The organism is Streptomyces sp. NPDC056486, from assembly GCF_042795295.1.
In the GTDB taxonomy this organism is placed as follows: Bacteria; Actinomycetota; Actinomycetes; order Streptomycetales; family Streptomycetaceae; genus Streptomyces.
This window is the reverse complement of sequence record NZ_JBHTSF010000049.1, coordinates 1-55,936: the sequence shown is the minus strand read 5'-3', so window position 1 is coordinate 55,936 and position 55,936 is coordinate 1. Positions and strand designations below refer to the sequence as shown.

At 67.8% G+C, this 55,936-nt stretch carries 57 protein-coding genes and 1 riboswitch (1 of these 58 cut by a window edge); of the genes, 28 read left to right on the top strand and 29 right to left on the bottom strand.

The window, feature by feature from the left end:
* Nucleotides 1-327, bottom strand: partial view of a phosphomethylpyrimidine synthase ThiC gene (gene thiC, locus ACFQ7F_RS21000; RefSeq protein WP_383272497.1) — the 5' portion only. 1,479 nt of this gene lie to the left of the window's left edge; only the first 327 of its 1,806 coding nucleotides appear in the window; its start codon is at nucleotides 325-327; its stop codon lies off the left edge, out of view.
* Nucleotides 320-475, bottom strand: a riboswitch (TPP riboswitch). It overlaps the preceding gene by 8 nt.
* Before the next feature lie 71 nt (nucleotides 476-546).
* Between thiC and ACFQ7F_RS20995 the strand changes: the two genes are divergently transcribed.
* Complete coding sequence (locus tag ACFQ7F_RS20995) at nucleotides 547-1,947, top strand: YibE/F family protein (protein WP_383272495.1); 1,401 nt, start codon at nucleotides 547-549, stop codon at nucleotides 1,945-1,947.
* 144 nt (nucleotides 1,948-2,091) lie between these two features.
* On the opposite strand, the gene ACFQ7F_RS20990 is transcribed toward ACFQ7F_RS20995, so the two are convergent.
* The 4 genes from ACFQ7F_RS20990 to ACFQ7F_RS20975 form a co-directional block, all read right to left on the bottom strand.
* A complete protein-coding gene (locus ACFQ7F_RS20990; protein WP_383272493.1) occupies nucleotides 2,092-2,529 on the bottom strand; it encodes an SsgA family sporulation/cell division regulator in 438 nt (145 codons plus the stop codon).
* A 103-nt stretch (nucleotides 2,530-2,632) separates the two neighbouring features.
* Nucleotides 2,633-3,358: an IclR family transcriptional regulator gene (locus ACFQ7F_RS20985; RefSeq protein WP_383272505.1), complete on the bottom strand. Its 726-nt coding sequence runs from the start codon at nucleotides 3,356-3,358 to the stop codon at nucleotides 2,633-2,635.
* 288 nt (nucleotides 3,359-3,646) lie between these two features.
* Nucleotides 3,647-3,868, bottom strand: coding sequence for a DUF5326 family protein (locus ACFQ7F_RS20980; protein ID WP_383272491.1), 222 nt, complete (start codon nucleotides 3,866-3,868; stop codon nucleotides 3,647-3,649).
* Between the two features lie 183 nt (nucleotides 3,869-4,051).
* Entirely contained in the window at nucleotides 4,052-4,369 is a 318-nt protein-coding gene (locus tag ACFQ7F_RS20975; protein WP_160506069.1) for a cupin domain-containing protein, read from the bottom strand.
* Nucleotides 4,370-4,440: 71 nt separating this feature from the next.
* Between ACFQ7F_RS20975 and ACFQ7F_RS20970 the strand changes: the two genes are divergently transcribed.
* The 5 genes from ACFQ7F_RS20970 to ACFQ7F_RS20950 all read left to right on the top strand — a co-directional run bounded on the left by ACFQ7F_RS20970 (nucleotide 4,441) and on the right by ACFQ7F_RS20950 (nucleotide 8,227).
* Nucleotides 4,441-4,821: a phage holin family protein gene (locus ACFQ7F_RS20970; RefSeq protein WP_383272488.1), complete on the top strand. Its 381-nt coding sequence runs from the start codon at nucleotides 4,441-4,443 to the stop codon at nucleotides 4,819-4,821.
* Between the two features lie 10 nt (nucleotides 4,822-4,831).
* The gene (locus ACFQ7F_RS20965) at nucleotides 4,832-5,329 is read left to right on the top strand and encodes a low molecular weight protein-tyrosine-phosphatase (RefSeq protein WP_383272487.1); all 498 of its coding nucleotides are present in this window, start codon (nucleotides 4,832-4,834) and stop codon (nucleotides 5,327-5,329) included.
* Nucleotides 5,326-6,540 (top strand): cystathionine gamma-lyase, encoded by a 1,215-nt coding sequence (locus ACFQ7F_RS20960; protein WP_383272485.1) that lies wholly within the window; start codon nucleotides 5,326-5,328, stop codon nucleotides 6,538-6,540. The genes ACFQ7F_RS20965 and ACFQ7F_RS20960 overlap by 4 nt, the downstream gene beginning before the upstream one ends.
* A 239-nt stretch (nucleotides 6,541-6,779) precedes the next feature.
* A complete protein-coding gene (locus ACFQ7F_RS20955) occupies nucleotides 6,780-7,685 on the top strand; it encodes a LysR family transcriptional regulator (protein ID WP_383272483.1) in 906 nt (301 codons plus the stop codon).
* Nucleotides 7,686-7,744: 59 nt separating this feature from the next.
* On the top strand, nucleotides 7,745-8,227 hold the full coding sequence (locus tag ACFQ7F_RS20950) for an NUDIX domain-containing protein (protein WP_383272481.1): 483 nt from the start codon (nucleotides 7,745-7,747) through the stop codon (nucleotides 8,225-8,227).
* 35 nt (nucleotides 8,228-8,262) lie between these two features.
* On the opposite strand, the gene ACFQ7F_RS20945 is transcribed toward ACFQ7F_RS20950, so the two are convergent.
* On the bottom strand, nucleotides 8,263-9,861 hold the full coding sequence (locus ACFQ7F_RS20945) for a globin domain-containing protein (protein WP_383272479.1): 1,599 nt from the start codon (nucleotides 9,859-9,861) through the stop codon (nucleotides 8,263-8,265).
* A 394-nt stretch (nucleotides 9,862-10,255) separates the two neighbouring features.
* Nucleotides 10,256-10,888 (bottom strand): HAD family hydrolase, encoded by a 633-nt coding sequence (locus ACFQ7F_RS20940; RefSeq protein ID WP_383272477.1) that lies wholly within the window; start codon nucleotides 10,886-10,888, stop codon nucleotides 10,256-10,258.
* A gap of 76 nt (nucleotides 10,889-10,964) precedes the next feature.
* Here ACFQ7F_RS20940 and ACFQ7F_RS20935 point away from each other — a divergent pair, with 76 nt between their 5' ends.
* A complete protein-coding gene (locus ACFQ7F_RS20935; protein ID WP_383272503.1) occupies nucleotides 10,965-11,531 on the top strand; it encodes a DUF2269 domain-containing protein in 567 nt (188 codons plus the stop codon).
* A gap of 5 nt (nucleotides 11,532-11,536) precedes the next feature.
* A complete protein-coding gene (locus ACFQ7F_RS20930; protein WP_383272475.1) occupies nucleotides 11,537-12,406 on the top strand; it encodes a GNAT family N-acetyltransferase in 870 nt (289 codons plus the stop codon).
* Nucleotides 12,407-12,503: 97 nt separating this feature from the next.
* On the opposite strand, the gene ACFQ7F_RS20925 is transcribed toward ACFQ7F_RS20930, so the two are convergent.
* Both ACFQ7F_RS20925 and ACFQ7F_RS20920 read right to left on the bottom strand, forming a co-directional pair.
* A complete protein-coding gene (locus ACFQ7F_RS20925; protein ID WP_383272473.1) occupies nucleotides 12,504-12,929 on the bottom strand; it encodes a heme-binding protein in 426 nt (141 codons plus the stop codon).
* A gap of 98 nt (nucleotides 12,930-13,027) precedes the next feature.
* Complete coding sequence (locus ACFQ7F_RS20920) at nucleotides 13,028-14,236, bottom strand: MFS transporter (RefSeq protein ID WP_383272471.1); 1,209 nt, start codon at nucleotides 14,234-14,236, stop codon at nucleotides 13,028-13,030.
* A gap of 140 nt (nucleotides 14,237-14,376) precedes the next feature.
* Between ACFQ7F_RS20920 and ACFQ7F_RS20915 the strand changes: the two genes are divergently transcribed.
* Both ACFQ7F_RS20915 and ACFQ7F_RS20910 read left to right on the top strand, forming a co-directional pair.
* Nucleotides 14,377-14,835 (top strand): MarR family winged helix-turn-helix transcriptional regulator, encoded by a 459-nt coding sequence (locus tag ACFQ7F_RS20915; RefSeq protein ID WP_383272469.1) that lies wholly within the window; start codon nucleotides 14,377-14,379, stop codon nucleotides 14,833-14,835.
* Between the two features lie 56 nt (nucleotides 14,836-14,891).
* The gene (locus ACFQ7F_RS20910) at nucleotides 14,892-15,344 is read left to right on the top strand and encodes a GNAT family N-acetyltransferase (protein ID WP_383272467.1); all 453 of its coding nucleotides are present in this window, start codon (nucleotides 14,892-14,894) and stop codon (nucleotides 15,342-15,344) included.
* Between the two features lie 84 nt (nucleotides 15,345-15,428).
* Here ACFQ7F_RS20910 and ACFQ7F_RS20905 read toward each other — a convergent pair whose 3' ends face one another.
* Together ACFQ7F_RS20905 and ACFQ7F_RS20900 are read right to left on the bottom strand one after the other, a co-directional pair.
* Nucleotides 15,429-16,811, bottom strand: a complete 1,383-nt coding sequence (locus tag ACFQ7F_RS20905; RefSeq protein ID WP_383272466.1) for a serine hydrolase domain-containing protein — start codon at nucleotides 16,809-16,811, stop codon at nucleotides 15,429-15,431.
* Nucleotides 16,812-16,932: 121 nt separating this feature from the next.
* The gene (locus ACFQ7F_RS20900) at nucleotides 16,933-17,721 is read right to left on the bottom strand and encodes a haloacid dehalogenase type II (protein WP_383272464.1); all 789 of its coding nucleotides are present in this window, start codon (nucleotides 17,719-17,721) and stop codon (nucleotides 16,933-16,935) included.
* A gap of 158 nt (nucleotides 17,722-17,879) precedes the next feature.
* On the opposite strand from ACFQ7F_RS20900, the gene ACFQ7F_RS20895 reads away from it, so the two are divergent.
* Nucleotides 17,880-18,479 (top strand): CGNR zinc finger domain-containing protein, encoded by a 600-nt coding sequence (locus ACFQ7F_RS20895; protein ID WP_383272462.1) that lies wholly within the window; start codon nucleotides 17,880-17,882, stop codon nucleotides 18,477-18,479.
* Nucleotides 18,480-18,805: 326 nt separating this feature from the next.
* Nucleotides 18,806-19,372: a dihydrofolate reductase family protein gene (locus tag ACFQ7F_RS20890; RefSeq protein WP_383272460.1), complete on the top strand. Its 567-nt coding sequence runs from the start codon at nucleotides 18,806-18,808 to the stop codon at nucleotides 19,370-19,372.
* A 112-nt stretch (nucleotides 19,373-19,484) separates the two neighbouring features.
* Here ACFQ7F_RS20890 and ACFQ7F_RS20885 read toward each other — a convergent pair whose 3' ends face one another.
* On the bottom strand, nucleotides 19,485-19,979 hold the full coding sequence (locus tag ACFQ7F_RS20885; protein ID WP_383272458.1) for an SgcJ/EcaC family oxidoreductase: 495 nt from the start codon (nucleotides 19,977-19,979) through the stop codon (nucleotides 19,485-19,487).
* A gap of 143 nt (nucleotides 19,980-20,122) precedes the next feature.
* Nucleotides 20,123-20,353, bottom strand: coding sequence for a hypothetical protein (locus ACFQ7F_RS20880; protein ID WP_383272457.1), 231 nt, complete (start codon nucleotides 20,351-20,353; stop codon nucleotides 20,123-20,125).
* 68 nt (nucleotides 20,354-20,421) lie between these two features.
* Here ACFQ7F_RS20880 and ACFQ7F_RS20875 point away from each other — a divergent pair, with 68 nt between their 5' ends.
* Nucleotides 20,422-20,688 carry a hypothetical protein gene (locus ACFQ7F_RS20875; protein ID WP_383272455.1) on the top strand — a complete coding sequence of 89 codons (267 nt, stop codon included), beginning with the start codon at nucleotides 20,422-20,424 and terminating at the stop codon, nucleotides 20,686-20,688.
* A gap of 174 nt (nucleotides 20,689-20,862) precedes the next feature.
* Here ACFQ7F_RS20875 and dnaB read toward each other — a convergent pair whose 3' ends face one another.
* Nucleotides 20,863-22,341, bottom strand: coding sequence for a replicative DNA helicase (gene dnaB / locus ACFQ7F_RS20870; RefSeq protein ID WP_383272453.1), 1,479 nt, complete (start codon nucleotides 22,339-22,341; stop codon nucleotides 20,863-20,865).
* A gap of 460 nt (nucleotides 22,342-22,801) precedes the next feature.
* Between dnaB and ACFQ7F_RS20865 the strand changes: the two genes are divergently transcribed.
* Nucleotides 22,802-24,139, top strand: coding sequence for an MATE family efflux transporter (locus ACFQ7F_RS20865; RefSeq protein WP_383272452.1), 1,338 nt, complete (start codon nucleotides 22,802-22,804; stop codon nucleotides 24,137-24,139).
* Nucleotides 24,140-24,227: 88 nt separating this feature from the next.
* Here the strand turns inward: ACFQ7F_RS20865 and rplI are convergent, their stop codons facing one another.
* From rplI to rpsF, 4 genes are all read right to left on the bottom strand, one after another.
* A complete protein-coding gene (gene rplI, locus ACFQ7F_RS20860; protein WP_383272450.1) occupies nucleotides 24,228-24,674 on the bottom strand; it encodes a 50S ribosomal protein L9 in 447 nt (148 codons plus the stop codon).
* 18 nt (nucleotides 24,675-24,692) lie between these two features.
* Complete coding sequence (gene rpsR, locus ACFQ7F_RS20855) at nucleotides 24,693-24,929, bottom strand: 30S ribosomal protein S18 (RefSeq protein WP_003949403.1); 237 nt, start codon at nucleotides 24,927-24,929, stop codon at nucleotides 24,693-24,695.
* Nucleotides 24,930-24,986: 57 nt separating this feature from the next.
* Nucleotides 24,987-25,613 (bottom strand): single-stranded DNA-binding protein, encoded by a 627-nt coding sequence (locus ACFQ7F_RS20850; protein WP_383272448.1) that lies wholly within the window; start codon nucleotides 25,611-25,613, stop codon nucleotides 24,987-24,989.
* An 80-nt stretch (nucleotides 25,614-25,693) separates the two neighbouring features.
* Nucleotides 25,694-25,984: a 30S ribosomal protein S6 gene (rpsF, locus tag ACFQ7F_RS20845; RefSeq protein WP_006604399.1), complete on the bottom strand. Its 291-nt coding sequence runs from the start codon at nucleotides 25,982-25,984 to the stop codon at nucleotides 25,694-25,696.
* A gap of 276 nt (nucleotides 25,985-26,260) precedes the next feature.
* Between rpsF and ACFQ7F_RS20840 the strand changes: the two genes are divergently transcribed.
* The 3 genes from ACFQ7F_RS20840 (at nucleotide 26,261) to ACFQ7F_RS20830 (ending at nucleotide 28,962) form a co-directional block, all read left to right on the top strand.
* Nucleotides 26,261-26,572, top strand: coding sequence for a hypothetical protein (locus tag ACFQ7F_RS20840; RefSeq protein ID WP_383272446.1), 312 nt, complete (start codon nucleotides 26,261-26,263; stop codon nucleotides 26,570-26,572).
* A 147-nt stretch (nucleotides 26,573-26,719) separates the two neighbouring features.
* A complete protein-coding gene (locus ACFQ7F_RS20835) occupies nucleotides 26,720-27,841 on the top strand; it encodes a peptidoglycan bridge formation glycyltransferase FemA/FemB family protein (RefSeq protein WP_249588911.1) in 1,122 nt (373 codons plus the stop codon).
* An 89-nt stretch (nucleotides 27,842-27,930) separates the two neighbouring features.
* Nucleotides 27,931-28,962 (top strand): alanine racemase, encoded by a 1,032-nt coding sequence (locus ACFQ7F_RS20830; protein ID WP_351169220.1) that lies wholly within the window; start codon nucleotides 27,931-27,933, stop codon nucleotides 28,960-28,962.
* Between the two features lie 95 nt (nucleotides 28,963-29,057).
* Here the strand turns inward: ACFQ7F_RS20830 and ACFQ7F_RS20825 are convergent, their stop codons facing one another.
* Entirely contained in the window at nucleotides 29,058-30,605 is a 1,548-nt protein-coding gene (locus tag ACFQ7F_RS20825) for a glycosyltransferase family 87 protein (RefSeq protein ID WP_383272501.1), read from the bottom strand.
* A gap of 131 nt (nucleotides 30,606-30,736) precedes the next feature.
* A complete protein-coding gene (locus tag ACFQ7F_RS20820; protein WP_383272443.1) occupies nucleotides 30,737-33,466 on the bottom strand; it encodes a transglycosylase domain-containing protein in 2,730 nt (909 codons plus the stop codon).
* Between the two features lie 373 nt (nucleotides 33,467-33,839).
* Between ACFQ7F_RS20820 and ACFQ7F_RS20815 the strand changes: the two genes are divergently transcribed.
* The 4 genes from ACFQ7F_RS20815 to ACFQ7F_RS20800 all read left to right on the top strand — a co-directional run bounded on the left by ACFQ7F_RS20815 (nucleotide 33,840) and on the right by ACFQ7F_RS20800 (nucleotide 37,588).
* Entirely contained in the window at nucleotides 33,840-34,526 is a 687-nt protein-coding gene (locus ACFQ7F_RS20815; RefSeq protein ID WP_383272441.1) for a helix-turn-helix transcriptional regulator, read from the top strand.
* Nucleotides 34,527-34,583: 57 nt separating this feature from the next.
* Nucleotides 34,584-35,666 carry an inositol-3-phosphate synthase gene (locus ACFQ7F_RS20810; RefSeq protein ID WP_383272439.1) on the top strand — a complete coding sequence of 361 codons (1,083 nt, stop codon included), beginning with the start codon at nucleotides 34,584-34,586 and terminating at the stop codon, nucleotides 35,664-35,666.
* A gap of 76 nt (nucleotides 35,667-35,742) precedes the next feature.
* Nucleotides 35,743-36,999, top strand: a complete 1,257-nt coding sequence (locus tag ACFQ7F_RS20805; protein ID WP_383272437.1) for an MFS transporter — start codon at nucleotides 35,743-35,745, stop codon at nucleotides 36,997-36,999.
* A gap of 112 nt (nucleotides 37,000-37,111) precedes the next feature.
* Entirely contained in the window at nucleotides 37,112-37,588 is a 477-nt protein-coding gene (locus ACFQ7F_RS20800) for a hypothetical protein (RefSeq protein ID WP_383272435.1), read from the top strand.
* 101 nt (nucleotides 37,589-37,689) lie between these two features.
* On the opposite strand, the gene ACFQ7F_RS20795 is transcribed toward ACFQ7F_RS20800, so the two are convergent.
* The gene (locus ACFQ7F_RS20795; protein WP_383272433.1) at nucleotides 37,690-39,156 is read right to left on the bottom strand and encodes a CCA tRNA nucleotidyltransferase; all 1,467 of its coding nucleotides are present in this window, start codon (nucleotides 39,154-39,156) and stop codon (nucleotides 37,690-37,692) included.
* Between the two features lie 193 nt (nucleotides 39,157-39,349).
* Here ACFQ7F_RS20795 and ACFQ7F_RS20790 point away from each other — a divergent pair, with 193 nt between their 5' ends.
* From ACFQ7F_RS20790 to trxA, 7 genes are all read left to right on the top strand, one after another.
* Entirely contained in the window at nucleotides 39,350-41,707 is a 2,358-nt protein-coding gene (locus ACFQ7F_RS20790; RefSeq protein WP_383272499.1) for a DUF6049 family protein, read from the top strand.
* A gap of 47 nt (nucleotides 41,708-41,754) precedes the next feature.
* Nucleotides 41,755-44,043, top strand: a complete 2,289-nt coding sequence (gene murJ / locus ACFQ7F_RS20785; RefSeq protein ID WP_383272431.1) for a murein biosynthesis integral membrane protein MurJ — start codon at nucleotides 41,755-41,757, stop codon at nucleotides 44,041-44,043.
* A gap of 118 nt (nucleotides 44,044-44,161) precedes the next feature.
* Nucleotides 44,162-45,871, top strand: coding sequence for a protein kinase family protein (locus tag ACFQ7F_RS20780; RefSeq protein ID WP_383272429.1), 1,710 nt, complete (start codon nucleotides 44,162-44,164; stop codon nucleotides 45,869-45,871).
* 32 nt (nucleotides 45,872-45,903) lie between these two features.
* Nucleotides 45,904-46,638, top strand: coding sequence for an RNA polymerase sigma factor SigM (gene sigM / locus ACFQ7F_RS20775; protein ID WP_383272427.1), 735 nt, complete (start codon nucleotides 45,904-45,906; stop codon nucleotides 46,636-46,638).
* A complete protein-coding gene (locus ACFQ7F_RS20770; RefSeq protein ID WP_383272425.1) occupies nucleotides 46,635-47,642 on the top strand; it encodes a hypothetical protein in 1,008 nt (335 codons plus the stop codon). The genes sigM and ACFQ7F_RS20770 overlap by 4 nt, the downstream gene beginning before the upstream one ends.
* A gap of 183 nt (nucleotides 47,643-47,825) precedes the next feature.
* Nucleotides 47,826-48,785 carry a thioredoxin-disulfide reductase gene (gene trxB, locus ACFQ7F_RS20765; protein ID WP_383272423.1) on the top strand — a complete coding sequence of 320 codons (960 nt, stop codon included), beginning with the start codon at nucleotides 47,826-47,828 and terminating at the stop codon, nucleotides 48,783-48,785.
* A 43-nt stretch (nucleotides 48,786-48,828) separates the two neighbouring features.
* The gene (gene trxA / locus ACFQ7F_RS20760) at nucleotides 48,829-49,161 is read left to right on the top strand and encodes a thioredoxin (RefSeq protein ID WP_383272421.1); all 333 of its coding nucleotides are present in this window, start codon (nucleotides 48,829-48,831) and stop codon (nucleotides 49,159-49,161) included.
* Nucleotides 49,162-49,254: 93 nt separating this feature from the next.
* Here trxA and ACFQ7F_RS20755 read toward each other — a convergent pair whose 3' ends face one another.
* From ACFQ7F_RS20755 to rnpA, 8 genes are all read right to left on the bottom strand, one after another.
* Entirely contained in the window at nucleotides 49,255-49,872 is a 618-nt protein-coding gene (locus ACFQ7F_RS20755) for a GNAT family N-acetyltransferase (protein WP_383272419.1), read from the bottom strand.
* Nucleotides 49,873-50,179: 307 nt separating this feature from the next.
* Complete coding sequence (locus ACFQ7F_RS20750) at nucleotides 50,180-51,304, bottom strand: ParB/RepB/Spo0J family partition protein (RefSeq protein WP_383272418.1); 1,125 nt, start codon at nucleotides 51,302-51,304, stop codon at nucleotides 50,180-50,182.
* Nucleotides 51,304-52,377, bottom strand: a complete 1,074-nt coding sequence (locus tag ACFQ7F_RS20745) for a ParA family protein (protein ID WP_383272417.1) — start codon at nucleotides 52,375-52,377, stop codon at nucleotides 51,304-51,306. Before ACFQ7F_RS20745 ends, ACFQ7F_RS20750 begins: the two co-directional genes overlap by 1 nt.
* A 306-nt stretch (nucleotides 52,378-52,683) precedes the next feature.
* Entirely contained in the window at nucleotides 52,684-53,400 is a 717-nt protein-coding gene (rsmG, locus tag ACFQ7F_RS20740) for a 16S rRNA (guanine(527)-N(7))-methyltransferase RsmG (RefSeq protein ID WP_361472723.1), read from the bottom strand.
* Nucleotides 53,401-53,499: 99 nt separating this feature from the next.
* Nucleotides 53,500-54,021: a protein jag gene (locus tag ACFQ7F_RS20735; RefSeq protein WP_383272414.1), complete on the bottom strand. Its 522-nt coding sequence runs from the start codon at nucleotides 54,019-54,021 to the stop codon at nucleotides 53,500-53,502.
* Nucleotides 54,022-54,035: 14 nt separating this feature from the next.
* A complete protein-coding gene (yidC, locus tag ACFQ7F_RS20730; protein WP_383272412.1) occupies nucleotides 54,036-55,331 on the bottom strand; it encodes a membrane protein insertase YidC in 1,296 nt (431 codons plus the stop codon).
* 3 nt (nucleotides 55,332-55,334) lie between these two features.
* A complete protein-coding gene (yidD, locus tag ACFQ7F_RS20725; RefSeq protein ID WP_383272410.1) occupies nucleotides 55,335-55,694 on the bottom strand; it encodes a membrane protein insertion efficiency factor YidD in 360 nt (119 codons plus the stop codon).
* A partial coding sequence (gene rnpA / locus ACFQ7F_RS20720) for a ribonuclease P protein component (RefSeq protein WP_383272408.1) occupies nucleotides 55,691-55,936 on the bottom strand: 246 nt, incomplete at its 5' end. The genes rnpA and yidD, both read right to left, overlap by 4 nt.

Genomic DNA, 55,936 nt, shown 5'->3' with positions numbered 1-55,936 from the left:
GTCGTCCTCGGGGCGGGGCGGACGGCCCGTGTACTCCTCGGTGTCGCCGCGGGCGATGATCCAGTTCTCGCGGATGGGCGCGAGACCCCTGCGGACGTCGGTGTCGATGGACTCGTCGGTGTAAGGACCCGAAGTGTCGTACAGGGTCACGGCCTTGCCGTTGGTGAGATGCACCTGGCGGACCGGCACCCGCAGGTCGGGGCGTGAACCCTCGACATACGCCTTGTGCCAGCCGATGGACTTCCCGGCCTCCGTGTCGGTGGCGACGGTGTTCTCGTCGTTCTCGTCGCTGCTGGAGGCAGGCGTGCGTGTGTCCGATGTGGTCATGAGACCTACTCCCTACGCCGGCATTACCCGGTAACAGGTTCGGCGGTCGACGCAGCGAATTCCGTACGGCTCGTGCACTTTTCGTGCCGCTTCGTACGGAGGTCAGCGCCCTCTCAGCCCGGTGCTCCGAGCTCCCGCGATTGCAAAGGTGGCTCCACGCTAGCGTCCTGTCGGGCGCGCTGAACAGAGGGCCCCCTCCGTTCTTGCGATGATCGGGCAGTGACCACCACACAGCCGCCGTCCCAGCCGCCCGTCCCGAACGTGCCTTCGGACCCGCATGGCCACTCCCACAGCCACGGTCCGGCCGCGCCCGTCTCCAAGCATCTGCGCAAGGTCATCGCCGCCGTGCTGATTCCTTTCGCCACGGCGGTCGTCGTGGGGCTCGCGGTGTTCTGGCCCGGCGGCGCGCCGTCCCATGAGCGCACCGGCGTCGGCTTCGACCGGCAGACCCAGTCGGGCGAGGTGGCGAAGCTTCAGGAGCTCCCCTGCAAGGACGTGAACGCCTCGCAGACCCCGCCCAACGGCGACACCTCCACCGCCGAGGGGCAGTCCGCGCAGTCCCGCGCGAAGGGCGTCTGCAAGAAGGCGACGATCGAGGTGACCAGCGGCAAGGACAAGGGCCGCACCTTCACCGAGATCGTCCAGCCCGACTCACCGCGGCAGTTGCGCCAGGACCAGCAGGTGGTGGTCGCCTATGAGCCCACGGCCCCCGAGGCGCTGCAGTACTCGGTCACCGATGTGAACCGGAAGTTCCCCATGGCGCTCCTCGCCGGGATCTTCGCGCTCGCCGTCGTCGTGGTGGGACGGCTGCGCGGCCTCATGGCCCTCATCGCACTGGCGTTGAGCTTCCTGGTCCTGACGTTCTTCATCCTGCCCGCGATCCTGCAGGGCTCGAACCCGCTGGTCGTGGCGGTGATCGGGGCCAGCGCCATCATGCTGATCGCGCTCTATCTGTGCCACGGCCTCACGGCGCGAACATCCGTCGCGGTCCTCGGCACGCTGATCTCGCTGCTCCTCATCGGACTCCTCGGCTCGCTCTTCATCGGCTGGGCCTCGCTGACCGGCAACACGGACGACAACACGGGCCTGATCCACGGCCTGTACCCGTCCATCGACATGAGCGGTCTCCTGCTCGCCGGCGTCATCATCGGCTCGCTCGGCGTGCTCGACGACGTGACGGTGACGCAGACGTCCGCGGTCTGGGAACTGCACCAGGCCAACCCCACGATGGGCTGGCGCGGCCTGTACGGCGCAGCGATCCGCATCGGCCGCGATCACATCGCCTCGGTCGTCAACACCCTGGTCCTGGCCTACGCGGGCGCGGCGCTGCCCCTGCTGCTCCTCTTCTCGATCGCGCAGAGCAGCGTGGGCACGGTGGCCAACAGCGAACTGGTGGCCGAGGAGATCGTGCGCACCCTGGTCGGCTCGATCGGCCTGGTCGCCTCGGTTCCGGTGACGACCGCGCTCGCGGCCCTGGTGGTCTCGGCCGACCGTTCGACCCCCGCGGACCGGACGGGGAGCGCGGCCCACCCGGGCGACAACGCGGGCCGACCGGGAAGCGGTGCCACCCCGGCCGCCAAGCAGACCCGGGGCGGAAAGGGCCGACGCCGCAAGGCCTGAACCGCCGGCGCCTCGAGCCGCCGATTCCTTGAGCCGCCGTTACCCTGCGTTGCCGTTACCCTGCGCAGCCGATGCCTGCACTGCACTGCCGATGCCACGAAATGCACCAAAGTGCCGTGCGGATTCGTCCATCGGCTCGCGAGGTCAACCCGCGCTCTGCTCCTCGGCGAGGATCCGGTCCAGCGCTTCGTCCAGGTGTGTCTCGAAGTCGGCGAGTGCCCGCTCCTGCCCCAGCGGCACCAACTTGTCCGTACGGTCCAGGAAGGCGAGCAGCGGCGGGATGCCCACCCTGAACAGCGCCTGGTCCGCGCCGACCTGAAGCCTGATGAGCACCTCGTCGAGCAGCTCGGAATCGGTGGGCTCGATGTGCACATCACCTTCGCCGCACGCCTCACCCACCCCGTCGACGAGCAGCTCCCGCCCGAAGGCCCAGGTCACGGGGGCGTCACCGGGGAGGTGGAAGGTCAGCCGGACGGCGTACGGATCGCCGGTCTCGTAACGCAGCTCCACCGGGATGCGAAACGACAACTCCTCGGAAACGAGGAAGCTCATCATGACCTCTGCTTGGACCGACTCTCGCATCGCCCGCCTACCCCGTCGCTAAAGCTCGACTGGCCAGGAACCAACTCCCTGACACTCATGGCATCTTGCTTAACGTACACATCAGATCACAAGGAGTGAGTTTTCAGATGCTGATAGAGAAGGCAAGTGTCCCGAGGAGCCTTCCGATCTCGTGCTGCAACCGCTCAGCCGCAGGCAACAGCCGGTCCGCTTGATAGGCCGGAACGGAAATCGCCATCGTGGCAGCGGTGTTACCCGCTGTGATCGGAATCGCGGCGCAGACCGTTCCCAGCGCGTACTCCTGCCGCTCGATGACGGGCTTCATCCGGCTCATTCCGTCCAGGCGGCGCATGAGACTCCGGTCGTCACGGACCGAGTACGGAGTGATCGACTGCACCGGATACCGGGAGATGTGGTCCTGCCGCTGCTCCTCGTCGAGTTGGGCGAGCAGACACTGCCCGATCGCATGGGCGTGCCCCGTCTCCCGGAAGTCGGCCCACTCCTCGACGGCCGGATTCCCGGGCGTGTCCGCGACGGCCACGACCTCGATCTCACCCTCGCGGTATACGGCGAAATACACCGGTACGCCGATGGCGTCGCGCCAGTGCTCCAGGGCCTCACCGATCATGCCGCGACGATTCTGCTGTGCCCCGCTCGCACTCAGCCGCTCGGCCGCCTCGCCGAGCACGAACACACCCTTGTCCCGGGACAGATATCCCTCGTGCGTCAGGGTGCGCAGCAGGTGATACGCCGTGGGCAGCGCGAGCCCGGCCTCCCGGGCCAACTGCTTGGCCGGCGCCCCCTCCTGATGCGCGGAGGCCGCTTCCAGCAACCGCATCGCCCGCTGCACCGAGCCAATGAGAGTCGGCGCGGTGGCAGTTGAGGCCGTGGCCGTCGGCGACGCCTCGTACGGAGGGTCGTTGGACGAGATGTCGGCGGGTGTGGCGTCAACCGTGGCCAAGGTTCACTCCCGAAGCGCTTGGGGGTTCCGCCCGTGCCCGGGGATACACGGGAGGGAGCGCAGTGCGCCCGTGCGCGAGGCTCACCCCGCGTCGGTTTTCGGACTCTAACCGTTGGCCACCGGCCTAAGGCGCCGCACCAGGAAACTTCCCCCACCCGAGCGAACTGTTGCGAGAAGTCACCAATCGCTGCGCGAAGAGGTCGAGCCGGATATGAACTTCCGTACGACGTAGATGAGTCCACCCACCAGGGCCACGAAAATCAGTGCCTTGAACAACAGGCCGACCACGAATCCCACGACGCTCGCTATCAAACCGCCGAACACGACCAGGGCGATGACCGGCACCGCGATCCACTTCACCCACCACGGCAATCCTGAGAAGAACTCCTGCGCTGCCATCGTCCTTGCCTCTCTTTGCGTCTGTCCTGTTGCATCTGTCCTGCTTCTTGCATTCGATGCTAGAGCGGCAGAGGGCCCAACGGGGGCCTCGCATCCCTTGCCCTCCCCTGATCCTCCCCCTAGGGAACCCCGAGGTCGCAGCCCGGAGAAGTCAGCCTTCCGGCGGCGGGGGAGAGGGGGGAATCAGCCTTCCGGCGGGGAGAAGACGACGAGCACCCGCAGGTCCTCGCTGATGTGATGGAACTTGTGGGCGACCCCGGCCGGCACGTACACCACACTGCCGCGCGCGACTTGGGTGGTCTCCATTCCGACCGTGATCGATGCCCGGCCGCTGACGATCATGTACACCTCGTCCTGCTGGTGTGGCTGCTGCGGATCGGACTCCCCTGCATCGAGCGCGTACAGCCCGACCGACATGTTCCGCTCGCGCAGAAACTGCAGATACGCACCGTCGTTCGCGGCGCGCTCCGTCTCCAGTTCATCAAGCCGGAATGCCTTCATCGTCCTCGTACGCCCCTTGCCCCAGCCAGCGAACCGACCGCTCTGGCCGTCCGTCTGCAACGATCAGACACATGAAGAATTTCGTAGTCAAGACGATCGCCAACGCGGCGGCCCTGGCCGTCGCCGTGTGGCTCCTCGACAAGATCACCCTGACCGGCGACAGCACGGGCAAGAAGACGATCACGCTGATCGTCGTCGCCCTGCTCTTCGGCCTGGTGAACTTCCTGGTCAAGCCGATCGTGAAGGTGCTCACCTTCCCGTTGTTCATCCTGACCCTCGGCCTGATCACGCTCGTGGTCAACGCCCTGATGCTGCTGCTCACCTCGTGGCTCGCAGACAAGTTCGACGTGAGTTTCCACGTCGACGGCTTCTGGACCGCCGTCCTGGGCGGCCTGATCATCTCGATCGTGTCCTGGGCGATGAACGTCGTCCTGCCCGACGACAAGGACTGAGACCGCCCCCATGGCCTTCTCCGTGTGCTTCGTCTGCACCGGCAACATCTGCCGGTCCCCCATGGCCGAGTCCGTCTTCCGCGCGCGGGTCGACGAGGACGGGCTCGGCGGGCTCGTCCTGGTGGACAGTGCGGGCACCGACGGCTGGCACGAGGGGGACGGGGCCGACCCGCGCACCGTCTCCGTCCTGACGGCGGCCGGCTATGAGAGCGATCACATCGCGCGCCGTTTCCAGGTCTCCTGGTTCTCGCGGCTCGACCTGGTGATCGCCCTGGACTCCGGCCATCTGCGGACCCTGCGGCGCCTCGCGCCCACCCCCGCCGACGCGGACAAGGTGCGGCTGCTGCGCTCGTACGACCCCGTGGCCGTCGACCTGGGCGACCTGGACGTCCCCGACCCGTACTACGGGGACGACGAGGGGTTCGAGATGTGCCTGAGAATGGTGGAGGCGGCGAGCGACGGTCTGCTCGACGCCGTACGCGAAGCAAGGGAAGGGCGGGCGGCATGACGGACTCCGCAGCGACAGCCGCAGGTACCGGAGCGGGAACAGGCACCGGGCTCGGCGACGGCACGAGAGCGGTGCGGGCCGGCCTCCCCGAGCCGGTGAAGCACGAGCCGACTCTCCCGGGCCCGGTGTTCGCGGCGCACTTCCACCTGCCGGGCGATCCCACCGGGCCGTACACCTACGGACGGGACGACAACCCGACCTGGACGCTTCTCGAGCAGGCCATCGGCGAGCTCGAGGCGCCGGGTGGGCCGGTCGAGCGGCAGGGCGAGGGGAGCGACGGGACCCTCGGTACAGGTGTCGAGACCCTGGTCTTCGCCTCCGGGATGGCCGCCATCTCGGCGGTGCTCTTCTCACAGCTGCGCGCCGGTGACGCGGTAGTCCTGCCGGACGACGGCTATCAGGCGCTGCCCCTGGTCAGGGAGCAGCTCACCGCGTACGGCATCGAGGTGCGCACCGCCCCGACCGGCGGCGACGCCCAGCTCGACGTCCTGGACGGCGCCAAGCTCCTGTGGATCGAGACGCCGTCGAACCCAGGCCTCGACGTGTGCGACGTACGGCGCCTCGCCGACGCGGCACACGCGCGTGGGGCCCTGGTGGCGGTCGACAACACCTTGGCCACGCCGCTCGGCCAGCGCCCCCTCGAACTCGGCGCCGACTTCTCCGTGGCGAGCGGCACCAAGATGCTCACCGGCCACGGCGACATCCTCCTTGGGTACGTTGCCTGCCGCGACGCGGAGCTGACCGCTGCCGTACGGCGCTGGCGCAAGATCGTCGGAGCCATCCCGGGGCCGATGGAGGCCTGGCTTGCGCACCGCTCGCTCGCCACGCTCCAGCTGCGCGCCGAGCGCCAGAACACCAACGCCCTGGCCGTGGCCGAGGCGCTGCGCGACCGCGGCGAGGTGACCGGGCTTCGCTATCCCGGGCTTCCGGACGACCCCTCGTACAAGATCGCCTCGCAGCAGATGCGGCGCTTCGGGTGCGTGGTCTCCTTCACGCTGCCCTCACGCGCGCGGGCCGACCGCTTCCTCGACGCGCTGCGCCTGGTGGACGACGCCACGAGTTTCGGCGGCGTGCGTTCCACCGCGGAGCGGCGTGGCCGCTGGGGCGGTGACGCCGTCGCGGAGGGCTTCATCCGTCTCTCCGCCGGGGCCGAGGACACCGATGACCTGGTCGCGGATGTACTGCGTGCGCTGGACGAGTCGGCGGACTGACGCACTGACTGACGGCACTGAGTGCGTGCGGACCGCTTCCGGCTGGTGCCGGTCCTACGCACAACGAACGGTCCGAGCCTCCCCCCTCGTGGCTCGGACCGTTCCGGTTCTGCGCGCGAAGAACCGCGCGAACAAGGCTAGTTGACTCTGTGTCAGTGTCCAATCACAGTAGCGACAGAGACCTATCGACATATTTATAGTTGGGCGCGGCCCGAGGGCCGGGAGGGGAGGACATCGCCGTGGATTTGGCCCTGCTGCGCACGTTTGTGACCGTGCACCGGGCCGGCTCCTTCACCCGCGCGGCCGCCCTGCTCGGCCTCTCGCAGCCTGCCGTGACCTCGCAGATACGCACCCTTGAGCGGCAGTTGGGACGCCCTCTGTTCCTGCGCCAGGCCCGCGGCGTGACCCCCACGACCATCGGGGACGAGCTCGCCCACAAGGCCGCGCCACATCTCGACGCCCTGGTGGAGATCGCCGAGACGGGGCTCGAAGAGGACTCGTCGGTACGCACCCTCCACCTCGCGGGGCCTCCGGAGTTCACCGCGGCCCGCGCATTACCGGCTCTCACCGCGCTGACCGGGCAGGACGGACAGGGATTCGCGCTGCGCGCCTCGTTCGGCAACGCGGAGGAGGTCCTCGAAGGGCTCTCCGCCGGGCACCACGACCTGGCCATCACCACGGTCCGACCGCGCGGCACCCTGCTCACCGCGACGCCTCTCTGTGACGAGGAGCACGTGCTGGTCGCGGGCCCTCGCTGGGCCGACCGCATCGGCCTCGGCAAGCTGCGCCGCAAGGGCGCATCCGCGCTGGAGAACCTGCCGGTGGTGGAGGTGCACGAGTCGCTGCCGCTGGTCGCCCGCTACTGGGCCGCCGTCTTCGACACCCGTCCGGCCGCATCGGGCGCCGTCATTGTGCCGGACCTGCGGGCGGTGCTCGCTTGCGTCGCCACCGGGGCGGGGCTCGCCGTGCTGCCGCGTTACCTGTGTGCGCCCGCCCTGAAGAGTGGCGAGGTCGTGGCCCTGCTGGACCCGGCGGTGCCCCCGCTGCGCACGTATTTCCTGGCCGTACGCACCGGCACACTCGCGATGCCGCATATCGCGCGGGCGCACGAGTGGCTGCTGCGCGCTGCCGTCGACTGGGCTTGAGCAGGACTCCGGCTGGTTCGCGATGTTTCACGTGGAACAGTCCGGGCCACATTCCTCCCATGACCGTTCGACCCGTGGTCAAGCGCACCGCACGCGCCATTCTGCTCGATGGCGACGACCTGGTCCTGATCAAGCGAACCAAGCCCGGCGTCGATCCCTACTGGCTCACCCCCGGTGGCGGCGTGGAGCCGGAGGACGCGACCGTCGTCGAAGCGCTCCATAGAGAGGTGCACGAGGAGCTCGGCGCCAAGATCTCCGATGTGGTGCCGTGCTTCGTGGACACCATCGAGCACATCGGCGAGGACGCCAGTGCGACCGGCGTCAAAGTGCAGCACTTCTTCGTCTGCCGCCTGGAGTCCATGGACCTCTCACTGCGACACGGCCCCGAGATGGAGGAGCCCTGCGGCGAGTACGAGATCGTCCACGTGCCCTTCACCCGGGTCGGGATCGCCTCGGTCCATCTCGTACCGCTGTCGCTGCGGCACTACCTGGACGGCAACATCGAGGGCGTTCGCGCGATGCACGCCCCTGATCTGGGTTGATCCGCTTCTGGGCTGATCCGCTCCTGGGCTGAGCCTCAGTCGGAGACCGCCACCAGTTCCTCCACGGAGTCGTGGCGGATACGGCCGGCCGGGATACCGACGTCCCGCAGTGCGTCCACGCCGCTGCGGATCATGCCGGGCGGGCCCGAGAGATAGGCGTCGTACTCGTTCCAGGGGCCGTACTCACGCACGGCGTGCGGGAATTGGGCGTGATCGTCGACGACCGGGCGGACCGAGAGCCACGGGTGGGTCTGCTGGAGGCGCAGCATCGTGTCGATGTCGTACAGGTCGTGGTCGGTGCGGGCGCCGTAGAAGACCTCGACCGGGCGCCGTTCGCCGTGCTCGGCGACGTCCTCGACGAGTGCCTTGATGGGGGCGATGCCGGTGCCGCCGCCCAGACAGAGCAAGCCGCTGTCGGTGGTGTGGTCGACGGTCATCGAACCGGCGGGTGCGCCAAGGCGCAGGACGTCTCCCGGCCGTGCGTGGTGCACCAGGGCATTGGAGACCCAGCCCGCCGGGACGGCCTTCACATGGAACGAGAGCAGCCCGTCGGAGCGCGGGGCCGACGCGAACGAGTAGTGCCGCCATATCCGCGGCCACCAGGGCGTCTCCAGGCTCGTGTACTGGCCCGCCAGGAAGGGATACGGCTGGTCGGGGCGGACCGTGACGACAGCGATGTCAGGCGTCCTGAGATCGTGCGAGACGACCTCGGCCAACCACCATGCCGGGGCTCGCAGTTCATCCGCGGCAGCCGCGTCGATCATGATCTGGGAGATCGTCGTGTACGTCCGGACCCAGGCGGCCTCGGTCTCCTCGTCCCAGACCGCGCTCGCGTACCGGCTGAGCGAGCCGATCAGGCACTCACCGACGGCGGGGTAGTGCTCGGGCCGGGTGCCGTACTTGCGATGTCCGCGGCCGAGGCCCTTCAGATACGCGGTGAGGACATCGGCGTGGTCGATGTGCTCGGCCGCGGTCAGCAACGCCTTGAGCAGACGGTCACGCTGGGTGTCCATCGCTGCGGGGAACAGGGGGCGCAGGTCGGGGTGCCGTGTGAAGAGCAGCGCGTAGAAATACGAGGTCACCTTGTCGGCGACGGGGCCTATTTCAGCCATCGTGCGCTGGACGCGGATAGCGTCGGGGGAGCCGCTGGGGGAGAACTTCGGTTCGGGCCGCGACGGCTCCTGCGCCTGTGGAGACGGCTCCCGCACCTGCGTCTGTGGGACGGGCCGGCCCTGAGAGGGCTGCTGCCGTGGTTCCGGTACGCGCTCGGAGCGCGGCTCGGGATGTGGTGTGGGGGCCTGGGTGGCGCTCTGCGCCGCGTTCGGAGCGTGCGCGGGTTCTGCTGCCCCCCGGGCGGCCGGTATTCGCTCCTCGGCCGTGTCCTCGGCGTCCTCGGGTTCACGCGCGGGGCGGGCTTCCTGAGCGGACGTGGGTGCGGCCGCGCCGGACCTGCCCAGTGGACGTATGGCGGACACCCGGCGTCCCTCGGCCGCCTCGGGCTCGCTGCCCTCGGGCCGTGTCGGCTCGCCGCCCTCCGACGGTTTCGGCGTCTTGCGTGGGGTGAACCAGCCGCCTCCACCGCCGCTGTCGCCGGAAGTGCCGTTGCCCGTCGACGTGGTGGTCGGAGCGTCCATGCTGTGCCTCGCCTCGAACATCTCTCAGTCGGTCCGTGCACTTCCCTGAAGGAAGCCGCTTACGTTCCCCGCTCTGCCTCGGCAGCCAATGTGGCCACATTGAACCTTGAATTACCGGAACCTACGGACAAGTAGGTGTCAAATGTGACATTGCCCGCAGTTATCTCCCCGCAGCGTCCCATCCCCCACCGTCACGCCGGTCGCATAACGGAAAGTTCAGGTCTTCGATCTCTTCGCCCCGTTAGGCTGCGTTGACCTCCGCCCGTGCCCCCCAGGGGTGCGCTGAGATACACCCGGCCCGAACCGGACTCGACCATACCGGCAGCTGTCCGGCACACAAGTCCTGCCGTGCTTCACCAGGAATTAAGCGGCCGATGCCTGTCAATTGACCCAATTACCCGGCGCCGCACACCAATTCATATGCCCTACGCAGATCCCGCCCGACATAAGAGTGGGTAGCGAGCCCAACCAGCCGCTGATCCGCATTGACGGCGACCGAAACCGGCACGGCCCCGAAGAGATCCAGGTCCGAGAGCGAGTCGCCATAAGCGACACAATCGGACCACCCCACCCCGAACTCTTCACAGAGCCGTTTCGCGATCTTCACCTTAGCCGCGGCGTTGAGGATGCCGGTCGGGTTCACCGGCTCGGTGAACGGCACGGAGGGGAACCGCGACCCGTGCGCGGCATGCGCACCCCAGCCGAGCAGCCGCTCCACGAAGAACGACGGCGACAGCGAGATCACCGCGCAGTAGTCCCCGCCCTCCCGGATCTCGGCCCAGGTTTCCCGGATTCCCCTCAGCCACGGCGCCCCCTCGAAAGCCACTGTGACGTGCGTGTCCGTGAGGTCTGCCCACAGCGCGTGCACACGGACCGCGTACTGGGGCGAGTCGATCCGCCGCGCCACGAAGTCCCGTTCCAGTTCCGCGATCTCCGCTTCGAGGCCGAGCTGTCGCGAGATCTCCACAGGGGCCGCCGTGCCGTGCAGCAGCGTTCCGTCCAGATCGAAGAGGTGAAGGCGTGCCATGTACGCCGAGGCTAGTACCTACGGCTACTCCCGCCGTCAGACGCCTTCGGCCGCCGCTCCCGGCACCGTGTTTCACGTGAAACTAAGCCGCCCCGCTCGCCGGGCCACCCTCGTCGTCCATGTCACCGCCGCCGCAGGCTGGCTCGGGCTCACGCTCGGCCTGCTGGCGCTCGCCCTCGCGCCCATCACCACGGATTCGGTCTCTACCACCGAAGCCGCCGCACGCTCCATGAAGCTCTTCGCGGACTGGCTGGTGCTCCCGCTCGCCCTGCTCACGCTGCTGAGCGGTCTGCTGCTGTCCCTCGGAACTCCCTGGGGGCTCGCAAAGCACCGCTGGGTCTACACGAAGTTCTGGCTGACCCTGGCCACCACCGCCGCGTCGGCCTTCGCGCTGCGTCCGGGCATCAACGACACAGTGGCCGCGGTGTCCGCGGGCCATCCCGTGGCGGACCCGACCGACCTGATCGCCGGCCCCATCGTCTCCCTGAGCGCCTATCTCTTCATGACGGTCATTTCGGTACTCAAGCCCTGGGGCCTGACTCGCCGTGGACGGAAGCAACGTGGACGTAAGCAAGGTGGCCAAAACCAACGTGCTTCTCCCCACAAACCGGTGGACGCCAAGGACATGCGTCAGACAGCCTGACCCGAGTGTCGACACCTTCCCTCTCCGCACTGCCCATCCGCCGGCTGACCCTCCGTGATCTCACCGCCTGCGCCGATCTGTCGCAGGATCGTGGCTGGCCACGCGAGGACCACAAATGGGGGCTGCTGCTCTCGGCCGGTACGGGCTACGGCATCGACGACCCGGACGGTGGCGGCCTCATCGCCGCCTGCGTAGTGACCCAGTACGGACCACAGGAACGCCCCGGCCTCGGAGCGATCGGCATGGTTCTCGTCGCCGAGCGCCACGCCCGCAAGGGCCTCGGGCGCCGACTGATGCGGTACGTCCTCGAGGGCGCGGGCACCACCCCGCTCACCCTCCACGCGACACCGAACGGCCGACCCCTGTACGAGCAGCTCGGATTCAAGACCACCGGCAGCGCCGAGATGGTCCGCGGCAGGTTCACCCCCGGCGGCCCACTGCCGGATGTCCCCACCCGCCCGGCGACCGCGGAGGACCTGCCCGCGATCGTCCGTCTCGACACCGAGGTCTTCGGCCTCGACCGCACGCACGTGCTCACCCGTCTTCCCGCCTTCGTCGACCAGCTGAGGGTCGCGGAGGCCGACGGCACGATCACCGGCTACGCGGGGGCCTGGCCGAACATGGAGACCCATGTCATCGGCCCTCTGATCGCCCGGGACACGGAGACGGCACAGGCCCTGATCGCCTCGCTCGCCGCGGGCTCGGACCGACCGCTGCGCACCGACATCGACGTACGCCATGAAGAGCTGCTCGCCTGGGTGAAGGTGCGCGGCCTCGCGCCCATCGCCTTCAACGCCGTGATGACGTACGGCGTCCCCGGGCTGCCCGGCGACTGGACCCGTCGTTTCGCGCCGCTGACGGTCGCGGCCGGCTGATCACACACAGAGGCCCGCCCTCAAGTTCCGGATGGTTGCCGGTACTTGAAGGCGGGCCTTCGTCATGTCCTCGCGATGTCCTCGCGCGGTGGCGTGACTACGCGAGGGCCTCCACGGCCGCCGTGGCGAAGCCGTGGTCCTGCTCGGGCGCCCCGCCGCCGACACCGATGGCGCCGATCAGACGGCCGTCACGGTGGACCGGGACGCCGCCGGCGATGAAGAGCAGCGGACGGTCGAGAGCGGTGGGCAGGGTGTGGAAGGGGCCGTCCGGCTTGACCAGGTCGACGAGGTCGGCGGTCGGGGCGTTGAGCTGGAGCGCCGTGTACGCCTTGCGGGTGCTGGTCTCGCCGGAGATCAGCACGGCCCGGTCGTCGCGCCGGAAGGCCAGCAGGTGGCCGCCCGCGTCGAGGACGGTGACGCTGACCGTGACATCGGCCGCCTCGGCCGCGCGGCTTGCTGCGGTGACGAGTGCCTCGGCGTCCTGCGTGGTCAGCGGGGCGACGGCGGGGGTGGTGGTGCTCATGGGGGTTCTCCTTGTGCGGTAGTGCTTGTGCGGTAGTGCTTGTTTCGGTGGTGCTTGTTTCGGTGGTGCTTGTGCCGGCGGTTCGTAAGGGGCCGGGGTCAGTGGTGGACGGGCGTCGCCTGCTCGACGGGAGCCGTGCCCGTGACGACCAGGCTGGGAGCGGCCGATCGGCGCTCCAACGTGGCCGAGACGACGGCAAGGACGAGCGCGGAGCCCGCCAGTACCGCGCCCACCCAGTTGGGGGCGGTGTAGCCGAGGCCCGCGGAGATCACGAGGCCGCCGAGCCAGGCCGAGAGCGCGTTGCCGAGGTTGAAGGCGCCGATGTTCATGGCCGAGGCGAGCGTGGGCGCGCCGGAGGCCTGGTCGAGCACCCGCTTCTGCAGCGGCGGCACGGTGGCGAAGCCCAGGGCGCCGATCAGCGCGATGGTCACCGCTGCCGCGATCTTGTTGTGCGCGGTGAGGGTGAAGAGGGCGAGCACTACGGCCAGCGCGCTCAGCGAGATGTAGAGCAGCGGCATCAGGGCGCGGTCCGCGAACTTTCCGCCGATCAGGTTGCCCGCGACCATGCCGAGGCCGAAGAGGACGAGGAGCCAGGTCACGGAGGAGTCCGCGTAGCCGGCGACGTCCGTCATCATCGGCGCGAGGTAGGTGACGGCCGCGAAGACACCGCCGAAGCCGAGGATCGTCATCGCCATGGCGAGCAGCACCTGCACGTTGCGGAACGCGGCCAGCTCATGGCGAAGCCGTACGCCCTCGGGCTTGGGCAGGTCCGGCACGAGCTTGGCGATACCGACCAGACCGATGACACCGAGCCCCGCGACGACGGCGAAGGTGACGCGCCAGCCGAGGGTCTGCCCGACGAGCGTGCCGAGCGGCACGCCGACCACATTGGCCACGGTCAGGCCCGTGAACATCATGGCGATGGCCCCGGCCTTCTTCTCCGGTGCGACCAGTTCGGCCGCGACGACCGACCCGATGCCGAAGAAGGCACCGTGGGCGAGCGAGGCGACGACACGGCCCGCCAGCATGACGCCGAAGACGGGGGCCACGGCGGAGAGCAGGTTGCCCGCGATGAACAGGCCCATGAGCAGCATCAGCATCCGCTTGCGCGAGATGCGGGTGCCGAGGGCCGTCATCAAGGGAGCGCCGAGTACGACGCCGAGTGCGTAGCCGGTCACGAGGAGACCGGCCGTGGGGATGGAGACGCCGAAGTCACCCGCGACCTCAGGGAGGAGTCCCATGATCACGAACTCTGTGGTCCCGATTCCGAAGGCCCCGATCGCGAGGGCCAGTAGCGCGAGAGGCATGGTTCTACCTTCCAGACGATTGCAGGTGCGCTTAGCTTGCGTCCACAATAGTTGCAGACGCGGGTTACTTGCAACCGCTGGATATTGCACTCGTGGACTATCCTGGTTCTCAGCCGCTCCGGGACGGAGGAACAAGAGCCATGACAGCGACGGACCCCGCACTGACCGCCCTTGCGCAGGGCTGGTGCACGCTCTCCCTGCTCCACGGGAAGATCGAGACCCACATCGAGCGCGCTCTACAGGCCAAGCACGACCTGAGCGTGCGCGAGTACTCCCTGCTCGATGTCCTCAGCCGCCAGCACGACGGTGAGGGCGGCCATCTGCAGATGAGGCAGGTCGCCGACGCCGTCGTCCTCAGCCAGAGCGCCACCACGCGCCTGGTCACCCGGCTCGAAGACCGTGGACTGCTCTCCCGCTACCTGTGCCCCACGGATCGCCGCGGCATCTACACGGACGTCAGCGAGTCGGGCGCCGCGCTCCTCGCCGAGGCACGCCCCACCAATGACGCCGCACTGCGCGAAGCGCTCGACGAAGCGGCGCTGAACCCGGAGCTGGCACCGCTGGTCAGGGCCGTGGAAGCGGTGCGCGTACCGGCGTAGGACTGCTGTGGGAGCAGTGGCTGCCCCAGAAGCGGGCGGCTGCATAGGCTGCCCTCATGGGAGATCTTGAGATACGCCCGGCGATCACCGACGACATCCCCGCCATCGTGGAGATGCTCGCCGACGACCCTCTGGGCAGCACGCGCGAGTCGCCGGACGACCTCACTCCGTACCTCACCGCGTACGAGCGGCTGGCCGACGATCCGAACCAGCACCTGGTCGTCGCCGTGCGCGAGGGACGCGTCATAGGCACGCTCCAGCTCACGATCGTTCCGGGCCTGTCCCGGAAGGGAGCGACTCGGTCGATCATCGAGAGCGTACGCATCCACGCCGACGAGCGTGGCAGCGGCCTCGGCACCCGCTTCATCGAGTGGGCCGTCGATGAATCCCGGCGCCAGAACTGCCAGTTGGTGCAGCTGACCTCCGACGCCTCCCGCACCGATGCCCACCGCTTCTATGAACGGCTCGGGTTCACGGCATCACATGTGGGCTTCAAGCTGCAGCTCTGAAACTGCCGCCGCCGTGTCGTGACGTACCGGTGGGGCGTCGTGTTTCACGTGAAACACGAGGCCCCACCAGGTCCTTGAGGGCGCTCAGAGAGAAAGCCCGCGCCACCCCTCCGGGTCCACCCCACCCGGTACAGGAGCCCCCGCGTCGTACGGCTCTCGCGTGAAGAAGAACGAGCCCAGGTCGAGATGGCTCACCGTCCCATCGGGCCGCCGCACCGCCCGCAGAACCTCCCCGGCGAAGTAGCCGTCGCGCCCGGTCCACGTGCCGTCACCGTTCGACCTGAACCGCGACCTGCGGCCACCACCCGCCAGGGGCGACAGCTCGACTGCCCCGCCTACCTGCGGCCGCAGCACGAAGGCGTTCGTCCCCCAGTACCAGGGCCCCGCAAGCACCAGCAGAGCCTCGTCCAGCTCGGGCAGGGGCCGCCATGCCGCAGGGATGCGCGGCTCGGCCTCGGCCACGATCTTCAGCAGGTCGAAGGCCAATGCCGTCACGGCAGGCCCGGAGGTGCAGTTGGTCAGGGTGACCGCCACCAGGCCGTCCTCCTCGCTCGCCCACAGCCCGGCCATGAAGCCCGGCAGCGAGCCCCCATGCCCGACCAGGGTGCGCCCTTCCCCACGGATCAGCTGCGTACCCAGGCCGTACGTCACGTTCCAGTCCCCCGGTTGTGCGGGAGATGCGGGCGCCCGCATCTCCCGTACCGAATCCGCGGACAGCACCCGGTCGTCGCCCTCCAGGAGGAAGGCGGCGAAGCGAGCCAGATCCGCCGTCGTGGACCACAGCTGCCCGGCGGGAGCCATGAGGCCCAGGTCCTCGGCCGGTTCGGGCATCATCACGTCCGCCCACGGATGGACGGCCCAGCCACCCGCGTACGGCGCCTGCGGCTGCGCACTCGTACGGTCCAGGCCGAGCGGCTCCAGGACCTCGCGGCGCAGCACGGCTTCCCACGAGTCGCCCCGCAGCACCTCGATCAGCGAACCGAGCAACGTATAGCCGGGGTTGGAGTAGTGGAAGCGGCGACCGGTGGGGTGCTTGAAGGGCTGCTCACCGAGTACGTCCCCGAGCTCGGGGCGCTGCGACCCAGGCGTACGCTCCCACCACTCCCCGGGGGTCTCCGCCGCCAGCCCACTGGTGTGCGCGAGGAGTTCCACGATGGTGACGTCTCCCGCAGCCGTGCCCGGAAGGTGCTTGTCCAGACGATCGGAGAGGTCAAGGGCCCCCTCGTCGCGCAGCCGCATCACCAGGACGGCGGTGAAGGTCTTGGTGATCGAGCCGATGCGGTACTGCACGTTCTCGTCCGGTGCGTGCCCCTCGACGCAGGTGCGCCCCTCTGTCCACAGCAACTCGCCGTCCCTGAGTACCGAGGCGACGAGCGAGGGCGCCCGCCCCTCCGCCTGAGCTGTGGCGACGCGGTGCAGCAGGGCTCGGCGGGTAGTGGGCAAGAGCTCTTCACGGGGTGATGTCATGGCTCCAGTCCACCCGCGAAGAAGCCACGCGTCGAGCGAATTCCGCCGGCCGCGCTACGCGGAACGCGTACCCGTGGCTTTGAGGAACGTGGCCACGTCGTGCACAACCACCCGGGCGTTTCTATGCCGCCGTCAGCGCGGTGGCCAACTCATCCAGGCTGCTGGACCGCCAATCGAAGGTGTCAGAGGACTTCGGAGGATCTCCACCGGGTCGCTGAACGTAGGCGGTGCGCATTCCCACTGCCTGAGCTCCGCGAAGGTCCCAGGCGTGGGCGGCGACCATCAGCACGCGATCTGCCCGGCATCCTGCCGCGTCAAGCGCGAGCCGGTAGACCTCCGGCGCGGGCTTGTAGGCCCGGGCATCCTCAGCGGACAAGACCTGGTGCCAGCGCAGCCCGGCGTTTGCGTTGAGACCGAGCAGAGCCGCACGGCTGGCGTGGGAAAGCGCAAGGACCGGAAATCGCCGGGCGAGGCGCGTGAGTCCCGCGAGGGAGTCGCCCCAGGGCTCCAGGCGCCGGCCCGCGGTGGCAAGACGCTCGATGATCTCCGGGTCGGTGAGCCCGATACGGTCCGCTACGCGGTGGGCCGCCTCGCGGTCGATGATCTCGGTGTTGGCGTAGGCCCGGCTTCCCGTCTCCATGCGTTGCTGCTCGTGCGCAACATGCTCCTGCCAGACGGTGAGCAGGCGGTCGACAGACACGTCGTCGGACGCACCGTCGGACGCACCGTCGGACGCACCGTCGGACGCACCGTCGGACGCGCCGTCGGACGCGCCGTCGGACGCGCCGTCGGACGCGCCGTCGGACGCGGGTACCGCGTCGCGAATGGCGGCTCGCAGTCCGCCTGGTTCGTCGACCATCGTTCCGAGGACGTCGAAGACGACGGCCTCGATGCGGCGTTCCTCGGGCATCCAGCCTCCTGATCATGGTTGTGGCCGTGGCCGTGGCCGTGGCCGTGGCCGTGGTCGTCGGACTCGGTATCGGTCCTTCATGTCACTGACTCTTCGCGTCACCGGTCTAGCCAGTGACGATCGTTGCGCGATTTCACGTCACTGGTCAAGATGGTGACGTGAAGTTCGCATTCGTGAGTGGCAACCCGGCTCTGGACCTCGTCGGCACCGTGGAGTCCCGTCGGGACAAGTCTGTCGACCTGCTGATGACCGCCGCCGATCTCGAGGACTGGATCAGCGAATGCGACGAGCTGCCCGCCCAGGTGACCGTCGACGCCGCGGCCTTCACCGCAGTGTTGGAGCTCCGTGAGGCGATCTATCAGCTGGCGCTTGATCGCATGCACAGTCGCCGCTTCACGCAGGCCGCCCTGGATACCGTCAATGAGGCCGCTGCCGGGCAGGTTCCCACGGTCGAACTCAGCGACGACGGCTTGCACTTGTCGGGAGATCTCCGCGCAGCACAGGCCCACGTCGCACGCAGCGGGATCGCCGTGCTCGCCGACCTCCACGCGTGCTTGAAGGAGTGCGGACGTGCGGCCTGCACACGTCTTTACCTGGACCGCTCCCGAGGTGCACGTCGTACCTGGTGCGGTATGGAAAGTTGCGGCAACCGCGTAAAGGCCTCAGCGTATCGAGCCCGCAGGCAAGCCGGGCAAGCCGCCGCACAGGGGCTCGATCCCAAGAAGGGCCGGGTACCGACGCCTCGGGGCCGTCCATGACGTACCCCCGGCCCGGGCGATGCTGTGGGGTCTCGCCGCTCGTGACATGTCGATCTTGCGTGACTTGGGCGTTCTTGGCTGTCTCACGGCCTTGCCACCCATGATCAGTCTCTAATCCGTGGCATTTTCTCGTGAGGGCGAGGTCGAGGTCGAGGTCGAGGTCGAGGTCGAGGGCAGGATCAGGCGGTTTGCCCGTGTCGGCCGAGTACACCACGCTGAGCCCCGAGCACGAGGACTACCGGCGAGCCCAGATCGCGCACCGATGAGTTTCCCGCGCCGCGCTGGTCTGTCTATACGTCGGACACCCACGGACGGAAGGCTGGGCCATGCGGAAACTGATCTACGGCATGAACCTGACCCTGGACGGCTACATCGCCGCGGCCGGCGACGACATCGGCTGGGGCGGACCGCCGAGCGACGAGCTGTTCCAGTGGTGGCTCGACCACGAGCAGGCGAGTGGCCTGTCGCTGTATGGGCGCAAGCTGTGGGAGACGATGAGCTCCTACTGGCCGACCGGCGACCAGCAGCCCAACGCCACTCCGGCGGAGATCGAGTTCGCGCGGAACTGGCGGGACACGCCCAAGGTGGTGTTCTCCTCGACGATCGACAAGGTCGACTGGAACACCCGCCTGGTCACCGGCGACGCGATCGCCGAGATCACCCGGCTCAAGGCCGAGGACGGCCGCCCAATGAACATCGGCGGCGCAACGCTCGCCGGGGCGGCCATGCGCGCCGGGCTGATCGACGAGTACGCGATCGCCGCCCATCCGGTCCTGGTGGGCAGCGGCACGCCGTTCTTCACCGCGCTGGACAGCTGGGTGAACCTGAATCTGGTGGAGACGCGGACATTACCCGGCGGCGTGGTCCTGACCAGGTACGAGACGAGGCGCTGAGCAGCAGCACCCATGCGCCGGTCTCACGGTGATGTCGTATACGACTGTCTTGTCGCATACGGCTGTCCTGTCGCAGCGCATCCGATCGCCCCCTGGTCGGCTCAGCGGCCGCTCACTGGACCGGTGTCGTCTGAGCCAGGGCGATGAGCCAATCGTCGCCCTGGCGGGTCAAGACGTAGGTCATGACACCGACCGAGGGCAGCTCTGACGAGCCCTTTGCCTCGTACCGTTCGTCGTAGACGGTCTTGGTGAGGCTGACGATGGCGACGTCAGGGGTGGTGAACCGGATGTCGTCGACCTCCAGCGAGGTCCGGACGTCCTTGAGCGGGGAAGAGAGCGCTTGGGCCATGGCCGAAGCGAAGGCATCACGCCCGAAGAGGCGCCGTCCGGCCAGGTTGACGATCACCATGTTTGCGGCGTGCAGCGCAGGCAGCACGTCCGGGTTGGTCTGCGCCTCCTGGGACCGCGCGACCAACTCGCGGATCCGCTGTTCGTCGGCTTCGTTGGCCTTGTTGGCCTTGTTGGCCTTGTTGGCCTTGTTGGCCTCGTCGGCTTCGTTGGCTTCGTTGGCTTCGTTGGCAGGGAGGGTGGAGTTCGTGGTGTCCATGGCGGCAACCTAGAACCTCAACCTACGTTGAGGTCAACTCCTCTCGCTGACCTGACAGTTGCCAGGTGACTTCACGGGCGCTGACCTGCTGGGATGCCAGGTCGTTCGAGAAGACGGAGGCCCGGGGTTCTCAGGAGACCTGCTCAGCGGGCGAAGCGTCGAGCGATGCCCAGCGCTCCGAAGTCGACGGTGGCGCCTGCGAGGCGGGCGCGGATGAGGACGCCGGCGGTTCGGACGGTGATCATGGCCAAGACCATGAGGACGAACGCGGTGCCGTAGGTGGCGGCCGGGACCTGGTGCTGGATCGAGAACGTCGCCAGGTCATGGGTGAACCAGTGGGTCGAGCCGTAGGCGAACCCCATGCGCAGGGCCATCGCGACCGTCCACAGTGCGGCGTAGGGCCAGCCCGCGACGGTGACCAGGCGGAAGTCAGCCGGGTCGCGTGACCAGGCGGGAGTCAGCCGGGTCGCGTGACCAGGCGGGAGTCAGCCGGGTCGCGGTGGACCTGGATCAGGGCGATCGAGACCTCTTCTTGAACGGCCGCAGCGCCGTAGGTGACATCGCCAAACGCTCCGGCCTGGCCCAAAGCCGCGTCTCCACCAGCGTGCGGGCCCTGGTCGGCCGCAGCTGGGTCGCCACCGCGGCCGACCCCTGGGCGACCGGTGCGCCAGCCAACAGCGCCGGGCCGGACGCGCCGACAAGGCCCTGACCAATGCGCTGGCCGGGGCGGACGACACAGAGCGAGCCGCCCCCATCGCCGCACTCGAACGCCTCCACCAACTCCTCGTCGCCGGCCGCACACAGCGCCGGTTCCCGGATGGTCCAGGGCTGCTGCGAAGCGTTCGAGTCGCTGGCGACCGTTGGGGCCGGCGAAGGCGACCTGCTACGTCTGCGCCATGTCCACGAAGCGCGAGTAGTGCCCCTGGAAGGCAACAGTGATCGTCGCCGTCGGGCCGTTACGGTGCTTGCCCACGATGATGTCCGCCTCGCCCGCGCGCGGCGATTCCTTCTCGTACGCGTCCTCGCGGTGCAACAGGATCACCATGTCCGCGTCCTGCTCGATCGAGCCGGATTCACGCAGGTCGGAGACCTGGGGCTTCTTGTCCGTGCGCTGCTCGGGGCCACGGTTCAGCTGCGAGAGCGCGATGACCGGGACTTCCAGCTCCTTGGCGAGCAGCTTCAGGTTTCGCGACATGTCCGAGACTTCCTGCTGACGGCTCTCGGCCCGCTTGGAACCACCGGACTGCATCAGCTGCAGATAGTCGATGATCACCATCTTGATGTCCGCGCGCTGCTTGAGACGGCGGCACTTCGCGCGGATCTCCATCATCGACAGGTTCGGGGAGTCGTCGATGTAGAGCGGAGCCGCGGAGACCTCGGGCATCCGGCGTGCGAGCCGCGTCCAGTCCTCGTCCGTCATCGTGCCGGAGCGCATGTGGTGCAGCGCCACCCGCGCCTCCGCGGACAGCAGACGCATCGCGATCTCGTTGCGCCCCATTTCCAGGGAGAAGATGACGCTGGGCAGGTTGTGCTTGATGGACGCGGCGCGCGCGAAGTCGAGCGCCAGCGTGGACTTACCCATGGCGGGGCGGGCGGCGATGACGATCATCTGGCCGGGGTGCAGGCCGTTCGTCAGCGAGTCGAAGTCGGTGAAGCCCGTCGGCACACCGGTCATCTCGCCGCTGCGCGAACCGATCGCCTCGATCTCGTCGAGCGCGCCCTCCATGATGTCGCCCAGCGGCAGATAGTCCTCGCTGGTGCGCTGCTCGGTGACCGCGTAGATCTCGGCCTGGGCGCTGTTGACGATCTCGTCGACGTCGCCGTCGGCCGCGTACCCCATCTGCGTGATGCGCGTACCCGCCTCGACGAGGCGACGCAGGACCGCCCGCTCGTGGACGATCTCCGCGTAGTACTCGGCGTTCGCCGCCGTCGGCACCGTCTGCACCAGTGTGTGCAGATACGAGGCCCCGCCGACCTTGGTGATCTCGCCGCGCTTGGTGAGCTCGGCCGCCGCGGTGATGGGGTCGGCCGGCTCGCCCTTGGCGTACAGGTCGAGGATCGCCGTGTAGATCGTCTCGTGCGCGGGCCGGTAGAAGTCGTGGCCCTTGAGCACCTCGACGACATCGGCGATGGCGTCCTTGGAGAGCAGCATGCCGCCGAGCACGGACTGCTCGGCGTCGAGATCCTGCGGCGGTACGCGCTCGAAGGCGGTGCCTCCGCCGTCCCAGCCGCCGCCTTCACGGCCGCGCTCGTGCTGCTCGTCGCGGCCTTTGCCTCCATCGCGGCGCTGGCGGGAGGCGGGCAGACGGTCACTGGGACCGCTGTCGGCCCAGGGGTCGTCCAAGGGCTCGGAAATACTCACCGGGCCACCTCCCTCACGTCCGCCGAGCGGACCTAGCCGTGCCCTTCTTTCTTACGGCACGACACTGACAAATGAGCGGCCCAACTCCGGTTCTGACGCGTCGGTTTTACGGGCTTTCCGAGGTCGGATCACGAGGGGGGCGCCGCACCACGGTAGGCCCGCGGCCACCGTCAGCCAATCTGGTTATCCACAGGCGGTGTGGATGACGGGCGCGTTGCTGTGGAGAACCCCGCCAAACCTGTGCACGGCTCGGTGGACAGGCCTGTGAACAAGCACTCAGCCTTCTTCACAAACATGCTCTGACCTGCAACTTTCCCATCCACCGGCTGTGCAGAAGAAAAACTTCCCCAGTCGGACCAAGATCGTGCCAAACAGCGCTTCGAAGAGTGTCCTACTCGAGACCTAGTAAGGGTCTGTCGAGCGTTGCATCTCTTACCTGTGGAAGATTAGATTGGTGTCCATGACACAGGCTCCCGCGGCGACCAAGACCACTCGGCGACAGCATGACCGAGAGATCATCGCACTCGCCGTTCCCGCCTTCGGCGCACTCGTCGCCGAGCCTCTTTTCGTGATGGCCGACAGTGCCATCGTGGGCCACCTCGGCACCGCACAACTGGCCGGTCTCGGAGTCGCCTCGGCGCTCCTCATGACCGCCGTGAGTGTCTTCGTCTTCCTCGCCTACGCGACGACGGCCGCCGTCGCCCGCCGGGTGGGCGCCGGAGATCTCCAGTCCGCCATCCGCCAAGGCATGGACGGCATCTGGCTCGCCTCCCTGCTCGGGGCCGCTGTCATCGCCGTCGTCCTTCCTTCCGCACCCGCGCTCGTGGAGCTCTTCGGCGCATCGGACACCGCGACCCCGTACGCGATCACGTACCTCCGCATCTCCTCGCTCGGCATTCCCGCCATGCTCATCGTGCTCGCCTCCACCGGTGTCCTGCGTGGACTGCAGGACACGAAGACCCCGCTGTATGTGGCGATCGGCGGCTTCGTCGCCAACGGCGTCCTCAACGTGGGCCTCGTCTACGGCGCCGGCCTCGGCATCGCCGGCTCCGCCTGGGGCACCGTCATCGCCCAGTGGGCGATGGCCGCCGTGTACCTCTTCGTCGTCGTACGCGGAGCCAGACGCCACGGCGCCTCGCTGCGCCCCGACGCGGCCGGCATCAGGGCCTGCGCACAAGCGGGCGCTCCGCTTCTCGTCCGTACGCTCTCGCTGCGGGCGATCCTGATGATCGCGACCGCGGTGGCCGCACGCCTCGGCGACGCCGATGTGGCCGCCCACCAGATCATTCTGTCCCTGTGGAGCCTGCTGGCCTTCGCGCTCGACGCCATCGCCATCGCCGGCCAGGCGATCATCGGCCGCTATCTGGGCGCGAACGATCCCCAGGGTGCGCGTGACGTCTGCCGCCGCATGGTGCAGTGGGGCATCGGCTCAGGGGTCCTGCTCGGCGTGCTGGTCGTCCTCGCCCGGCCTCTGTTCATCCCGCTCTTCTCCAGCGACTCGGTCGTCCAGGACGCCGCCCTGCCCGCACTTGTGGTGGTGGCCATCTCCCAGCCGGTCTGCGGCATCGTCTACGTCCTCGACGGCGTACTGATGGGCGCGGGCGACGGCCCGTATCTGGCCTGGGCGATGCTGGCCACACTGGCGGTCTTCGCTCCGGTGGCGCTCCTCGTCCCGACCTTCGGCGGCGGGCTGACCGCCGTCTGGGGAGCGATGACGCTGATGATGACGGTCCGCATGGTGACCCTGTGGCTGCGTACGCGCTCCGGACACTGGATCGTCACCGGCGCCACCCGCTGATCCCGGAGCTCTGTTTCACGTGAAACACGTTGGGCCGCACCCAGAGGGTGCGGCCCAACGTTTGCTTCAGCTCTGCCAAGCGCAGTGCTTAGGCGGAGACGACCTCGATGTTGACCTGAGCGGCAACCTCGGGGTGCAGACGCACGGACGTCGCGTGGGCGCCCAGCGTCTTGATCGGCGCGCCGAGCTCGACACGACGCTTGTCGATCTTCGGACCGCCGGCGGCCGCGATCGCCGAAGCGACATCAGCCGGGGTGACGGAACCGAAGAGACGACCGGCGTCGCCGGAGCGGACGGCCAGACGGACCTTGACGCCCTCGAGCTGGGCCTTGACCTCGTTGGCCTGCTCGATGGTCGCGATCTCGTGGATCTTGCGAGCACGACGGATCTGCTCGACGTCCTTCTCGCCACCCTTGGTCCAGCGGATCGCAAAGTTCCGCGGGATCAGGTAGTTGCGGGCGTAGCCGTCCTTGACGTCTACGACCTCGCCGGCAGCGCCGAGGCCGGAGACCTCGTGGGTGAGGATGATCTTCATTAGTCGGTCACCCTTCCCTTATCGCGCGGTGGACGTGTAGGGCAGCAGCGCCATCTCACGGCTGTTCTTCACGGCCGTGGCGACGTCACGCTGGTGCTGCGTGCAGTTGCCGGTCACGCGGCGGGCACGGATCTTGCCGCGGTCGGAAATGAACTTCCGCAGCATGTTCGTGTCCTTGTAGTCCACGTACGTGACCTTGTCCTTGCAGAATGCGCAGACCTTCTTCTTAGGCTTGCGCACAGGCGGCTTCGCCATGTGTTCTCTCCTGTTTGATCAAGAAGTGTGGGAACGGCCCACCCTTGGCCCTGAGGCCTAGAAGGGGGGCTCGTCCGAGTAGCCGCCGCCAGAGCCACCAGAGCCGCCGGAGGAGCCGCCGGAGCTTCCGCCCCAGCCACCGCCGCCGCCCTGCTGCTGGCCGCCGCCGGCCGGCGCACCGGTCGCCCAGGGGTCGTCGGCGGGAGCACCGCCGCCGCCCTGCTGCTGACCGCCGCCACCGGAGCCGCCGCCCCAGTTGCCGCCGCCCTGCTGCTGGCCGCCACCGCCGCCGCCGAATCCGCCGCCCTGGCCACCTCGACCAGTGGTCTTGGTGACCTTGGCCGTGGCGTTCTTCAAGCTGGCGCCGACTTCCTCGACGTCCAGCTCGTAGACCGTGCGCTTGACGCCCTCACGGTCCTCGTAGGACCGCTGCTTCAACCGGCCCTGCACGACGACGCGCATGCCTCGCTGAAGCGACTCCGCGACGTTCTCCGCCGCCTGACGCCAGACCGAGCAGGTGAGGAAGAGGCTTTCGCCGTCCTTCCACTCATTGGTCTGACGGTCGAAGGTGCGGGGAGTGGACGCGACACGGAACTTCGCGACCGCCGCACCGGACGGGGTGAAGCGCAGCTCGGGGTCGTCGACAAGATTGCCGACAACCGTGATGACGGTCTCGCCTGCCATGGGGGAACCTCTCGGCGGGTTTGCTGCTGGCTGCTTTTGCTGCTGCTACTCGGATCCCGAGTACCGCTGAGCTGGGAAGCTCAGTGGGTCTCGGGACGGAGGACCTTGGTCCGGAGGACCGACTCGTTCAGGTTCATCTGGCGGTCGAGCTCCTTGACGACCGCAGGCTCGGCCTGCAGGTCGATGACCGAGTAGATGCCCTCGGGCTTCTTCTTGATCTCGTACGAGAGACGACGACGGCCCCAGGTGTCGACCTTCTCAACCTTTCCGTTGCCCTCACGGACAACGGAGAGGAAGTTCTCGATCAACGGGGAGACAGCGCGCTCCTCGAGATCGGGGTCGAGGATGACCATCACTTCGTAGTGACGCATGTGGAACCCACCTCCTTTGGACTCAGCGGCCACGGTCGTTCCGTGGCAGGAGGGTCGTGATGCGTACGCAACGGTATCGGCAGCCACTGACAATCGGGCTCCCCGACCGTTAGACCGATCGGGAGTCCCTGCCATGGCCTGGGCAGACACCGGTGCAGACGGTACAGACTACCCGCACCTGGGCTTCCGGTTGAAATCCGGCGGCGGAGGGGCAGAATCTGTACACATCGGGTGTGTATGGCGCTACGATGCGCCGCCTTACGCAGGAGGTGCCTCATGGCACAGACATTGCGACCGAACACCGCTGGTTCCCTCTTCGCCACGGACGGCAAGGGCCATCCCATGCAGGACACGCTGCTCGGCGTGACCCTGATCCTGGGAGCGATCGCCTTCGTCACGGCGATGTTCCACAACCTCCACCTGCTCAGCTCATGGGCCGGCCTGGTGGGGATCGCCACGGGTGCGTGGGGACAGTTCATCTCCGAGACGACCCGCGAGCGCTTCGGCCTGATCCTCGGGCTCGGCGCATCGGCGGTCGGATTCTTCCTGGGTATGGCCCACGGCGGACTCTTCGGCGGGCTCTGGTAGCCGCCTCTCGACGCCCCCGCCGCGTATAGGCCGGGGGCCAAAGGTTCCGTACGCCCAGACGGGGCGCTCTCGGGGCACAGTAGGCTTCGGCGCGAGAGCCGGAGCCCCTGTACCCATGGGGACACACCAGCCCGAGGAGCGCCCGGAATGAGTCTGACCCTGAGGACCATCAGTCGCGAGCAGCATCTGGCGTATATCCAGAGCCTGCCGTCGGCAAGTCATTGCCAGGTCCCGGCATGGGCGGATGTGAAGAGTGAATGGCGTTCGGAGAACCTGGGCTGGTTCGACGACCGGACCGGCGAACTCGTCGGTGCGGGCCTGGTGCTCTACCGGCAACTGCCCAAGGTGAAGCGTTACCTCGCGTACCTTCCCGAGGGCCCGGTCATCAATTGGTACGCGCCGAACTTGGACGACTGGCTGCAGCCGATGCTCGCGCATCTGAAGCGGCAGGGCGCCTTCTCCGTGAAGATGGGCCCGCCCGTCGTCATCAGGCGCTGGGACGCTCCCGCGATCAAGTCGGGCATCCAGAACCCGGACGTGAAGCGCCTGCGGGACGTCGAGGCCTCGCACATCGAACCGCGTGCCTTCGAAGTGTCCGACCGGCTGCGGAAAATGGGCTGGCAGCAGGGCGAGGACGGCGGCGCCGGTTTCGGTGACGTACAACCGCGTTACGTCTTTCAGGTGCCGCTGGCCAACCGCTCCTTGGACGAGGTCCTCAAGGGCTTCAACCAGCTGTGGCGACGCAATATCAAGAAGGCCGAGAAGGCCGGCGTCGAGGTCGTCCAGGGCGGTTACGAGGACCTCGCCGAATGGCAGCGCCTTTACGAGATCACCGCGATCCGCGACAAGTTCCGTCCGCGGCCGCTGGGTTACTTCCAGCAGATGTGGCGGACCCTCAACTCCGAGGACCCCAACCGCATGCGGCTGTACTTCGCGCGGCACAACGGCGTGAATCTGTCCGCGGCCACGATGCTCGTTGTCGGCGGGCACGTCTGGTACTCCTACGGCGCGTCGGACAACATCGGCCGCGAGGTCAGGCCCTCGAACGCGATGCAGTGGCGGATGCTCCGGGACGCCTACGCGCTCGGTGCCACCGTCTATGACTTGCGGGGCATCTCCGACTCTCTGGACGAGACGGACCACCTGTTCGGACTGATTCAGTTCAAGGTGGGCACGGGTGGAGAGGCTGTCGAGTACATCGGCGAGTGGGACTTCCCGCTCAACAAGCTGCTCCACAAGGCACTCGACATCTACATGTCGCGCCGCTGACCGCATTGACCCGGCACAATTCCCACAGCCTCAAATAGTTTTCCTACTCTGATACACCGCAGCCACGAGAAAGGTTCCGGGATCCGGCCATGGCGCTCACGCTCTATGTCGACACCGCGCGCTGGCGGGCACACCACAAGCACGTGCTGGAGCAGTTCCCGGGAATCGTCCCGGTCTGCAAAGGCAACGGCTACGGCTTCGGTCATGAGCGCCTCGCTGAAGAAGCGACCCGCTTCGGCTCCGACATCCTCGCCGTCGGCACCACGTACGAAGCCGCCCGGATCAAGGACTGGTTCAGCGGTGACCTGCTGGTCCTGACCCCGTTCCGGCGGGGCGAGGAGCCCGTGCCGCTGCCCGACCGCGTCATCCGCTCCGTGTCGTCCCTGGACGGCGTACACGGCCTCGTGGGCGCCCGCGTCGTCATCGAGGTCATGTCCTCGATGAAGCGGCACGGCGTGAGCGAGCAGGAGCTCTCACAGCTGCACGCGGCCATCGAGGACGTACGGCTCGAGGGCTTCGCGATCCACCTGCCGCTGGACCGCACCGACGGCTCGGACGCCGTCGAGGAGGTCATCGGCTGGATGGACCGGCTGCGTGCCGCCCGTCTTCCGCTGCACACGATGTTCGTCAGCCACCTCAAGGCCAACGAACTCGCCCGCCTGCAGCAGCAGTTCCCCCAGACGCGCTTTCGCGCGCGCATCGGTACGCATCTGTGGCTGGGCGACCACGAGGCCACCCAGTACCGCGGCGCCGTCCTGGACGTCACTCAGGTGACCAAGGGCGACCGCTTCGGCTACCGCCAGCAGAAGGTCGCATCCGACGGCTGGCTGGTCGTCGTCGCGGGCGGCACGTCGCACGGCGTCGGCCTGGAGGCCCCGAAGGCGCTGCACGGCATGGTGCCGCGCGCGAAGGGCGTGGCCCGCGCCGGTCTCGCGACCGTCAACCGCAACCTGTCGCCGTTCGTCTGGGGCGGCAAGCAGCGTTGGTTCGCGGAGCCGCCGCACATGCAGGTCTCCATCCTCTTCGTGCCCTCGGACGCGCCCGAGCCGAAGGTGGGCGAGGAGTTGGTGGCCCATCTGCGGCACACCACCACCCAGTTCGACCGCATCGTCGACCGCTGACCACAGCCGGACCGACCACAGGCCGAAGGGCCGGGAGCAACGATTGTCGCTCCCGGCCCTTCGGTCGTTCCCGGCCGCATCAGCGGCCTGTTCGCTCAGGGTGAAACGTCGGTCGACGTGGCCCCCCACCGCACGTTGGCCCCCTCGGTGGAGTGCACCGCGTGCCGCGGCGGATGGGCACCCTGTCCGAGGACGAAGACGTCCGGTGCGCCGTCCAGGACGCCGCCTGAGGGGTCATCGTCGCCGGACTTCCGCACCGGGTCCCTCTCCGGCATCAGGATGTCGCGTACGACCACGGCACACAGGTAGAGCGTCCCCAGCAGGTGCACCATGACGGCGAGTTGATAGCCCTCGGTCGGCAGACCCTTGTGGGCGTCTCCGCTGGTCGTGTACGCGAGGTACAGCCAGATACCCAGGAAGTACGCGACCTCGCACGCCTGCCAGATCAGGAAGTCACGCCAGCGCGGCCTGGCCAGCGCGGCAAGAGGAATCAGCCACAGTACGTACTGCGGCGAGTAGACCTTGTTGGTGAGGATGAACGCGGCGACCACCAGGAAGGCGAGCTGTGCGAAGCGCGGGCGACGCGGCGCGGTCAGACCCAGCGCACCGACCCCGAGGCAGGCCAGGAGCATCAGTGCCGTCGCCAGGGTGTTGACCGTGTCCGTGGACAGCGGGTCGTCCATGCGCTGCGAGAGGATCAGCCAGACCGAGCCGAAGTCGACGCCCCGCTCCTGGCTGAAGGTGTAGAACTTCGCCCAGCCCTCGCGGATGTGGAAGCCCGTCGCGTCATGCGTGATCATCACGGGCAGGTTCACCACGAGCCAGGCGCCCACCGCGGCCCCGGCCGTCACACAGAATGCCCGCCAGCGCCCCGCCCGCCAGCACAGGATGAGCAGCGGGCCAAGGAGCAGCGCCGGATAGAGCTTCGCGGCGGTCGCCAGGCCGAGCAGGATGCCCGCTGAGAGCGTCCTCCCGCGTGCCCACATCAGCATCGCAGCGGCCGTGAGAGCTACAGCGAACAGGTCCCAGTTGATGGTGGCGGTCAGCGCGAAAGCGGGCGCCAGGGCGACCATCAGGCCGTCCCAGGGTCGGCGCCGTTGGGTGCGGGCGACGCAGACGGCGATGACCGCCGTACAGGCCATCAGCATCCCTGCGTTGACCATCCAGTAGAACTTCTCCTGATGCTGGATGCTGCCGCTGCCGGGTGTCAGCCAGGAGGCCACCTCCATGAACACACCGGTCAGCACCGGGTACTCGAGGTACTCCATGTCGCCGGGCAGCTTGTCGAAGTAGGGCACGAGCCCATCGGCGAAGCCGCGCCCCTCGTAGAGGTGCGGGATGTCGGAGTAGCACGCGTGCGTGTACTGCGAGCTGGCGCCCTGGAACCAGGCGCCGTCGTAGCACGGCATCTTCTGCACCATGCCGAGCGCGAACATCCCGATGGCAACGAGCGCGATGACGCGTACGGGAGTCCACCAGGTCGCCGCGTACAGCACTCTGCGGCCGATGGGTCCACCGATCAGCTCGCTGCCGGCCGCGGCGACCTCATCCTCCTTGGTCGGCCGTACGGGCTCCGGCTGTTGCGCACTAGTGGTCTTGTGCACGCTCGTGCGCGTCGTCTCTGCACTGGGCATGCCGCACATCCTGCCGTACGCACCTGAGAACACGGAGAGGGCCGCCACACCGGTGCGGTGTGACGGCCCTCATCGGCCTCGGCGGTGCGTGTTTCACGTGAAACCGTGCGTTTCACGTGAAACACGACTCGGGGCCTCGATCAGCCGAAGATGCCTCCGTCGTCGTTTCCACCGTCTTCGCCCGGCGGATCCGGCGTGGTCGGTGGCGACTCTCCACCGGTACTGCCGTCGGTGTCCCCGCCTTCCGACGCACCACCGTCGTTGTTGCACTGCCAGTCCCAGTCGGCACAGGTCTCACTGGGCGTGGGGCTTGTTGTGGGACTCGGGGGCGGCTCGGTTTCCGAGGCGCTCGGCGTGGGGGAGTCCTCCGGCTCCTTGGTCTTGGACGGGGTCGGCGTCGGGGTCGGCGGCGGCGTCTCACCGACGACCGAACCGATCGGCTCCGGGACCGGGAATTTCTTCACGGGCTGCCCCTTCAGGGCCCGCTCCATGTAGTCCTTCCAGATCTCCGCGGGGAACGAGGCACCGTGGATCTTCTTCTGATTACCCGTGCCGTACATCTCGAGGAACTCTCGCTTCTTGCTCCCCTCGTTGTCGTCGAGCCGGTACATGCTGATCGCGGTCGACAGCTGCGGGGTGTAGCCGACGAACCAGGCGGACTTGTTGCCGTCGGTCGTACCGGTCTTGCCCGCCACCTGGCGGCCGGGCAGCTTGGCCGATGTTCCCGTGCCCTTTTCGACCACGGTCCTGAGCACGTCGGTGACGTTGTCGGCGACCGACTTGTCGAAAGCGCGCTTGTTCTCCGACTTGTGCTGGAAGACGGTGTTGCCCTTGTGCTCGACCTTCTTGACCGAGAACGGATCGTTCTGCTGGCCGCTGGACGCGAAGGTGGCGTAGGAGCCGGCCATCCGGATCGCACTCGGCGATGACGTACCGAGGGAGAAGGACGGGTAATTGGAGCTGGCCAGGCTGTTCTCCTTGATGCCGGAGGCGATGGCCGCGTCCTTCACCTTGTCCAGGCCGACATCCATGCCGAGCTGCACATAAGCCGAGTTGACGGACTCCCGCATCGCCTCGCGGAGATCAATCTGATAGGTCGGCTTGTTGTAGTCCTGACCGCCGTCGTTGGTCTGGAGCCACTCCTTGCCTTCCTTGTCCTTCCAGATGCTGCCGTCGTAGTTCTGGATCTTGAGCTTGTTCTTGCCGCTGTAGAGGCTCTTGGGGTTGACGATCGTGCGCTGGTCCTCGCCCTGGTCCGGCAACCCATCCTTGTCGCGCGTTCCGTCCTTGAAAGCCGCTGCGAGCACGAAGGGCTTGAACGTCGAGCCGACCTGCGCACCGGTCTGGTCCGCGTTGTTGGTGAAGTGCTTGGTCGCGTCCTCACCGCCGTAGATGGCCTCGATCGCGCCGTCCTCGGGATTCACGGACGCCCCACCGAACTGGACGTGGGTGTCCTTGTCCGGCCGCAGCTTGGTGTTGAGGTTCGCCTTGCGGACCTTGTTCACGGACTTCTCGAGTTTCTTGACCTTCGTCCTGTCGAAGGTCGTGTGGATCTCGTAGCCACCCCGCTGGAGGTCATTGGCCGTGATCTGGCCGTCGCTGTTGTTGATCACATACGCCTTGGCCAGGTCGACCAGGTAACCGACCTGGCCGCCCAGCTGAGCGTTGGAGCGAGGGTTCTCCAGCTTCGGGAACTCCGTGTACTTGGCCCGCCTCTCGGCGGTCAGGTGGCCGTCCTTGACCTCTTCATCGAGGATCCACTTCCAGCGCTTGGTGGCCCGCGCGGTGTTGGCTTCCTGCGTGGCCGCGGGGTCGACCGCGGCTGAGCCCGCGGGGTCGTAGTACGTGGCGCCCTTGAGCACCGTCGCCAGGAGCGCGGACTGGCTGGGGTCCAGCTCACTGGCGTCCACGCCGAAGTAGGCACGGGCGGCGGCCTGGATGCCGTACGCCCCACGGCCGTAATAGGCAGTGTTGAGATACCCCGCCATGATCTCTTCCTTGGAGACCGTCCGGCCGACCTTTATGGAGATGAACAGCTCTTTGAACTTACGCGTGAACGTCTGTGACTGGTCGCCCAGACGCGCGTTCTTCACGTACTGCTGGGTGATGGTCGAGCCACCCTGGGTCTCTCCACCCTTGGCCATGTTCACCAGAGCACGCGTGATGCCCATGGGGTCGACGCCCTTGTCGTCCTCGAACGACTTGTTCTCGGCCGAGATGACGGCGGTCCGCATCTCCTTGGGGATCTTGTCGTAGTCGATGATCTGGCGGTTCGTCTCACCACCGGTCGCGACCATCTGCTTGCCGTCGCCCCAGTAGTAGACGTTGTTCTGGGCCGTGGCCGCGTCGTCGACCTTCGGCACCCCCACCAGGGCGTACGCGATTCCCGTGACCGCCATCATGCCGCCGAGGAAGCCGACGAACAGGCCGGTGACAAGGCGCCAGGACGGAACCCAGCGCCGCAGCCCGTCCTTCTCCGCGCGCGGGTAGTCGATGAACCGCTTCTTACGGGGCTCATGGCCGCCACGGCCTCGGCCGCGGCCCGGACCGTTCGGGCCACCACCACCGCGCCGACCGCCACCACCGGCGCCACCGCGCCCGGCACCGGACCCGTCGGCTGCTCTGCGGCGGCCGCCGGAGCCTGCGGAACCGCTGCGCTGCGCGGCACGACGGGCCTCGGCACGGCCGCCGTAGGAACGGTCCCCGTCATCAGGGGCCTCTGCTCCGTGCGAGCCGGTTGAGGATGTGGGCGATCCAGTGGCGCCACGCGGTGCAGCGCGGCGGCCGGACGACGGGCCTGGGACGCCGCGTCTGGCCGCGGCGCGTCCGCCGCCCTGCGGCTGCGGCGGTTTGCGACGGTGCTCGCTCATCGAACGATTACTCCTCGGGCAGGCGCAGGTATCCGCGCCTGGAAACGGCGGCTGGTTTCCGGTCCCCCCGAAGTACGGATGCGCCCATCCCAGCGCTCACCCGCACTACACCAGGGAGAACGACGCCATCAGGCGTCACTTGGTTCCCGGCGGTCTGCATGGCGCACAGACTACGCACCGTCAAAACCCTCTTAGGACCGAAGTTCACCCAAAATCAGGCAAGTTACTTCCTACGAATCGGTGATGTGACGCCGTTCACCGTTTCCCCTCTTGTCCCAGCAGGCAGGTCGTTCTATCGTCTCGATGTATCGAGTCGATACATCAGCTCGGCATAAAGACCGTGTCGACAGACGCTGGCAGACGGGAGGCGAAGATGAGCAGACGCTCCGGCATCCTCGAGTTCGCCGTGCTCGGCCTGCTGCGCGAGTCCCCGATGCACGGCTATGAGCTGCGTAAACGGCTCAATACATCGCTGGGAGTGTTCCGCGCCTTCAGCTACGGGACGCTCTACCCCTGCCTCAAGACGCTGGTCGCCAACGGCTGGTTGATCGAGGAACCGAGCGGCACCCCCGAGGAGGCCCTCGCGGCCCCCCTCACCGGGCGCCGCGCCAAGATCGTCTACCGGCTGACGGCGGAAGGTAAGGAGCACTTCGAGGAGCTGCTCTCCCAGACCGGCCCCGACGCGTACGAGGACGAACACTTCGCCGCCCGCTTCGCCTTCTTCGGGCAGACCTCGCGGGACGTACGCATGCGGGTCCTCGAGGGGCGTCGCAGCCGCCTCGAGGAGCGTCTGGAGAAGATGCGCGCCTCCCTGGCCCGTACCCGGGAGCGCCTGGACGACTACACGCTTGAGCTGCAGCGGCACGGAATGGAGTCCGTGGAGCGCGAAGTGCGCTGGCTGAACGAGCTCATCGAGAGCGAGCGAGCGGGGCGGGACCAGCAACGGTCCGCCCCGGACAGCTCCGCTCAGCACGACAGCACATCTGGGGAGTCGGGCGGCCTGCCCCGGCGGCGGGACAACAACCCGCCGCCGGATCCGTCCGATGACACCGCCAAGTGAGGCTCCGCGGTCCGCGGGGTCTCATCCGGAATACACAGATCACAGGGAGCAACCGGAATGGGTTCGGTTCGCGTAGCCATCGTCGGCGTGGGCAACTGCGCCGCCTCGCTGGTCCAGGGCGTCGAGTACTACAAGGACGCAGACCCGGACGCCAAGGTCCCGGGCCTGATGCACGTCCAGTTCGGCGAGTACCACGTCGGCGATGTCGAGTTCGTCGCCGCCTTTGACGTCGACGCCAAGAAGGTCGGCCTCGACCTCACGGACGCCATCGGCGCCAGCGAGAACAACACCATCAAGATCTGCGACGTCCCGAACAAGGGCATCACCGTCCAGCGCGGCCACACCCTCGACGGCCTGGGCAAGTACTACCGCCAGACCATCGAGGAGTCCGACGAGACCCCGGTCGACGTCGTCCAGATCCTCAAGGACAAGCAGGTCGACGTCCTCGTCTGCTACCTGCCCGTCGGTTCCGAGGACGCGGCGAAGTTCTACGCGCAGTGCGCCATCGACGCCAAGGTCGCCTTCGTCAACGCCCTTCCGGTCTTCATCGCCGGCACCAAGGAGTGGGCCGACAAGTTCACCGAGGCGGGCGTCCCGATCGTCGGCGACGACATCAAGTCGCAGGTCGGCGCCACCATCACGCACCGCGTGATGGCGAAGCTGTTCGAGGACCGCGGTGTCCGCCTTGAGCGCACGATGCAGCTCAACGTCGGCGGCAACATGGACTTCAAGAACATGCTCGAGCGCGACCGCCTCGAGTCCAAGAAGATCTCGAAGACGCAGGCCGTCACCTCGCAGATCCGCGACCGCGAGCTGGGCGAGGACAACGTCCACATCGGCCCGTCCGACTACGTCGCGTGGCTCGACGACCGCAAGTGGGCGTACGTCCGCCTCGAGGGCCGCGCCTTCGGCGACGTTCCGCTGAACCTCGAGTACAAGCTCGAGGTCTGGGACTCGCCGAACTCGGCCGGTGTCATCATCGACGCCCTGCGCGCCGCGAAGATCGCCAAGGACCGCGGCATCGGCGGCCCGATCCTCTCCGCGTCCTCGTACTTCATGAAGTCCCCGCCGGTGCAGTACTTCGACGACGAGGCCTACGCCAACGTCGAGAAGTTCATCAAGGGCGAGGTCGAGCGCTAGAGCCGCCGCTCGAACAGTTGTTGAGGGGCCCCGGGCGATCACCCCGGGCCCCTCCTCGTATGTGAGGCTGTGCCCCATGGCTGTCGTCGGTGACCTGCGCTTACTGCTGCGCCTGCGGGACTTCCGGCGTCTGCTCGCCGTGCGGCTGATCTCCCAGGGCGCGGACGGCGTCTATCAGGTGGCCCTCGCCACGTACGTCGTCTTCTCCCCGGAGAAGCAGACCTCACCGGGCGCGATCGCCTCCGCGATGGCAGTGCTGCTCCTGCCGTACTCGCTGATCGGCCCCTTCGCCGGCGTGCTCCTCGACCGCTGGCCGCGCCGTCAGGTTTTTCTGTACGGCAATCTGCTGCGGACCGCTCTCGCCTCGGTGACCGCGGTGCTGATGCTGAGCGGCGTGCCCGACTGGCTCTTCTACGCCTCCGCGCTCTGCGTCACGGCCGTCAACCGCTTCGTCCTCGCTGGGCTCTCGGCGGCGCTGCCGCGTGTGGTCGACACCGAGCGCCTGGTGATGGCCAACTCCCTCTCACCGACAGCGGGGACGCTGGCCGCCACCGTGGGCGGCGGTCTCGCGTTCGCCGTACGCCTGGTGGGCTCCGACTCGGACGCGGCGGTGGTCTTGCTCGGGGCCGCCCTCTATCTCTGCGCGGCGCTCGCCTCGCTGCGCATGGCGCGGGAACTTCTCGGCCCGGACCCCGAGCTGATGAGACCCCGGCTCGGCACGGCACTTGCCGGTACGGCGCGGGACCTGATGGCCGGGGTGCGGCATCTGGTGCAACGGCGCCCCGCTGCCCGCGCGCTCCTCGCGATGACACTCATGCGGTTCTGCTACGGCGCCCTGTCGGTCATGGTCCTGATGCTCTGCCGGTACGCATGGTCGTCCTCGGAGTCCGACGGACTCGCTCTCCTCGGACTCGCCGTGGGCGTCTCGGGGGCGGGCTTCTTCGCGGCGGCCGTGATGACCCCCTGGGCGGTGAACCGACTGACGGCCGGCGGTTGGATCGTCGTCTGCGCCGGCTCCGCGGCCATCCTGGAACCGGCGCTCGCCCTCCCGTTCACACCGGTCCCGCTGCTGATCGCCGCGTTCCTGCTGGGCCTGACGACACAGGGAGCCAAGATCGCCACGGACACCGTGGTGCAGTCGGCGGTGGACGACAGCTTCCGTGGCCGGATCTTCTCGGTCTACGACGTGTTGTTCAACGTCGCGTTCGTCGGAGCGGCGGGAGTAGCCGCGCTGATGCTGCCGCCTGACGGGCGATCGGTTCCGCTGGTAGTCACGGTGGCCGTCATCTACGCAGCGATTGCTGCCGCTATGGCCAGATTTGACGCACAGTAAGTGTCACATCAATGCCACAGAGCCTCTCCGGGCTTCAGAGATGTCACTGCATCCCTATAACTTACGGACGTCGTATCCGCGCCATCGCGCTTCCGTTCGAGGGGGACCCCAAGTGACTACTCCGCCCCAGGGCCAGAATCCGTACGGCCAGGGCGTGCAGCCGCACCCCGGCCAGCCGGGGCAGCCCGGCCAACCCGGCGTTCCGACGCAGCCCTACCCGGCGTACAACCAGGGGGCGCCGGTCCCGCCTCCGGCAGCTCCGAGCGGTGGCCGGAAGGTCAGCAAGCTGGTCCTGCGCATCGGTGTCGTCATCGTCATCGGCATCGTCATCGCTGTCGTCAAGTGGCAGCTGGGCAAGAGCGACGCCGAATCCACGGCTGTCGGTGACTGCCTGCACAACAAGGGCACGCAGTCGCAGCCGGACCTGAAGAACACCGACTGCTCCTCGGGCGACGCCGAGTTCGAGGTCATCGAGAAGTTCGACGACACGAGCAGCGTCAGCAAGTGCAACGCGGTCAAGGGGACCGAGGTCTCCTATTTCCAGACCGGCGGCAGCCACGACGTAGTGCTCTGCCTGAAGAACAAGTAACGGCATACGCGAAGGGGCACTGTTTCACGTGAAACAGTGCCCCTTCGCATGTCCGGATCACATGCGATGTTTCACGTGAAACATCGCACCCGACCCTCATCTCACTCCTGTGCGGCCCACCACTCCTTGAGTGCCGCGATCGCCTCGTCGCGCTCCATCGGCCCGTTCTCAAGGCGCAGCTCCAGCAGGAACTTGTAGGCCTGGCCGATCACCGGCCCCGGCCGCACATCCAGAATCTCCATGATCTCGTTGCCGTCCAGGTCGGGACGGATCGAGTCCAGCTCCTCCTGCTCCTGAAGCCGCGCGATGCGCTCCTCCAGGCCGTCGTACGCACGCGACAGCGCATTGGCCTTGCGCTTGTTGCGCGTCGTGCAGTCGGACCGGGTCAGCTTGTGCAGCCTGCCGAGAAGAGGGCCCGCGTCGCGCACGTAGCGGCGTACGGCCGAGTCCGTCCACTCGCCCATGCCGTAGCCGTGGAAGCGCAGGTGCAGCTCCACCAGGCGCGACACGTCCTTCACGAGCTCGTTCGAGTACTTGAGCTCCGTCATGCGCTTCTTGGTCATCTTGGCGCCCACCACCTCGTGGTGGTGGAAGGAGACCCGGCCGTCGTCCTCGAAGCGCCGTGTCCGCGGCTTGCCGATGTCGTGCAGCAGCGCCGCGAGCCGCAGCGTGAGGTCCGGGCCGTCCTCCTCCAGCGCCATCGCCTGCTCAAGGACGATCAGCGAGTGGTCGTAGACATCCTTGTGACGGTGGTGCTCGTCACTCTCCAGACGCAGCGCCGGAAGCTCGGGCAGTACGCGGTCGGCGATGCCAGTGTCGACAAGTAGAGCAAGTCCCTTCGCCGGGTTCGGCGAGAGGAGCAGCTTGTTCAATTCGTCACGGACACGCTCCGCGGAGACGATGTCGATGCGCTCGGCCATCGCCTTCATCGCGGCGACGACCTCCGGAGCCACCTCGAAGTCCAGCTGCGCCGCGAACCTCGCGGCCCGCATCATCCGCAGCGGGTCGTCGGAGAAGGAGTCCTCCGGGGTGCCAGGGGTGCGCAGGAGACGCTCTGCAAGGTCTTCGAGGCCGCCGTGCGGGTCGATGAACTCCTTCTCGGGGAGAGCGACGGCCATCGCGTTGACGGTGAAGTCACGGCGTACGAGATCTTCCTCGATGGAGTCGCCGTACGACACCTCGGGCTTGCGCGAGGTCCTGTCGTACGCCTCGGACCGGTAGGTCGTGACCTCGATCTGAAAGCTCTGATCAGCGTCTCCGACGCGGGCGTTCTTCTGGCACCCGACCGTGCCGAAGGCGATCCCGACCTCCCACACCGAGTCCGCCCACGGCCTGACGATCTTCAGTACGTCCTCGGGGCGGGCTTCGGTCGTGAAGTCCAGATCATTGCCGAGCCGGCCAAGGAGCGCGTCTCTGACCGACCCGCCGACCAGGGCGAGAGAGAACCCGGCCTCCTGGAAACGGCGGGCAAGGTCGTCCGCGACAGGGGACACGCGCAGCAGTTCGCTGACCGCGCGGCGCTGCACCTGGCTCAGTGCGCTGGGGTTTTCTTCATTGGCGTTCGGCACAACAGAAAAGGGTACGTGCCCCGGACGCCCCCAGCTGCCCGGTTTTCGGCGGGGCCTCCAAGGCCGCGCGCCCCTCTCCGGCCAGGTCTTCCGATCATGTGGAGCAGTCCGCGGCACTTCGCCACAGCACACCTCGTTACCATGCGTGGACGCACAACCGACGACCACTGACGACAACGAGGACGGGCAACGCGTGGCCGAGGCGGCAGACTTCCCGGGGACCAGTCCCTCACCTGCCCGCCGGTGGCTGCGGCGTACGGCGGCGTTGCTGGCTGCGGCCCCAGTGCTGGCCGGCATGCTGCAGCTGCCGGCGGAGCCGACCGCGCACGCCGCGGCACCGAGCGCGGCAGCAGATGCCACCGGTTCGAACACCGTCGACGTCTCGCTCAACTCGCTCACACCCACCGCTCCGTCGGACGGGGACACGCTCACCGTCCGCGGGACGGTCACCAACGAGGGCAAGCAGACGGTGACGGGAGCCGAGGTCGGGCTGCGCCTGGGGCCGGTCCTGAACGGCCGGAGCTCGATCGACTCCGCCGCCAAGCGCTCCGGCTACCAGCCGGGGTCGGACGGCACGGAGGTCGGCGGCAAGTACGTAAAAAAGTTCTCCAAGCTCGCCCCCGGCATCCGTCAGGACTTCAGCATCTCGGTCCCGGTCAAGGCATTGAGCCTCGGCGCCGACGGGGTCTACCAGCTCGGTGTCTCGCTGACGGGCCGGACCGCCGCCCAGCCGTGGTCCCAGGTGCTCGGCTTCGAGCGGACTTTCCTGCCGTGGCAGTCGAGCGCCGCCGACACGAAGACCAGGACGGCCTATCTGTGGCCGCTCATCTCCACCGCGCACCTCACGGCGGAGACCGGCTCGGACGAGCAGCAGACGCCCGTCTTCACGGACGACGACCTGGCCAAGGAGCTCGCCCCCGGCGGTCGCCTCGAGCAGATGCTGTCTCTGGGCCGCCAGCTCGATGTCACCTGGGTCATCGATCCCGACCTGCTGGCATCGGTCGACGCGATGACGCGGAACTACCGGGTGCAGACCGCCGGCGGCAAGAGCACCACGGCGGGCAAGCACCAAGCGGTCGCCAAGGAGTGGCTCAACAAGCTCGAGCAGACCGTGCAGGACGAGAAGGTCGTCGCGCTGCCTTTCGCCGATCCCGACCTCGCCTCGCTCGCCCACAACGGCAAGGCCGTCACCGGCTCCCTCGGCCAGCTCAAGGACGCCACCGATGTGGGGGCAGAGGCCGTGGAGGTCATCCTCCACGTCAAGCCGCAGTCGGACTTCGCGTGGCCCGTGAACGGCGCCCTCGACCCGTCGATCGTCGATGTCTCCAGCTCAGCGGGTGCCCGTACGTTGATCGCCCGGAGCGACAGCCTGGGCGAGTCCAGCGGGCTGCCGTACACGCCCAACGCCGCCCGGCCCATCGGCGGCGGCAAGAAGGCCGTGGTGGCCGACGCGCGCCTCTCCACGGCCTTCCAGGGCGACATGACGGGGGCAGAGGGCTCCACGCTCGCCGTACAGGAGTTCCTCGCCCAGAGCCTGATGGTCACGCTGCAGGAACCCGACAAGCAGCGCAGCATCGTCGTCGCCCCGCAGCGCATGCCGTCCGCCAGCCAGGCCCAGGCGATGGCAAAGGCGCTGACCGCCCTCTCCGACGAGCGCTGGTCGCAGCCGCAGGACCTGTCGGCGGCGGCGAAGGCGAAGCCGGACCCGGCGGCCACGACCCAGGTGCCTTCGGCCGCTTCCTACCCGTTGGCGCTGCGTAAGCAGGAGCTGCCGAAGTCGGCCTTCAAGTCCATTCAGAACACCCAGAACAAGCTCAACCGCTTCCAGACGATCCTCAGCGAGCCCGACCGTGTGATCACGCCCTTCGGGCGGGCCATAGACCGTGAGATGTCGACGTCCTGGCGTGGCCGGGCCGGCAAGGCGGCGACATTCCGCCAGAGCGTGGAGAAGTACCTGACCACGCTCATCGAACAGGTGGCGCTGATCCGGAAGTCCGACGCGAAGCTCTCGGGCCGCAGCGCGACGATCCCGGTGACGGTGCAGAACAACCTCGTCCAGGGCGTCGACCACATGGTTCTGCGCCTGACGTCGGAGAACCCCACACGACTGAAGATCGACGACAAGGCCTACTCGGAACAGCCGGTCAAGATCGCGGGCGGACACGCCCAGTCGGTCAAGTTCACCACCACGGCCAACGCCAACGGCCCGGTCCCGGTCTACGCCCAGCTCTACACCGAAGACGGCCAGCCGTACGGCGAACCGGTCCGCTTCGACGTGAACGTCACCGAGATCACCCTCACCGTGATGCTGGTCATCGCGGGCGGCGTGCTGCTCCTCGTGCTCGCCGGATTCCGGATGTACACCCAGCGCAAGCGAGCTGCCCGTCAGCAGGCCGAGGAAGGCCCGGAAGACGGCACGGAGGACGGCCCCGACGGTGAGGCCGGCACGGAGTCAGGCGAGGACGACCCCGAGCAGCCGAGTGACCCGACACCGGACACCGCTCCGGAAAGCACCGACCCGTCGGACACGGGTGAGAGAGTGGACCGTTGAGCGATGTCGTGGCCGGTGGGCCCGGGGACGATGAGGTGGGGTAATCCATGAACGCGCCGTACGACGGTGACCGTGGCCAGGGGGCGGGCGGTTCTGGTCCCCCTGAGGGTGAGCAGGTGCCACCGCAGCCTGCCCCGGACCTGTACCTCCAGGACGCCTACGACCAGGACCCCTACCGGGCACAGGACCTCACCGCCCAGGACCCGGTGACCGAGGCGCTGTACGACCGCGCCGCACACCCCCCGCCCCCTCCCGGCTACTACCAGGACCCTCAGCCGCTCTACGCCCAGCCGCCCTCCCCGCAGCACGCCCCGGATCCCCGCGTGTGGGCCCAGACCCCGGCCCCCGAACCCGAAGGCCCGACCCAGCACCTCCCGTACGGCGACGACGCCCGTACGACGCAGTTCGTGGGCGTCGACGACCTGGTCACCCAGGCCGGCGAGGAGCGCCACGAGCCGGACGCCTTCGCCCACCTCTTCCGGGATCAGCAGCCCGGCGGCTACCGCGAACAGTCCGGCGGTTACCAGCAGGACGGCTACCAGCAGAGCAACGGTTACCCCCCGGGCAACGGCTACCCGCAGAGCAATGGCTATCCCCAGGGCAACGGCTACCCGCAGCAGGGCGGCTACCAGCCGCCCGAGCCCCCGATGGTCCCCGCTCCGGCAGCCCCCCCGGCTCCCGCCCCGGCTCCGAAGTCGGGCGGCGGCGGTCGCGCGGCGAGCGTGCTGAAGTCAAGCGCCGTGATGGCCGCGGGCACGATGGTCTCCCGGCTCACCGGTTTCGTACGCACCTTGGTGATCACCGCGGCCCTCGGCGCCGCGACGCTCGGTGACGCCTGGACCGTCGCGTACACACTGCCGACGATGATCTACATCCTGACCGTGGGCGGTGGCCTCAACTCGGTCTTCGTGCCGCAGCTCGTGCGCTCCATGAAGGACGACAAGGACGGCGGCGAGGCCTACGCCAACCGTCTGCTGACCCTCGTCATGGTCGCGCTCGGCCTCATCGTCGCCCTGGCTGTCTTCGCCGCGCCGCTGCTGATCAAGCTGATGTCGACCCCCATCGCGAACAACCCGCCGGCCAACAACGTCGCGGTCACCTTCGCCCGCTACTGCCTGCCCACCATCTTCTTCATGGGCGTGCACGTGGTGATGGGGCAGATCCTCAACGCCCGCGGGAAGTTCGGCGCGATGATGTGGACCCCGGTCCTCAACAACATCGTCATGATCTCCACGTTCGGCCTGTTCATCTGGGTCTACGGAACATCCGGTGACTCGGGCATGAGGGTAGAGACGATCCCGGCGGACGGTGTCCGTCTCCTGGGTATCGGCACCCTGCTCGGTCTGGTCGTCCAAGCCCTGGCGATGATCCCGTATCTGCGCGAGACGGGCTTCCGGTTCCGGCCGCGCTTCGACTGGAAAGGCCACGGCCTCGGCAAGGCGGTCAAGCTCGCCAAGTGGACGGTGCTCTTCGTCCTCGCCAACCAGGCCGGCGTGCTCGTCGTCACCCAGCTGGCCACCGCCGCGGGCAAGGCGTCCGGCAAGGACGGCACGGGCATCATGGCCTACTCCAACGCCCAGCTGATCTGGGGCATGCCGCAGGCCATCATCACCGTCTCCGTCATGGCGGCCATGCTGCCCCGCATCTCGCGGGCGGCCCACGACAACGACCCCGGCGCCGTCCGCGACGACATCTCGCAAGGGCTGCGCACCTCCGCGGTGGCGATCGTCCCGGTCGCCTTCGCGTTCGTCGCCCTCGGCGTCCCGATGTGCACCCTGCTGTTCGCCTCCAGCGGCAGCCAGGCCGCCCAGTCGATGGGCTTCGTCCTGATGGCGTTCGGCCTCGGCCTCATTCCGTACTCGGTGCAGTACGTCATCCTGCGCGGCTTCTACGCCTACGAGGACACCCGGACGCCCTTCTACAACACGGTCATCGTGGCCGCCGTCAACGCGGCGGCGAGCGCCATCGCCTACGTCCTCCTGCCCGCCCAGTGGGCTGTGATCGGGATGGCCGCCTCGTACGGCCTCGCCTACGCGGTCGGCGTCGGCGTCGCCTGGCGCAGGCTGCGCAACCGTCTCGGCGGCGATCTGGACGGCACGCACGTCCTGCGTACGTACGCCCGGCTCGCCATGGCGTGCACCCCGGCAGCCCTCCTCGCAGGCGCCGTCGGTTACGGAATCCTCAAAACTCTGGGTGACGGCGCCGGCGGTTCCCTCATCGCGTTGGTGGTCGGCGGAATCGTTCTCGGGGGCGTCTTCTTCATCGCCGCCCGAAAGATGCGGATTGCGGAGCTGAATTCCATGGTCGGCATGGTCCGCGGCCGTCTCGGACGGTGAGATTCAGGGGTTCGCACAACCATCACCGGCTACCGCGTGTCGTGCATAGCGCCGGACTGTGGGCACAATTGGGTTTGGCGTCTGACGAAGCGCAACGGATGGGGAGGCAGGAACGACGGTGGCGGAACGGAGCACGGCTGCCGTCGACGTGGCAGACAACAGCGGCGATGAGCCGCTGACCGCGAAGGCGGACGAGGCCACGGCCGACGGGGTGGCCCAGACCCGGGAGCGGGAAACGGCAGAAGAAGGCGCGGCGGAGACCGGTGAGCCCACTGGCCCGGGGGCGGCATCACCCCCCGAGCTGCACAGCGGCCACAAGCTCGCCAGACGCTACCGACTCGAAGAATGCGTCACCCGTCTGGACGGTTTCAGCAGCTGGCGTGCGGTGGACGAGAAACTCCGCCGGGCCGTCGGCGTACATCTGCTGCCCGCCGACCATCCGCGGGCACGATCGGTACTCGCAGCGGCCCGTTCATCGGCGCTGCTCGGCGACCCCCGCTTCGTGCACGTCCTGGACGCGGTCGAGGAGAACGACCTCGTCTACGTGGTGCACGAGTGGCTGCCCGACGCCACGGAACTCACCGCACTGCTCGCTGCGGGCCCTCTCGAGGCGCACGACGCGTACCAGCTGGTCAGTCAGGTCGCCCAGGCCATGGCGGCCGCCCACCGTGAGGGCCTCGCCCACCTGCGGCTGACCCCGAGCGCGGTGCTGCGGACGTCCTCCGGTCAGTACCGCATCCGCGGCCTCGCCGTGAACGCGGCGCTCCGCGGCATCAGCTCCGACACCCCGCAGCGCACGGACACCGAAGCGGTCGGCGCACTGCTGTACGCCTCACTGACCCAGCGCTGGCCGTACGAGGACGACGCGTACGGCCTCTCCGGGCTGCCCAAGGGCATCGGCCTCATCGCCCCCGACCAGGTGCGCGCAGGCGTACACAGGGGCCTCTCCGAGCTCGCCATGCGCGCGCTCGTGAACGAGGGGGCGACCGCCTCCCGCCAGGATCCGCCGTGCACGACGCCGGAGGAGCTGGTGAAGGCGATCGGCGAGATGCCGCGCATCCGCCCGCCGGAGCCCGTGTTCACCGCGCCGCCCGAGTACCAGCGCACGACTTATCAGCAGGGCACCTACGGCCGCACCGCACCCCGTCCGGGTGCCACCCAGCCGCTTCCGGCTCCGCCGCCCCCGCTGCAGAGCCGTACCGGCAAGGCCCTCAAGTGGACCGTGTCCGCTCTCCTGATCGCGGCCCTGGGCCTCGGCAGCTGGCAGCTGGCGGACGCGCTGATGGACCGGGGCAATTCCGATGACCCCGGTAACTCGGAAACGTCCGACGGCGGCGACAAGAACGACCCGAAGCCCACACAGGCGATCAAGATCGCGAGAGGCGAGGAGTACGTCCTCAAGGGCGACGCACAGGATCTCCAAGGTGTCCCCAACACGTACGACGGCGACGACTCGACGTACTGGCGGACCAACAGCTTCATAGGGGGTCCCAAGCTGGCCCCCTACAAGCCTGGCGTCGGCATCGTCTACGACCTCGGCAAGGAGCAGGACGTGTCGACCGCGTCGATCGGGCTCCGCTATCCCGGCGACCACACGACGATCGAGCTGTACGCCGCGGACTCGATGTCCTCGTCGACGCCCCCGAGCTCGATGAAGAAGATCGGGACCGTCACGACCACGGGCAAGAGTGCGAAGATCAAGGCGAAGAAGCCCGTCGCGACGCAGTACGTGCTCGTCTGGCTCACCGATGTACCGAGCTCACCCCGTGATGAGTACAGCAGCGCTGGGTACAAGCAGGCCATCACGGACGTGAAGTTCACAGGCTGAGGGCCGAGGCTCACCGGGGAGGGGGTTCGACGGTGGACGGCACCACGCACGGCGAGATGAGCGACCAGGACCTCCTGGCTCATCACGTGGCAGGGGACAAGGACGCCTTCGGCGAGCTCGTACGGCGCCATCGCGATCGCCTGTGGGCCGTCGCCCTGCGCACGCTGGGCGACCGCGAGGAGGCCGCTGACGCGGTCCAGGATGCTCTCGTCTCCGCCTACCGTGCCGCGCACACCTTCCGCGGGCAGTCGGCCGTCACGACGTGGCTGCACCGGATCACCGTGAACGCCTGCCTCGACCGGGCACGCAAGACGGCATCCCGGAAGACGTCTCCCATCGACGACACCGAACGGCTCGAGCAACTCCTCGAACCGCACGAGTCCGCGGCGGCCCCCGTCGAGCGAGGCGATCTGCACCGCGAGCTCTTCGAGGCGCTGGGCACCCTGCCGCACGACCAGCGCGCCGCCCTCGTCCTGGTGGACATGCAGGGCTACCCGGTGGCCGAGGCGGCCCAGGTGCTCGAGGTACCCACCGGCACCGTGAAGAGCCGCTGCGCACGCGGCAGAGCCAGACTGCTGCCGCTGCTCGCTCACCTGCGTACAGAGACGCGTACGCAGGACGCAGAGAGCGGCGACGACAAAGACGGCAAGAAGTCGGGCCCGGGAAGGAACCGGACGCAGGGGACATCCGTCCCACCTGCAGCGGGGCCACGGGATGCGGGACCAAGCGATTCAGCTGCTGTGAAGGGCGGAGGTGGGCGAGCGTGACAACCACGACCGACTCGGCCGGGCACCCAGAAGTCGCTGAGCTCTCCGACCTCGCAGAGGGACTGCTCCCCCTGTCCCGAACCGTCGATGTGCGACGGCACCTGGACGACTGCACGCTCTGTGCCGATGTCTACGACTCCCTTGAAGAGATCCGGGACATGCTCGGCACGCTGCCGGGACCACCACGGATGCCGGTCGACGTCGCCGGACGTATCGACGCGGCGCTGGCAGCCGAAGCGCTGCTGGACTCCATCGCCCCTGGTTCCGTCGACTCGATCGACCCGGATCCGATGCTCAGGCCCGCGGTCGCCGTGCGTGTTTCACGTGAAACATCGCCCGGCTCCGGTGAACGCTCCGAACCCTTCGAGCCCGCTGACCCCTTCGAGCCGTCCGAACCTTCTCGCACCCCCGCCTCCAGCCCACCCGCAGACCGGCCCGCGGGACACTCCCGCGCCGCCACGGGGCCCGGACGCGGAAGCCGATTCCGGGGCGGCCGTCGGCGCAACGTAGTACTCGGTGCCGTCTTCACGGCGGCCGCCATCGGCCTCGGCTCCTTGTTGATACAGAACGTGGGCGGCGACTCAGGCGGTACGAGCGACACGGCATCAGGCCACGCCGACTCGGCGCACGCCTTCTCCGAGGGCAAGCTCAAGGGCCAGGTGAACGACCTGCTCGCCAAGGCGCCCACCACGGAGCCCGAAAGCAGCAAACCGTCCTTCGACGTGCGGTCCAGCCCGGAGTCCCCGAAAGACAAGACCTTGCCGAAGCGTGAGTCCACAGTCACCGTCCCGCAGTGCATTCAGCTCGGCATCGGCGACAGGACACCGATCGCCGCCGAAGAGGGCACCTACAAGGGGAAGGACGCCTACCTCGTCGTGGCGTCCCACGACTCCGACAGCATGAAGGTCTCCGCCTTTGTCATCGACGCGACGTGCGTGGACAAGTCGTCGTCGGCCACCGCTGCGGGCAAGGTACTGCTGACCAACTCCTACGCGCGGCACTGACCCTCCCACCGCCGTGGCGGGAGGACTCGGCCCAGCGTGGCATCCTGACGTCCCTGACATGCTTCCGTGCGCTCGGACACGTCGGGAATGCATGCCCCGTAGGATCCGTTGGGTGGGGTGAGAGACCTGAGACAGGCATCCCCCAGCAGTACGCAGCAGTCTCCAGAGACGAGGAATCAAGCCGTGACCGACGTCCGTAACGTGATCATCATCGGCTCCGGCCCCGCCGGCTATACGGCGGCGCTCTACACCGCGCGAGCGTCGCTGAAGCCCCTGGTGTTCGAGGGCGCCGTCACCGCAGGTGGTGCGCTGATGAACACCACTGAGGTGGAGAACTTCCCGGGCTTCCAGGACGGCGTCATGGGCCCCGACCTCATGGACAACATGCGCGCCCAGGCCGAGCGCTTCGGCGCCGAGCTGGTTCCGGACGATGTGATCTCCGTCGACCTCAGTGGCGAGATCAAGACCGTGACGGACACGGCGGGCACCGTGCACCGCGCGAAGTCCGTGATCGTGACGACGGGTTCCCAGCACCGCAAGCTCGGCCTGCCGAACGAGGACGCACTCTCCGGCCGCGGAGTCTCCTGGTGTGCGACCTGTGACGGCTTCTTCTTCAAGGACCAGGACATCGCCGTGATCGGCGGTGGCGACACCGCGATGGAGGAGGCCACCTTCCTCTCCCGCTTCGCCAAGTCCGTGACGATCGTGCACCGCCGCGACAGCCTGCGCGCCTCGAAGGCCATGCAGGAGCGCGCCATCGCCGACCCGAAGATCAAGTTTGTCTGGGACAGCGAGGTCGCCGAGATCAAGGGTGACCAGAAGCTCTCCGGCCTGACGCTGCGCAACCTGAAGACGGGCGAGACCGCCGAGCTTCCCGTGACCGGTCTGTTCATCGCGATCGGCCACGACCCGCGCACGGAGCTCTTCAAGGGCCAGCTCACGTTGGACGACGAGGGCTACCTGAACGTCGACGCGCCTTCGACCCGGACGAACGTGCCCGGCGTCTTCGCCGCCGGTGACGTCGTCGACCACACATACCGCCAGGCGATCACGGCGGCCGGCACCGGCTGCTCCGCCGCCCTCGACGCCGAGCGGTTCCTCGCTGCCCTCGTGGACAGCGAGACGGCCGCCGCCGCCGTCTGACATCCCATCCTCCCCACCGCAACATCGAGTTAAGGAGCCCGCCGTGGCCGGCACCCTGAAGAGCGTGACTGATGCCTCCTTCGAGGAAGACGTCCTGAAGAACGACAAGCCCGTCCTGGTGGACTTCTGGGCCGCCTGGTGCGGGCCGTGCCGCCAGATCGCGCCGTCTCTCGAGGCGATCGCGGCCGAGCACGGCGACAAGATCGAGATCGTCAAGCTCAACATCGACGAGAACCCGGGCATCGCGGCCAGGTACGGCGTCATGTCCATCCCGACCCTGAACGTGTACCAGGGTGGCGAGGTGGCCAAGACGATCGTCGGCGCCAAGCCGAAGGCGGCTCTGGAGCGCGACCTCGCGGACTTCATCGCCGAGTAACGAGCGGCGCCGCGACAAGGCGACGCGTTGTTTCACGTGAAACACAGATGGGCCAACCCTCCGGGGTTGGCCCATCTGCATGAAAGGGGTGAGTCAGAGCGGCCGGAGCACAGGCTCCTTCTGCACCGCCCCGAGTAGCCGGTCGAGCGCCATCTCGACGTCCTCCTTCCAGGAGAGCGTCGTCCGCAGCTCAAGCCTCAGCCGCGGATATGAGGGGTGCGGACGGACTGTCTTGAAGCCCACCGCCAGTAGATGATCGGCGGGCAGCACGCAGGCGGGCTTCTCCCATCGGGCGTCGCCGAAGGCCTCGATCGCCTTGAACCCGCGCCGCAGCAGATCCTTCGCGACCGTCTGGACGATGACACGGCCGATTCCCTGACCCTGATAGCCCGGCATGATCCAGGCGGTCATCAGCTGAACGGCATCGGGGGATACGGGGCTCGTCGGAAAGGCGGTGGCGCGAGGCACGTACGCCGGCGGGGCGTACAGCACGAAGCCGACCGGAACATCATCGACGTAGACGACTCGGCCGCAGGATCCCCACTCCAGCAGGACGGCGGAGATCCACGCCTCCTTCTCGAGCTCCGGCGTACCGGCTTTTACCGCGGCTTGGCCGCTGACCGGGTCCAGCTCCCAGAAGACACACGTCCGGCAACGCTGGGGAAGGTCCGGAAGGTTGTCCAGCGTGAGCGGTACGAGCCGACGCCCCATGAAGGCTGTTCCTCACTTCCTTCGCCTGCCGCATCGCGGGCGGCAGTCAGAGCGCTCCGTTCCTTCAGCAGGCTGCCGACGAATCCGCCGACCGCTCCCAGCCCAAGGCCCGCAGTCATCAATCCGGTGCGGCTCACCGATCGCATGGCCCTCCCCTCCCCAATGAGGTGCCGCCAGCTGGATGCGCCATACCCAATCGCATCGTATCCACGATGCGATTGCACCGATACCGTAAGAAAGCAAAGAGCGGGCCGTGTTCCGGTACACACCGGACACGGCCCGCTCTCAGCGGACTACCTGATGAGGCTCAGGCCTTTTCGCCCTCGGACGTGTCGTCCTCAGTGGGGTCCTCGGCAGAGCCTTCGACGACTCCATTCATCAGGACCGGCCCCTCGCCCGGAGCGAGTGTCGTGAGAATGCGCTCCAGGTCCTCCAGGGAGGCGAAGTCGACGACGATCTTGCCCTTCTTCTGCCCCAGGTCCACCCTCACACGGGTCTCGAACCGGTCGGAGAGACGATTGGCAAGGTTGGTGAACGACGGCGACACCCGACCGCCCGCACGCGGCCCCTTGGCCCGCGGAGCACTCTGCGGTCGCGAACCCATGAGGGTCACGATCTCCTCGACGGCCCGCACCGAAAGCCCCTCGGCCACGATCCGGTGCGCCAGGCGGTCCTGCTCCTCCGTGTCCTCGACGGACAGCAGAGCACGAGCGTGGCCCGCGGAGAGCACTCCGGCAGCGACCCTGCGCTGAACCGCCGGCGACAGCTTCAGGAGCCGCAGCGTATTCGAGACCTGCGGACGGGAACGGCCGATCCGGTCCGCCAGCTGGTCGTGCGTGCAGTGGAAGTCCTTGAGCAGCTGGTCGTACGCGGCAGCCTCTTCCAGCGGGTTCAGCTGCGCGCGGTGCAGGTTCTCAAGGAGTGCGTCCAGGAGGAGCTTCTCGTCGTCCGTCGCGCGGACGATCGAGGGGATGCGCTCGAGCCCGGCCTCACGGCAAGCCCGCCAGCGTCGCTCGCCCATGATGAGCTCGTAGCGCGAGGCCCCCACCTGTCGTACGACAACAGGCTGGAGAAGCCCGACCTCCTTGATGGAGGTCACCAGCTCGGAAAGGGCGTCCTCGTCGAAGACCTCACGGGGCTGCCTCGGGTTGGGCGTGATGAAGTCGAGAGGCAGCTCGGCGAAGTGCGCACCGACCGGACTCTCCTCGGCCTCCGCCGCTCCGTTCAGCGGCTGCTCCGTTTCATGTGAAACGGAGCTCTGCGGGAGAGCCGCTACCTTCGCGGCCGCCACACCCCGCTCGGCGGTGAGTACCGGTACAGCACCGGGCGAGGCCGAAGCTCCGCTCATGGCCTGGGCGGTCGACTTCTCCGTCGGGGCCGCAGGGATCAGGGCGCCGAGGCCACGACCCAGCCCTCTCCGTCGCTCGCTCACTACATCCCCTCCGTCGTACTGTGCTGATCATTCTGGGCGCCCATGTGGGCGTGCTGTACGTCGTAGCGAACGCCGACGCCGCGTAGCGCGATCTCCCGTGCCGCCTCGAAGTACGAGAGGGCACCGCTCGATCCCGGATCGTAGGTGAGCACCGTCTGCCCGTAGCTCGGCGCTTCGGAGATACGGACCGAGCGGGGAATGCTCGTCCGCAGGACCTCTTCGCCGAAGTGGGTGCGCACCTCGTCCGCCACCTGTGAGGCGAGCCGGGTCCGGCCGTCGTACATGGTGAGCAGGATCGTCGAGACGTGCAGGTGGGGGTTGAGGTGCCCCCGAACCAGGTCGACGTTGCGCAGGAGCTGGCCCAGGCCCTCCAGTGCGTAGTACTCGCACTGAATGGGGATCAACACCTCCGCACCGGCGACCAGAGCGTTGACCGTCAGCAGGCCGAGCGACGGCGGGCAGTCGATGAGGATGTAGTCCAACGGCTGCTCGTACGCCTGAATCGCCCGCTGCAGGCGGCTCTCTCGCGCCACCAGCGACACCAGCTCGATCTCCGCACCGGCGAGATCGATGGTGGCCGGGGCACAGAAAAGTCCCTCGACGTCAGCTACCGGCTGCACGACTTCGGAGAGCGGCTTGCTCTCGACCAACACGTCGTAGATGGAAGGCACTTCGGCGTGGTGGTCGATCCCCAGAGCCGTGGAGGCGTTGCCCTGCGGGTCGAGGTCGACGACCAGGACGCGCGCGCCGTGCAGAGCGAGCGAAGCGGCGAGGTTGACGGTTGTCGTCGTCTTGCCCACTCCACCCTTCTGATTGGCAACCACCATGATTCGGGTCTGCTCGGGTCGTGGCAGGCCCTCGCCTGCACGGCCAAGGGCTTCCACCGCCAGTTGGGCAGCACGACCGATAGGGGTGTCGTCCATCGGGGGCGGTGTTTCACGTGAAACATCCTCCCCCGCCGACTCGGTACGGGGACCGGGGACCGGATCGGTCATCGGTCCCGCGATGTTGGCGTCGGACCGCAAGGATTCACTCTCCTCGACTTCAGGCTCGCAATGAACAGAGCCTCCCATGCTTTGAGGTTCATGAACCAGCGAGGCCCGGTCTTGTGTGGACGAATCCACCTCTGTGGACAACTCCGTCCCCTTATCGAGGGAACCGAGTGGGCGGCGGTCGCGAGGTTCCGCAGCGCGGCCGCGACTGATGATGCCATGCAGCAGTGAGCGACGTTTCACGTGAAACACGATGCACGGCAGCCGGGGTGCCGCTTGCGCGACACCCCGGTATGCGTACGTTTGGCAGCTTTTGTGGAGTAAAGCTCGTCGTCAGGACGGATCAACGACGGGGATAAGAATGCTCGGCGGCGAGGACGAGACCGCTCAGCGGCGACGCCGAGTCCGTCCCGTACGGGCAGCCTTCGCCCGCTTGGCCGCGAAGCGCACACCGCCGGGACTCTCTCCGACCTCCACCCGCACGACCGTGGACAGTGGGTCCACCACGCCCTCACCGACATGCAGCACCGAGGTGTTCACCGCACCGAGCTTGCCCAGAGCGGCCCCCGCAGCCTTGACCTCTTCCTCGGCCGTGTCGCCCTTGAGCAACAGCATCTCCCCGTACGGACGCAGGAGCGGCACACCCCAGGCCGCGAGACGGTCCAGCGGCGCAACAGCCCGCGCGGTCACCACGTGGACGGGAGGCAGCTTCCCAAGGACCTCCTCGGCGCGGCCACGCACGACGGTCACGTGGTCGAGTCCGAGGAGCTCGACCACTTCGGTGAGGAAATTCGTCCGCCGCAGCAGTGGTTCAAGCAGCGTGATCTTCAGATCCGGCCGGACGAGGGCCAGCGGAATGCCGGGCAGACCCGCTCCCGAGCCGACATCGCACACCATCACGTTCTCGGGCACGACCTCGGAGAGGACCGCGCAGTTCAGCAGATGCCGCTCCCACAGCCGAGGCACTTCGCGGGGGCCGATCAGTCCGCGCTGCACTCCCGCATCGGCCAGCAACTCCGCGTACCGGACCGCGTCCGAGAAGCGCTCACCGAATACCGCCCGGGCCTGCTCCGGCGCCGAGGGGAGCTCCGCTGCCTCCGTCACGGGGACCGTCCTTCCGTACCGCACTGGTGTGGCTGACTATCAGGCTGACAAAGACCGGCCCCGCCTGCGAACAGACGGGGCCGGGTAAACGTCGTTCGATCAGGCGGGAAGCACGACGACGAAGCGCTGCGGCTCCTCGCCCTCGGACTCGCTGCGCAGACCGGCGGCCTTGACCGCATCATGCACGACCTTGCGCTCGAAGGGCGTCATCGGCTTGAGGTTGACCGGCTCGCCGGAGCTCTTGACCTCGGCCGCGGCCTTGGCGCCCAGCTCGGAGAGCTCCTCGCGCTTCTTGGCGCGGTAACCCGCGATGTCCAGCATCAGGCGGCTGCGGTCACCGGTCTCACGGTGCACCGCGAGACGCGTCAGCTCCTGAAGCGCCTCCAGGACCTCACCGTCGCGGCCGACGAGCTTCTGCAGATCCCGGCCGTTCGAGTCGCTGATGATCGAGACAGCGGCGCGGTCGGCCTCGACGTCCATGTCGATGTCGCCATCGAGGTCGGCAATGTCCAGCAGACCCTCGAGGTAGTCCGCCGCGATCTCACCCTCCTGCTCAAGACGGGTGAGAGTGTCGCCGGCCTCGACCTCGGCCTCGGCGGGGGCGGTGGTGCCTTCCGTCACGGGATGGACTCCTTCTACTTCTTGGACGGGTGCTTGGGCCGCTGCTGGCCCTTGCGCTGCCCCGACTTGGCTTGGCGTGCGTTACCTGACCCGGACTTGCCACCCGCGGGCTTGCCCTGGGGAGCGGCGTCCTCAGGCTCGTCCTGAGTCTTCTCCAGTGACGTCTTCGCATCCGAAGCCGTCTCCGTGTCACTCTCCGCCTTGCCCTGTGCGGCGGCGGACTGGCGCTGCGACTTGCTCTGGCGCTTGGGCTGCTGTCGCTTCGGGGCACCGCCACCGGCGGCCGGAGTGCCGTCCTCGGTCTCCGTGGCGACAGCCGACTCGCTCGGTGCGACGGAGCCGTCGGCCTGGGCGACCAGACCTTCCTTGCTCAGACCGTTGATGAACTTGCGCTCGAACTCGTTGCGGTCCCTGCCCTTGGCGACGATCGCCTTGATGACGTTCGCGTTGCCACGGCCCCGCACCTTCTTGGTGTGCGAGAGCTGCTTCTGCAGGCGCTCCAGGAACGCGGCCTGGGCCTTGGACCCCGGAGTCGGGTTCCGGCGGATCACGAACATCTGCTGGCACATGGTCCACAGGTTGGTGGTCAGCCAGTAGACGAGGACACCGACGGGGAAGTTGATGCCGAACACGGCGAACATGATCGGGAAGACGTACATCAGCATCTTCTGCTGCTGCATGAACGGCGTCTTGACCGTCGTGTCCACGTTCTTCGTCATCAGCTGGCGCTGCGTGTAGAACTGCGAGAACGACATCAGGACGATCATGATCGCGGTCACGACGCGGACGTCGGTCAGCGAGGCGTGGAGCGCCTGGACCTTTTCCTCGCTGTCCATGAACTTCGCGGCCAGCGGGGCGCCGAAGATGTGCGCCTTCTGCGCACTCTCGAGCAGCGGCTTGTCGATGACGCCGATGGTGTCGTTCGACGCGATGCCGGAGAGCACGTGGTACAGGGCGAAGAAGAACGGCGACTGCGCCAGGATGGGAAGGCACGAGGAGAGCGGGTTGGTACCCGACTCCTTGTACAGCTTCATCATCTCTTCGGACTGACGCTGCTTGTCGCTCTTGTAGCGTTCCTGGATCTTCTTCATCTCGGGCTGCAGCGTCTGCATCGCCCTGGTCGCCTTGATCTGCTTCACGAAGAGCGGGATCAGGCAGATACGGATCAGGATCACCAGGGACACGATGGACAAGCCCCAGGCCCAGCCCGTGTCAGGACCGAAAATGGCCCCGTACAGCGAGTGGAACTGGACGATGACCCAGGAAACGGGTGTCGTGATGAAGCTGAACAGACTGGCAATCGTGTCCACTAATCAGGCTCCTTGAGCATGGGACGGGGTCTCGGCGGCCGGGCCAGGGGTATCCGGGGAGATCTCCCCGGACGGCACGCCAGCGGCGGAGGGCCCGCCCTTGCGTTCGCGCCACATGGCGCGCAGCATCTCGTGCCACCGCGGGCGCTTGCGCGGTGGCACATGGTCGACACCACCGAGCGACCACGGATTGCACCGCAGGATGCGCCAGGCCGTCAGCGCCGTTCCCTTGATCGCACCGTGCCGGTCAATGGCCAGGTAGCCGTAGCGGGAGCATGACGGGTAGTACTTGCACACCGGACCAAGCAACGGACTGATCGTCCACTGATACAGCTTGATCAGAGCCAGCAGTGGGTACTTCATCGAGCGCCCCCTCCCAGCAGCCGCTGTAGAGCGGCATCCAGGTCTTGGGCCAGCTGTGCATGGGAGGCGTCGCCCGCACCGGGCAACGCTCGTACGACTACCAGGCTACCGGGGGGCAGCAGGGCCACCCGGTCACGCATCAGGTGGCGAAGCCTGCGCTTCACCGTGTTGCGTACGACTGCTCCGCCAACGGCCTTGCTCACGACGAAACCCGCACGCGTCGGGGGAGAGCTCTCCCCCGA

Coding starts and splice junctions, on each gene's coding strand:
- ACFQ7F_RS20990 (WP_383272493.1), bottom strand. CDS start 2,529: ATGCGAGAGTCGGTCCAAGCAGAGGTCATGATGAGCTTCCTCGTTTCC.
- ACFQ7F_RS20980 (WP_383272491.1), bottom strand. CDS start 3,868: ATGGCAGCGCAGGAGTTCTTCTCAGGATTGCCGTGGTGGGTGAAGTGG.
- ACFQ7F_RS20975 (WP_160506069.1), bottom strand. CDS start 4,369: ATGAAGGCATTCCGGCTTGATGAACTGGAGACGGAGCGCGCCGCGAAC.
- ACFQ7F_RS20970 (WP_383272488.1), top strand. CDS start 4,441: ATGAAGAATTTCGTAGTCAAGACGATCGCCAACGCGGCGGCCCTGGCC.
- ACFQ7F_RS20965 (WP_383272487.1), top strand. CDS start 4,832: ATGGCCTTCTCCGTGTGCTTCGTCTGCACCGGCAACATCTGCCGGTCC.
- ACFQ7F_RS20960 (WP_383272485.1), top strand. CDS start 5,326: ATGACGGACTCCGCAGCGACAGCCGCAGGTACCGGAGCGGGAACAGGC.
- ACFQ7F_RS20950 (WP_383272481.1), top strand. CDS start 7,745: ATGACCGTTCGACCCGTGGTCAAGCGCACCGCACGCGCCATTCTGCTC.
- ACFQ7F_RS20945 (WP_383272479.1), bottom strand. CDS start 9,861: ATGGACGCTCCGACCACCACGTCGACGGGCAACGGCACTTCCGGCGAC.
- ACFQ7F_RS20940 (WP_383272477.1), bottom strand. CDS start 10,888: ATGGCACGCCTTCACCTCTTCGATCTGGACGGAACGCTGCTGCACGGC.
- ACFQ7F_RS20925 (WP_383272473.1), bottom strand. CDS start 12,929: ATGAGCACCACCACCCCCGCCGTCGCCCCGCTGACCACGCAGGACGCC.
- ACFQ7F_RS20920 (WP_383272471.1), bottom strand. CDS start 14,236: ATGCCTCTCGCGCTACTGGCCCTCGCGATCGGGGCCTTCGGAATCGGG.
- ACFQ7F_RS20915 (WP_383272469.1), top strand. CDS start 14,377: ATGACAGCGACGGACCCCGCACTGACCGCCCTTGCGCAGGGCTGGTGC.
- ACFQ7F_RS20910 (WP_383272467.1), top strand. CDS start 14,892: ATGGGAGATCTTGAGATACGCCCGGCGATCACCGACGACATCCCCGCC.
- ACFQ7F_RS20905 (WP_383272466.1), bottom strand. CDS start 16,811: ATGACATCACCCCGTGAAGAGCTCTTGCCCACTACCCGCCGAGCCCTG.
- ACFQ7F_RS20900 (WP_383272464.1), bottom strand. CDS start 17,721: ATGCCCGAGGAACGCCGCATCGAGGCCGTCGTCTTCGACGTCCTCGGA.
- ACFQ7F_RS20890 (WP_383272460.1), top strand. CDS start 18,806: ATGCGGAAACTGATCTACGGCATGAACCTGACCCTGGACGGCTACATC.
- ACFQ7F_RS20885 (WP_383272458.1), bottom strand. CDS start 19,979: ATGGACACCACGAACTCCACCCTCCCTGCCAACGAAGCCAACGAAGCC.
- ACFQ7F_RS20880 (WP_383272457.1), bottom strand. CDS start 20,353: ATGGCCCTGCGCATGGGGTTCGCCTACGGCTCGACCCACTGGTTCACC.
- ACFQ7F_RS20865 (WP_383272452.1), top strand. CDS start 22,802: ATGACACAGGCTCCCGCGGCGACCAAGACCACTCGGCGACAGCATGAC.
- rplI (WP_383272450.1), bottom strand. CDS start 24,674: ATGAAGATCATCCTCACCCACGAGGTCTCCGGCCTCGGCGCTGCCGGC.
- rpsR (WP_003949403.1), bottom strand. CDS start 24,929: ATGGCGAAGCCGCCTGTGCGCAAGCCTAAGAAGAAGGTCTGCGCATTC.
- ACFQ7F_RS20850 (WP_383272448.1), bottom strand. CDS start 25,613: ATGGCAGGCGAGACCGTCATCACGGTTGTCGGCAATCTTGTCGACGAC.
- rpsF (WP_006604399.1), bottom strand. CDS start 25,984: ATGCGTCACTACGAAGTGATGGTCATCCTCGACCCCGATCTCGAGGAG.
- ACFQ7F_RS20840 (WP_383272446.1), top strand. CDS start 26,261: ATGGCACAGACATTGCGACCGAACACCGCTGGTTCCCTCTTCGCCACG.
- ACFQ7F_RS20835 (WP_249588911.1), top strand. CDS start 26,720: ATGAGTCTGACCCTGAGGACCATCAGTCGCGAGCAGCATCTGGCGTAT.
- ACFQ7F_RS20830 (WP_351169220.1), top strand. CDS start 27,931: ATGGCGCTCACGCTCTATGTCGACACCGCGCGCTGGCGGGCACACCAC.
- ACFQ7F_RS20825 (WP_383272501.1), bottom strand. CDS start 30,605: ATGTGCGGCATGCCCAGTGCAGAGACGACGCGCACGAGCGTGCACAAG.
- ACFQ7F_RS20820 (WP_383272443.1), bottom strand. CDS start 33,466: ATGAGCGAGCACCGTCGCAAACCGCCGCAGCCGCAGGGCGGCGGACGC.
- ACFQ7F_RS20815 (WP_383272441.1), top strand. CDS start 33,840: ATGAGCAGACGCTCCGGCATCCTCGAGTTCGCCGTGCTCGGCCTGCTG.
- ACFQ7F_RS20810 (WP_383272439.1), top strand. CDS start 34,584: ATGGGTTCGGTTCGCGTAGCCATCGTCGGCGTGGGCAACTGCGCCGCC.
- ACFQ7F_RS20805 (WP_383272437.1), top strand. CDS start 35,743: ATGGCTGTCGTCGGTGACCTGCGCTTACTGCTGCGCCTGCGGGACTTC.
- murJ (WP_383272431.1), top strand. CDS start 41,755: ATGAACGCGCCGTACGACGGTGACCGTGGCCAGGGGGCGGGCGGTTCT.
- ACFQ7F_RS20755 (WP_383272419.1), bottom strand. CDS start 49,872: ATGGGGCGTCGGCTCGTACCGCTCACGCTGGACAACCTTCCGGACCTT.
- ACFQ7F_RS20745 (WP_383272417.1), bottom strand. CDS start 52,377: ATGGGAGGCTCTGTTCATTGCGAGCCTGAAGTCGAGGAGAGTGAATCC.
- yidD (WP_383272410.1), bottom strand. CDS start 55,694: ATGAAGTACCCACTGCTGGCTCTGATCAAGCTGTATCAGTGGACGATC.